This is a genomic window from Rhodococcus sp. PSBB066, assembly GCF_017068255.1.
Taxonomy (GTDB): domain Bacteria; phylum Actinomycetota; class Actinomycetes; order Mycobacteriales; family Mycobacteriaceae; genus Rhodococcus; species Rhodococcus aetherivorans.
This window is the reverse complement of sequence record NZ_CP070859.1, coordinates 2,793,793-2,848,847: the sequence shown is the minus strand read 5'-3', so window position 1 is coordinate 2,848,847 and position 55,055 is coordinate 2,793,793. Positions and strand designations below refer to the sequence as shown.

At 71.3% G+C, this 55,055-nt stretch carries 58 protein-coding genes (2 of these 58 only partly in view); 22 read left to right on the top strand and 36 right to left on the bottom strand.

Annotated elements, in window-relative coordinates; all coding sequences use genetic code 11:
- A protein-coding gene (locus tag JYA75_RS28810; RefSeq protein WP_239010579.1) for a GNAT family N-acetyltransferase crosses the window boundary here: on the top strand, positions 1–38 show its 3' end. It extends 229 nt beyond the left edge of the window; the window shows 38 of its 267 coding nt (coding positions 230–267); the start codon falls outside the window, past its left edge; it ends in the stop codon at positions 36–38.
- 16 nt (positions 39–54) lie between these two features.
- Here the strand turns inward: JYA75_RS28810 and JYA75_RS13250 are convergent, their stop codons facing one another.
- Complete coding sequence (locus JYA75_RS13250) at positions 55–879, bottom strand: alpha/beta hydrolase (RefSeq protein WP_185712896.1); 825 nt, start codon at positions 877–879, stop codon at positions 55–57.
- 115 nt (positions 880–994) lie between these two features.
- On the opposite strand from JYA75_RS13250, the gene JYA75_RS13245 reads away from it, so the two are divergent.
- The 3 genes from JYA75_RS13245 to JYA75_RS13235 all read left to right on the top strand — a co-directional run bounded on the left by JYA75_RS13245 (position 995) and on the right by JYA75_RS13235 (position 3,054).
- On the top strand, positions 995–1,633 hold the full coding sequence (locus JYA75_RS13245; protein ID WP_006930946.1) for a TetR-like C-terminal domain-containing protein: 639 nt from the start codon (positions 995–997) through the stop codon (positions 1,631–1,633).
- Between the two features lie 66 nt (positions 1,634–1,699).
- The gene (locus tag JYA75_RS13240) at positions 1,700–2,053 is read left to right on the top strand and encodes a GntR family transcriptional regulator (protein WP_006930948.1); all 354 of its coding nucleotides are present in this window, start codon (positions 1,700–1,702) and stop codon (positions 2,051–2,053) included.
- Positions 2,050–3,054 (top strand): DUF1648 domain-containing protein, encoded by a 1,005-nt coding sequence (locus tag JYA75_RS13235; protein ID WP_185712897.1) that lies wholly within the window; start codon positions 2,050–2,052, stop codon positions 3,052–3,054. The genes JYA75_RS13240 and JYA75_RS13235 overlap by 4 nt, the downstream gene beginning before the upstream one ends.
- 153 nt (positions 3,055–3,207) lie before the next feature.
- On the opposite strand, the gene JYA75_RS13230 is transcribed toward JYA75_RS13235, so the two are convergent.
- Positions 3,208–4,590 carry a PLP-dependent aminotransferase family protein gene (locus tag JYA75_RS13230; protein WP_161996436.1) on the bottom strand — a complete coding sequence of 461 codons (1,383 nt, stop codon included), beginning with the start codon at positions 4,588–4,590 and terminating at the stop codon, positions 3,208–3,210.
- A gap of 87 nt (positions 4,591–4,677) precedes the next feature.
- Between JYA75_RS13230 and JYA75_RS13225 the strand changes: the two genes are divergently transcribed.
- Together JYA75_RS13225 and JYA75_RS13220 are read left to right on the top strand one after the other, a co-directional pair.
- Entirely contained in the window at positions 4,678–5,904 is a 1,227-nt protein-coding gene (locus JYA75_RS13225) for a benzoate/H(+) symporter BenE family transporter (protein ID WP_202917311.1), read from the top strand.
- Positions 5,905–6,023: 119 nt separating this feature from the next.
- Complete coding sequence (locus tag JYA75_RS13220; protein WP_006930966.1) at positions 6,024–6,488, top strand: GNAT family N-acetyltransferase; 465 nt, start codon at positions 6,024–6,026, stop codon at positions 6,486–6,488.
- A 469-nt stretch (positions 6,489–6,957) separates the two neighbouring features.
- Here JYA75_RS13220 and JYA75_RS13215 read toward each other — a convergent pair whose 3' ends face one another.
- Positions 6,958–8,526: an HD domain-containing phosphohydrolase gene (locus JYA75_RS13215; RefSeq protein ID WP_006930969.1), complete on the bottom strand. Its 1,569-nt coding sequence runs from the start codon at positions 8,524–8,526 to the stop codon at positions 6,958–6,960.
- Positions 8,527–8,663: 137 nt separating this feature from the next.
- Here JYA75_RS13215 and JYA75_RS13210 point away from each other — a divergent pair, with 137 nt between their 5' ends.
- Entirely contained in the window at positions 8,664–9,395 is a 732-nt protein-coding gene (locus JYA75_RS13210) for a hypothetical protein (protein ID WP_050035569.1), read from the top strand.
- A 75-nt stretch (positions 9,396–9,470) separates the two neighbouring features.
- Entirely contained in the window at positions 9,471–9,878 is a 408-nt protein-coding gene (locus tag JYA75_RS13205) for a hypothetical protein (RefSeq protein WP_239010578.1), read from the top strand.
- A gap of 59 nt (positions 9,879–9,937) precedes the next feature.
- Here JYA75_RS13205 and JYA75_RS13200 read toward each other — a convergent pair whose 3' ends face one another.
- Genes JYA75_RS13200 through mftA form a run of 7 tightly spaced genes read right to left on the bottom strand, consistent with a single transcriptional unit; the run spans position 9,938 to position 17,595 of the window.
- On the bottom strand, positions 9,938–11,908 hold the full coding sequence (locus JYA75_RS13200; protein ID WP_203330092.1) for a mycofactocin system FadH/OYE family oxidoreductase 2: 1,971 nt from the start codon (positions 11,906–11,908) through the stop codon (positions 9,938–9,940).
- Positions 11,905–12,717 (bottom strand): mycofactocin-coupled SDR family oxidoreductase, encoded by an 813-nt coding sequence (locus JYA75_RS13195; RefSeq protein ID WP_006930974.1) that lies wholly within the window; start codon positions 12,715–12,717, stop codon positions 11,905–11,907. Before JYA75_RS13195 ends, JYA75_RS13200 begins: the two co-directional genes overlap by 4 nt.
- Positions 12,718–12,754: 37 nt before the next feature.
- Positions 12,755–14,653 carry a mycofactocin system FadH/OYE family oxidoreductase 1 gene (locus tag JYA75_RS13190; protein ID WP_203330091.1) on the bottom strand — a complete coding sequence of 633 codons (1,899 nt, stop codon included), beginning with the start codon at positions 14,651–14,653 and terminating at the stop codon, positions 12,755–12,757.
- A gap of 15 nt (positions 14,654–14,668) precedes the next feature.
- Positions 14,669–15,844 (bottom strand): pre-mycofactocin synthase MftD, encoded by a 1,176-nt coding sequence (mftD, locus tag JYA75_RS13185; protein WP_006930976.1) that lies wholly within the window; start codon positions 15,842–15,844, stop codon positions 14,669–14,671.
- A gap of 35 nt (positions 15,845–15,879) precedes the next feature.
- On the bottom strand, positions 15,880–17,127 hold the full coding sequence (mftC, locus tag JYA75_RS13180) for a mycofactocin radical SAM maturase (protein WP_006930977.1): 1,248 nt from the start codon (positions 17,125–17,127) through the stop codon (positions 15,880–15,882).
- Between the two features lie 52 nt (positions 17,128–17,179).
- On the bottom strand, positions 17,180–17,473 hold the full coding sequence (gene mftB / locus JYA75_RS13175; RefSeq protein WP_235431229.1) for a mycofactocin biosynthesis chaperone MftB: 294 nt from the start codon (positions 17,471–17,473) through the stop codon (positions 17,180–17,182).
- Between the two features lie 26 nt (positions 17,474–17,499).
- Positions 17,500–17,595 (bottom strand): mycofactocin precursor MftA, encoded by a 96-nt coding sequence (gene mftA, locus JYA75_RS13170; protein ID WP_065922321.1) that lies wholly within the window; start codon positions 17,593–17,595, stop codon positions 17,500–17,502.
- Positions 17,596–17,719: 124 nt separating this feature from the next.
- Between mftA and mftR the strand changes: the two genes are divergently transcribed.
- Positions 17,720–18,379 (top strand): mycofactocin system transcriptional regulator, encoded by a 660-nt coding sequence (gene mftR, locus JYA75_RS13165; protein WP_050035573.1) that lies wholly within the window; start codon positions 17,720–17,722, stop codon positions 18,377–18,379.
- Positions 18,376–19,185, top strand: coding sequence for a mycofactocin oligosaccharide methyltransferase MftM (mftM, locus tag JYA75_RS13160; protein WP_050035574.1), 810 nt, complete (start codon positions 18,376–18,378; stop codon positions 19,183–19,185). The genes mftR and mftM overlap by 4 nt, the downstream gene beginning before the upstream one ends.
- An 89-nt stretch (positions 19,186–19,274) precedes the next feature.
- Here the strand turns inward: mftM and JYA75_RS13155 are convergent, their stop codons facing one another.
- Positions 19,275–20,909, bottom strand: coding sequence for an anibiotic ABC transporter (locus JYA75_RS13155; protein ID WP_168579880.1), 1,635 nt, complete (start codon positions 20,907–20,909; stop codon positions 19,275–19,277).
- Entirely contained in the window at positions 20,906–21,868 is a 963-nt protein-coding gene (locus JYA75_RS13150) for an ABC transporter ATP-binding protein (protein ID WP_006932880.1), read from the bottom strand. Before JYA75_RS13150 ends, JYA75_RS13155 begins: the two co-directional genes overlap by 4 nt.
- Positions 21,869–22,023: 155 nt before the next feature.
- Here JYA75_RS13150 and JYA75_RS13145 point away from each other — a divergent pair, with 155 nt between their 5' ends.
- Positions 22,024–23,241 carry a lipase family protein gene (locus JYA75_RS13145; RefSeq protein WP_185712900.1) on the top strand — a complete coding sequence of 406 codons (1,218 nt, stop codon included), beginning with the start codon at positions 22,024–22,026 and terminating at the stop codon, positions 23,239–23,241.
- Positions 23,242–23,303: 62 nt separating this feature from the next.
- Here the strand turns inward: JYA75_RS13145 and JYA75_RS13140 are convergent, their stop codons facing one another.
- Complete coding sequence (locus JYA75_RS13140) at positions 23,304–23,684, bottom strand: helix-turn-helix domain-containing protein (RefSeq protein WP_065922316.1); 381 nt, start codon at positions 23,682–23,684, stop codon at positions 23,304–23,306.
- Positions 23,685–23,782: 98 nt separating this feature from the next.
- Between JYA75_RS13140 and JYA75_RS13135 the strand changes: the two genes are divergently transcribed.
- Both JYA75_RS13135 and JYA75_RS13130 read left to right on the top strand, forming a co-directional pair.
- On the top strand, positions 23,783–24,190 hold the full coding sequence (locus JYA75_RS13135) for a RidA family protein (RefSeq protein ID WP_029545001.1): 408 nt from the start codon (positions 23,783–23,785) through the stop codon (positions 24,188–24,190).
- Between the two features lie 123 nt (positions 24,191–24,313).
- Positions 24,314–24,799 (top strand): hypothetical protein, encoded by a 486-nt coding sequence (locus JYA75_RS13130; RefSeq protein WP_065922315.1) that lies wholly within the window; start codon positions 24,314–24,316, stop codon positions 24,797–24,799.
- Positions 24,800–24,928: 129 nt separating this feature from the next.
- On the opposite strand, the gene JYA75_RS13125 is transcribed toward JYA75_RS13130, so the two are convergent.
- From JYA75_RS13125 to JYA75_RS13115, 3 genes are read right to left on the bottom strand one after another with little or no spacing between them, the layout of a single operon-like run.
- A complete protein-coding gene (locus JYA75_RS13125) occupies positions 24,929–25,597 on the bottom strand; it encodes a response regulator transcription factor (protein WP_006932871.1) in 669 nt (222 codons plus the stop codon).
- Entirely contained in the window at positions 25,594–27,033 is a 1,440-nt protein-coding gene (locus JYA75_RS13120) for a sensor histidine kinase (RefSeq protein ID WP_006932869.1), read from the bottom strand. The genes JYA75_RS13125 and JYA75_RS13120 overlap by 4 nt, the downstream gene beginning before the upstream one ends.
- A 19-nt stretch (positions 27,034–27,052) precedes the next feature.
- The gene (locus JYA75_RS13115; RefSeq protein ID WP_203330090.1) at positions 27,053–28,228 is read right to left on the bottom strand and encodes an iron-containing alcohol dehydrogenase; all 1,176 of its coding nucleotides are present in this window, start codon (positions 28,226–28,228) and stop codon (positions 27,053–27,055) included.
- A 310-nt stretch (positions 28,229–28,538) separates the two neighbouring features.
- Between JYA75_RS13115 and JYA75_RS13110 the strand changes: the two genes are divergently transcribed.
- Positions 28,539–28,898, top strand: a complete 360-nt coding sequence (locus JYA75_RS13110) for a hypothetical protein (RefSeq protein WP_241009815.1) — start codon at positions 28,539–28,541, stop codon at positions 28,896–28,898.
- A gap of 13 nt (positions 28,899–28,911) precedes the next feature.
- Here JYA75_RS13110 and JYA75_RS13105 read toward each other — a convergent pair whose 3' ends face one another.
- The 4 genes from JYA75_RS13105 to mdo all read right to left on the bottom strand — a co-directional run bounded on the left by JYA75_RS13105 (position 28,912) and on the right by mdo (position 33,661).
- On the bottom strand, positions 28,912–29,505 hold the full coding sequence (locus tag JYA75_RS13105; RefSeq protein ID WP_203330089.1) for a carboxymuconolactone decarboxylase family protein: 594 nt from the start codon (positions 29,503–29,505) through the stop codon (positions 28,912–28,914).
- A 185-nt stretch (positions 29,506–29,690) separates the two neighbouring features.
- Positions 29,691–31,223, bottom strand: a complete 1,533-nt coding sequence (locus tag JYA75_RS13100) for a VWA domain-containing protein (protein WP_203330088.1) — start codon at positions 31,221–31,223, stop codon at positions 29,691–29,693.
- Positions 31,224–31,227: 4 nt separating this feature from the next.
- Entirely contained in the window at positions 31,228–32,298 is a 1,071-nt protein-coding gene (locus JYA75_RS13095; RefSeq protein WP_203330087.1) for a MoxR family ATPase, read from the bottom strand.
- A 91-nt stretch (positions 32,299–32,389) separates the two neighbouring features.
- Positions 32,390–33,661, bottom strand: coding sequence for an NDMA-dependent methanol dehydrogenase (gene mdo / locus JYA75_RS13090; RefSeq protein WP_003937677.1), 1,272 nt, complete (start codon positions 33,659–33,661; stop codon positions 32,390–32,392).
- Positions 33,662–33,978: 317 nt separating this feature from the next.
- Here mdo and JYA75_RS13085 point away from each other — a divergent pair, with 317 nt between their 5' ends.
- Positions 33,979–35,034, top strand: a complete 1,056-nt coding sequence (locus JYA75_RS13085; RefSeq protein WP_203330086.1) for a ferredoxin--NADP reductase — start codon at positions 33,979–33,981, stop codon at positions 35,032–35,034.
- 73 nt (positions 35,035–35,107) lie between these two features.
- Here the strand turns inward: JYA75_RS13085 and JYA75_RS13080 are convergent, their stop codons facing one another.
- Positions 35,108–36,355 (bottom strand): MFS transporter, encoded by a 1,248-nt coding sequence (locus JYA75_RS13080; protein WP_203330085.1) that lies wholly within the window; start codon positions 36,353–36,355, stop codon positions 35,108–35,110.
- A gap of 229 nt (positions 36,356–36,584) precedes the next feature.
- Between JYA75_RS13080 and JYA75_RS13075 the strand changes: the two genes are divergently transcribed.
- Both JYA75_RS13075 and JYA75_RS13070 read left to right on the top strand, forming a co-directional pair.
- The gene (locus JYA75_RS13075; protein ID WP_065922314.1) at positions 36,585–36,950 is read left to right on the top strand and encodes an SPW repeat protein; all 366 of its coding nucleotides are present in this window, start codon (positions 36,585–36,587) and stop codon (positions 36,948–36,950) included.
- 139 nt (positions 36,951–37,089) lie between these two features.
- Positions 37,090–37,701, top strand: a complete 612-nt coding sequence (locus JYA75_RS13070; RefSeq protein ID WP_065922313.1) for a TetR/AcrR family transcriptional regulator — start codon at positions 37,090–37,092, stop codon at positions 37,699–37,701.
- A 13-nt stretch (positions 37,702–37,714) separates the two neighbouring features.
- Here JYA75_RS13070 and JYA75_RS13065 read toward each other — a convergent pair whose 3' ends face one another.
- Positions 37,715–38,530, bottom strand: coding sequence for an aspartate/glutamate racemase family protein (locus tag JYA75_RS13065; RefSeq protein WP_168579883.1), 816 nt, complete (start codon positions 38,528–38,530; stop codon positions 37,715–37,717).
- 31 nt (positions 38,531–38,561) lie between these two features.
- Positions 38,562–39,752, bottom strand: a complete 1,191-nt coding sequence (locus JYA75_RS13060) for an FAD-dependent oxidoreductase (protein WP_029545017.1) — start codon at positions 39,750–39,752, stop codon at positions 38,562–38,564.
- Positions 39,753–39,937: 185 nt separating this feature from the next.
- Between JYA75_RS13060 and JYA75_RS13055 the strand changes: the two genes are divergently transcribed.
- The 5 genes from JYA75_RS13055 to JYA75_RS13035 are packed head-to-tail and all read left to right on the top strand — an operon-like array spanning position 39,938 to position 42,506.
- Entirely contained in the window at positions 39,938–40,399 is a 462-nt protein-coding gene (locus tag JYA75_RS13055; RefSeq protein ID WP_006936221.1) for an Asp23/Gls24 family envelope stress response protein, read from the top strand.
- On the top strand, positions 40,396–40,713 hold the full coding sequence (locus tag JYA75_RS13050) for a hypothetical protein (protein ID WP_029545019.1): 318 nt from the start codon (positions 40,396–40,398) through the stop codon (positions 40,711–40,713). The genes JYA75_RS13055 and JYA75_RS13050 overlap by 4 nt, the downstream gene beginning before the upstream one ends.
- Complete coding sequence (locus JYA75_RS13045; RefSeq protein ID WP_003937668.1) at positions 40,710–40,904, top strand: hypothetical protein; 195 nt, start codon at positions 40,710–40,712, stop codon at positions 40,902–40,904. Before JYA75_RS13050 ends, JYA75_RS13045 begins: the two co-directional genes overlap by 4 nt.
- Positions 40,897–41,934, top strand: a complete 1,038-nt coding sequence (locus JYA75_RS13040; protein ID WP_050035581.1) for a DUF6286 domain-containing Asp23/Gls24 family envelope stress response protein — start codon at positions 40,897–40,899, stop codon at positions 41,932–41,934. Before JYA75_RS13045 ends, JYA75_RS13040 begins: the two co-directional genes overlap by 8 nt.
- The gene (locus JYA75_RS13035; protein WP_050035582.1) at positions 41,931–42,506 is read left to right on the top strand and encodes a hypothetical protein; all 576 of its coding nucleotides are present in this window, start codon (positions 41,931–41,933) and stop codon (positions 42,504–42,506) included. Before JYA75_RS13040 ends, JYA75_RS13035 begins: the two co-directional genes overlap by 4 nt.
- A 132-nt stretch (positions 42,507–42,638) precedes the next feature.
- Here JYA75_RS13035 and tuf read toward each other — a convergent pair whose 3' ends face one another.
- From tuf to JYA75_RS12970, 13 genes are all read right to left on the bottom strand, one after another.
- Positions 42,639–43,829, bottom strand: a complete 1,191-nt coding sequence (tuf, locus tag JYA75_RS13030) for an elongation factor Tu (protein ID WP_006936215.1) — start codon at positions 43,827–43,829, stop codon at positions 42,639–42,641.
- A 92-nt stretch (positions 43,830–43,921) separates the two neighbouring features.
- Positions 43,922–46,024, bottom strand: coding sequence for an elongation factor G (gene fusA, locus JYA75_RS13025; protein ID WP_006936214.1), 2,103 nt, complete (start codon positions 46,022–46,024; stop codon positions 43,922–43,924).
- Positions 46,025–46,171: 147 nt separating this feature from the next.
- Positions 46,172–46,642 (bottom strand): 30S ribosomal protein S7, encoded by a 471-nt coding sequence (gene rpsG / locus JYA75_RS13020; RefSeq protein WP_003937663.1) that lies wholly within the window; start codon positions 46,640–46,642, stop codon positions 46,172–46,174.
- Positions 46,642–47,016, bottom strand: coding sequence for a 30S ribosomal protein S12 (gene rpsL, locus JYA75_RS13015; RefSeq protein ID WP_003937662.1), 375 nt, complete (start codon positions 47,014–47,016; stop codon positions 46,642–46,644). Before rpsL ends, rpsG begins: the two co-directional genes overlap by 1 nt.
- Positions 47,017–47,327: 311 nt before the next feature.
- Positions 47,328–47,852, bottom strand: a complete 525-nt coding sequence (locus JYA75_RS13010; RefSeq protein WP_044475941.1) for a DUF3558 domain-containing protein — start codon at positions 47,850–47,852, stop codon at positions 47,328–47,330.
- A 23-nt stretch (positions 47,853–47,875) separates the two neighbouring features.
- The gene (locus JYA75_RS13005) at positions 47,876–48,415 is read right to left on the bottom strand and encodes a DUF3558 domain-containing protein (RefSeq protein WP_006936212.1); all 540 of its coding nucleotides are present in this window, start codon (positions 48,413–48,415) and stop codon (positions 47,876–47,878) included.
- A 9-nt stretch (positions 48,416–48,424) separates the two neighbouring features.
- Complete coding sequence (locus JYA75_RS13000) at positions 48,425–49,054, bottom strand: TetR/AcrR family transcriptional regulator (RefSeq protein WP_006936211.1); 630 nt, start codon at positions 49,052–49,054, stop codon at positions 48,425–48,427.
- Positions 49,051–49,707: a TetR/AcrR family transcriptional regulator gene (locus JYA75_RS12995; protein WP_050035584.1), complete on the bottom strand. Its 657-nt coding sequence runs from the start codon at positions 49,705–49,707 to the stop codon at positions 49,051–49,053. The genes JYA75_RS13000 and JYA75_RS12995 overlap by 4 nt, the downstream gene beginning before the upstream one ends.
- A gap of 10 nt (positions 49,708–49,717) precedes the next feature.
- Positions 49,718–50,767, bottom strand: coding sequence for an LLM class F420-dependent oxidoreductase (locus JYA75_RS12990; RefSeq protein WP_168579886.1), 1,050 nt, complete (start codon positions 50,765–50,767; stop codon positions 49,718–49,720).
- A gap of 60 nt (positions 50,768–50,827) precedes the next feature.
- Positions 50,828–51,607 (bottom strand): enoyl-CoA hydratase family protein, encoded by a 780-nt coding sequence (locus JYA75_RS12985; RefSeq protein ID WP_203330084.1) that lies wholly within the window; start codon positions 51,605–51,607, stop codon positions 50,828–50,830.
- 11 nt (positions 51,608–51,618) lie between these two features.
- A complete protein-coding gene (locus tag JYA75_RS12980; RefSeq protein WP_006936207.1) occupies positions 51,619–52,779 on the bottom strand; it encodes an acyl-CoA dehydrogenase family protein in 1,161 nt (386 codons plus the stop codon).
- Between the two features lie 2 nt (positions 52,780–52,781).
- Positions 52,782–54,974, bottom strand: coding sequence for a biotin carboxylase N-terminal domain-containing protein (locus JYA75_RS12975; RefSeq protein ID WP_203330083.1), 2,193 nt, complete (start codon positions 54,972–54,974; stop codon positions 52,782–52,784).
- Positions 54,975–54,981: 7 nt separating this feature from the next.
- Positions 54,982–55,055 carry the final stretch of a carboxyl transferase domain-containing protein gene (locus tag JYA75_RS12970; RefSeq protein WP_006931255.1) on the bottom strand. It continues 1,525 nt past the right edge of the window, so 74 of the gene's 1,599 nt are visible here — the last part of the coding sequence; its start codon lies beyond the right edge, outside the window; the stop codon is at positions 54,982–54,984.

Here is a 55,055-nt window from a genome sequence, read left to right as displayed (position 1 = left end):
ACCGGTGGCCCCGCGCGGCCATGCGACGCGAACTCTGAAGTTCTGCAAGACGTCTCACGTACGGCGCGGTACCGCGGCGGCCCAGAATCGCCGCACCAGGTCCGTCGTCTCGGCCGGCGCCTCGAGCGGTACGAGGTACGCGGCGCCGTCGACGACGGCGCAGGACCCGTCGGGTAGCAGCAGGCTCGCCGCGCGTGCCTGCTCGGGCGTCCAGCCCTTGTGATCGCTGCCGGTGACGAACAGGGTCGGGACCGACACCCGTGGGAGCCGCTCGGTGAGGTCGGGCCGGTGCAGCGAGATGGAGACGACGGCGTTGCGCAGCGCGGCCCGGTCCGCGCGGACGAGACAGTCCTCGACGAGTGCGACCGCCTCCGGGTCGCGCTCCCTCGTTGCGGCGGAGAGCAATACGTTCGTCACGCCGGACCGGATGAACCCGGCGGCGCCGAGCGTCCGGTAGGCGGCGAGGAGGAACAGCGTGCGCGCGCGCTCCGGCCGGTTCAGCGCCTGGACGGGCGTCCCCAGCGTCACCAGCGTCCGGCACCTCGACGCCGCGTCGGTCGCGAAGACGATGCCGACGTGGCCGCCCCAGGCATTGCCGACCCAGTCGACGGGTTCGTCGACACCGAGGGCGTCGAGCACGGTGACGGCCGCCGCGGCGCATTCCCCGGTGGTGTAGCGCCGGCCGGGGTCACCGCTCGCCCCGTGCCCGGGACCGGTGACCACGACGAGGCGCCGGTCGACTCCCAGCGCGTCTTCGACTCTGCTCCAGGATCTTTCGTCGACGAACAGGCTGTGCCAGAGCACCGCGGGCCGGCCCTCCCCGTGCACGCGGACGGCGAGTGGACCCACCTCGGTCGAGATCTTCTGCATCCGTGTCATGACCGCCACCACCTCCGGTGCGACTCGGGTTGACACTGTCAATTGCTATGGTCCCGCGGTAGGTTGACACTGTCAATGGGCGGAGCCGCGCACGCCGGGAAGGGCTGGTGGACGGATGACCGACACGCTCGACGAACGGCTGCTCCGAGCCGCGCTCGAACTGCTGAGGGAGCAGCCGGCCGAACGCCTCAGCCTCCGCCGGGTGGCGCAGCAGCTGGACGTGAGCCACCAGGCGCCCTACGTGCACTTCGGGAACAAGCGCCGGTTCCTCGCGGCCGTGGCGGGCACCGGGCTGCAGGGCGCCGCGGCAGAGGCGGCCGCCGCCGTCGAGGCAGCCGGATCCGATCCACGGTGCCGGCTGCACGCGCTCACCGACGCCTACCTGCGGTTCGTCCGGGAGCGCCCGCACGTGCACGACCTGGCCTACGGGCCCACGGTCGACAAGGCCGATCACCCGCGCCTGCAACAGGCGGCCGCCGACTACTGGCGTCTGTTGCGCGGCACCGTGGCGGCCTGCCAGCCCGAGGGTGTGGAGGAGGCCGAGGTGCTGCGGCGGTGCGCTGCCACGTGGGGCACCGTCTACGGCATCGCCCGGCTGACCACACTGCACCAGATCCCCGCGTCGGTCCCCGGCGACCGCGACGGCCTGTTGCACGAGGCCGTCGACGTGCTCCACCGGGGCTGGCAGGCCGGCGACTCGGCCGGGATCCCGGGACAGGACCCGTCTTCCCCGTCGCCGCCGGGTCGCCGGTGACCGCACCGGTCCGATGCCGCCGTTAGCCGACTTGTTCTATTTCAAATAGAACAATATGCTTGTCCCGTGCTCATCAGACTGGACCCGAACTCGCCGGACCCGTTGTTCGTGCAACTGGCCGCGGCCGTGCGCGGCGCGGTGGCCCGGGGCGAGGTCCGGGCGGGCGAGCGCCTCCCCGGCGCGCGCGACCTCGCCGCATCGCTCGGCCTCAACGTCCACACCGTGTTGCGGGGGTACCAGCAACTGCGCGACGAAGGCCTGGTGGAGCTGCGCCGCGGACGCGGCGCGGTCGTCACCGACCGCGCCGAAACCGGGCATGCCGCTTTGCATTCCGCCGTCGCTCAGGCCGTCGCGCACGCCAAACGCGTCGGCCTGAGCGCCGACGATCTCGTCGACCTGATCAGAACGGAGTACCGATGACAGACGATCCCGGCACCGACCGGCGCCCCACCGGCCGCATCCTCCTCAGCTCCACGGCCGCACCCCTGGCCGTCGCCGCCGCGGGCGCACTCGTGCTCCGGAGCTGGCATGCGCAGCTACCGGATCCGATCGCAACACATTGGAACCTCGACGGCACCGCGGACGGATTCGCCGGCCTCCCGGCGACGATCGCACTGTTGCTCGGGTTCGGTGTCCTGTTCGCCGCCCTCGGTTTCGGTCTCGCCCGGGCCGCCGACACCGACCCTGCCCTCACCCGCGCGGTCGCCGCGACCGTCACGGGGACGGTCGCTTTCGTGACCGCCCTGATCGTGCTGGTCACCGGCTCTCAGCGGGGACTCGCGGACGCCGCCGCAGCCTCGCCGCCGGGGGCGTCTCTCCTCGCAGCACTCGGCATCGGCGTCGCCCTCGGGGCCGTTGCCGCCGCGGCGGTGCCCCGGTGGTCGCGCGGACCTGCCGCTCCCCCGGCCGCCGATGCACCGCGAATTTCCCTCGGCGCACACGAACTCGTCGCGTGGACCCGATCGGTGGCCACCGGCAACGTCACGACGATCGTGCTCGTCGCGGCGATCGGTATCGTCGCCGCCCTCGGCGTGCTCACACGCCTGTGGATCCTGCTGGGCCTGGCCGTGCTGCTCGCCGTGCTGGTCGCGCTGACCTGCTCGATCCGCGTCACCGTCGACGTCCGCGGGGTCACCGTCGCGGGCCTGTTCGGGTGGCCGCACCTGCACACCCCGCTCGGTGCCATCGCCTGCGCGTCCGTCACCGACGTGGCACCGCTGAAGCACTTCGGGGGCTACGGATACCGCATGGCGGTACTGGGCCCGCTGCGCGGCGCCCGAGGGTTCGTCCTGCGCGGCGGCCCCGCGCTGGTGCTGCACCGGCGCGACGGCGCACGCACCCTGGTCGTGGTCGACGATGCCGCGACCGCCGCCGGCCTCGTCAACGCCCTCGTCGAGACAGGACCGAGGCACCCCCAGTAGATTCCCGTGGAACATCTCACCTGCGGGCGGCGGAGAGTCCGGCACCGTCGATCATCCGCCGGCCACCACGTTGAGCGATCCGAGCTGCACAACACATCAACAACCAACCGGGCGCAATTCCCGGCGCGGGACGCTGCTTCGCACCACCGAACCTCACCGCTGGAGGATTTCGGAGAGCCGCCTGATGCCTTCGGCGATCTGGGCTTCGGTTGCGGCCCCGTAGGAGAAGCGCAGGAACGGTGCGGGTGGTTCGTCCACGAAGAAGTGACTCCCGTCCCCGATGAGTACCCCGGCCGCGTACGCGGCGGTGCAGATCTCGCGGGCATCTGCGCCCTGGGGCAGCCTGGCCCACAGGTGAAGGCCACCGCGCGGGACGCACGGGATGCGGATGCCGGGCGTCGTGGCGTGGATCGCGGAGGCAAGTGCGTCGCGTCGCGTCGCGAGCTCTGCGCGCAGGCGTTTCAGGTGCCGGGGCCACGCATTCGAGGTCAGGAGACCGCAGGCGATTTCCTGCACCAGCGGCGCGACGCAGAGGTCGTCGGCGGTGCGGGAGGCCCGGAGCCGTTCACCTGCCGGGCCGCGCGCGATGACCGCGCCGAGCCTGAGACCTGGGGAGGCAGGCTTCGAAAGGGTGAGGATCGATACGACGTGTCCGTGGGGGTCTTCGGTGAAGAGGGAGGGTGGGGCCTGTCCGTCGATTCCGAGGTGTCTGGCCCAGTCGTCCTCGATGATGAACGCGCCGTGTCGGGCGGCGAGTTCGAGCACCTGCTTCCGGCGCTCTGCACCGAGGACCGCGCCGGTGGGGTTCGCGTAGTTCGGCTGGAGGTAGACCACTCGCGCTCGCGTGCGTTCGAGTTCGTCGGCGAGACGGTCGACCAGGATCCCGTCGGCGTCGGCGGGCACCGACGAGAGGTTCAGGCCCGCGCTCTGCGCAGCGAGAATCGCGCCCGGATAGCTCGGACTCTCGGTGATGACCGCCGACCCCGGCTCGGCGAGTGTGCGCATCGTGAAGACGAGGCCCTGCTGCCCGCCGGAGACCACAAGCACGTCGTTCGGGTCGGCGCGGTATTCGGAGGCGAGGATCCGCCGCAGTTCCGGCGATCCCGCTGGCGGCGTCATCATCCAGGCACGACCGCTCTTCGCCGCACGCGAGCCGATGCGATGCAGTTCCTCGTTCGGCTGTAGTTCGGGGGCGAGGTATCCCCAGGAGAGCGGGATGTGGTCGGGAGTACCGTAGCCGCCCAGGCGAGCGGCCCGGTCGGCGTCCACTCTGGCGCGGCCGAGCGCCTGAGACTGCCAGGAGAAGTCCGGTTCCGGTAGTCGTTCGCGGCCCGCCACGAACGTTCCCCGTCCGGGCTCAGCCCGGACCAGCCCGAATGCGCTCAGTTCCGAGAGAGCTGCCGAGACGGTGGCTGCACTCGCCGCGAACTCTCCGGAGAGTTCGCGGACACCCGGCAGTTTCTCCCCGATATGCATCGTCGCGATCCGCTGGCGGAGGCGTGCCGCGATTTCCGACGCTCTGTTATCATTCGACATGACGCTAGTGAATAACGTTACTCAAGTTTCTGCAAGATTGTTACGCCATCGAGCGGGCGTGACGTCGGCAGTCTCGGCGGCGCACCGATGAGCCGGGGTTCCTCTGTGCTGCGGGATGTCTCAGTCTCCGCGGTCGTCGCGGGCTTCCTCTCGGCGCTCATCAACTTCGCAGGCCCGTTCCTGATCGTGCTCGAAGCCACTCGCGCAGCGGGTCTGAACGAGGCGCAGACCGCGTCGTGGGTCTGGGCGGTGGCGATCGGCAACGGCGTGTGCAGCATCGCGCTGAGCCTGTTCACCCGTATCCCGGTGATCGTCGCTTGGTCGACGCCCGGAGCGGCGCTGCTGATCGCCTCGCTCGGCGGCTTCTCGTTCACCGAGGCCGTCGGCGCGTTCCTCGTCGCCTCGGTCGCCGCCGCAGTGGTCGGGTACACGGGCTGGTTCGGCCGGCTACTCGCCAGGGTGCCCGGCCCGGTGCTACAGGCTCTGCTCGCCGGGATCCTGCTGCCCTTCGTCGTGACCGCAGCGGGCGCCTTCACGAGCGCGCCGCTGATCGCGGGGAGCATCGTCGTCGCCTTTTTCCTCGGCAAGCGCTTCTTCGACCGATACGCAGTGCTCGCCGGACTCGTCGCCGGGCTCGCGGCGACCGGGGCGACCGGATCCTTCCGCGAGGTCGCGCCGTCGCTCGCGCTCGGCGGCCCTGTGTTCACGATGCCGGCATTCACCCCGGCCGCGCTCGTGAGCATCGCGCTGCCGCTGTTCATTGTCACGATGGCCTCGCAGAACGCACCCGGGCTGGCACTGCTCCACTCGCAGGGGTACGAGCCGAACGACCGCCTGCTCGTCGGTGCCATCTCGACGGTCTCGGCGATCCTCGCGCCCTTCGGCTGCCACGGCATCAACCTCGGCGCGATCACGGCGGCGATCGCGCTCGGCCCCGAGTCGCATCCGGATCGCGCACAGCGTTACATCGCGGGCCTCTCGGGCGGCCTCACCTATCTGCTCGTCGGCTCGTTCGGGGGCGTGCTCGTGGCCGGGTTCCGGGCGATCCCGAGCGAAACGGTTTCGGTTCTTGCTGCCGTCGCCCTGCTGGGCTCTGCCCTCACCGCACTGAAAGGTGCGATGGGCGGCGATACCCGCACCGGGATCGCGGCCCTGACCACGCTCGCGGTCACCATGTCGGGCGTCGTGTTCTTCAGCGTCGGTGCCGCGTTCTGGGGCCTCGTCGCGGGCAGCGCCGCGTACCTCCTGCTGGCCCCACGCCAGCCGGGAACCCGAACAGGCAAGGAAAGAAAGGAGAACGCAGTGATGACGTGACCGAAGCCTGAGCGCGGCGCATCCCGCATCGGATATTCGATCCTCGCGGGCGGAGAACGCTCGGACAGTACCTGGCAGTACCGCTCTGCCGAGACCTCAACCACCGATAGGAGCCACCCATGGCAACGACCACCATTCCGACGATCCGGCCGCTCGCCCCTGCCGACGAGTGCCGCTGGCGTGTCCTCTTCCGCGAGTACCGCGAGTTCTACAAGCTGCCCGAGTCCGAGGACATCGTCTCCCGCGCATGGGGATGGTTCATGGATCCCCGACACGAATGCAAGGCTCTCGTTGCGGAAGCGGACGGCGAGATCCTCGGGTTTGCACACCATCGCCGGTTCTCCTCGCCCTACACCGGCACCACCGGCCTCTTCCTCGACGACCTGTTCACCGACCCCGCAGCCCGAGGCCGGGGCGTCGGACGTGCACTGATCGGCCGTCTCACCGAGATGGCCACCGCCGAGGGTCGCGCCGTGGTGCAGTGGGTGACCGCCGAAGACAACCACCAAGCCCAGGCGCTCTACAACACCCTCGCCACGCGAACGAGCTGGGTCACCTACGAGGCCGAACCTTCTGCGAAGTGAGCACTGCACCATGAAACCGCTGCCGCCGGAGACCCTCCGAGTGGTAGCACAGGGCGGCGGAAATGCGAGTTGATCCATTCGCCTGTCCTCGACGGTATTGGGGCCGGCCCGGAGCCGGCCCCAATACCGTCCAGCCGTGCCCTGCCTGCGGATCCCCGACCGGTAGGTCGCCGACGATGATCAGTGCGTCGACCCGTCTCCGCGCCAGCCTCGAAAACCTTTGCCGCAGAACCACATCAGGCAATCCGACGGGGTGGCGGATCATCACAAGCAGTGGCGTCCACCAATCCACCTGCCGGTGTTGGTGACCGAGTTGCCGGGTGAACGGCGCGTACCGGCCCGCCCGACCCGCTGAACCGTGCGCAGAGGCTACGGTCCGGCCGGGAAAACCTCGACGAGCGAACCGGGTTCGATGACGACCGGTCCGGCCGCGGTGCGGTGCTCCCGTCGCCCGCCGCGGGCCGGCGGGTCACCAGGCCAGCCCGAGATCGACGGCGGCCAGGCCGGCCCGCGTGCGGTTGTCCACCCCGAGCTTGGCGTAGACGCGCTCGACGTGGTTGCGGGCCGTCTTCTCCGCGATGCACAGCTCGTCGGCGATCTGCCGGTTGGACCGGCCCCGGGCGACGAGCCGCAGCACCTCCACCTCGCGGGCGGTCAGCCCGGCCGGCCATGGCGCGCGCCGCACCCGCCGGTGCCCGGCCGCCGTCAGCACCGCCTCGACCGCCTCGGCGTCGAGGCGCCCGCGGTGGGCCTCCTGCCGCAGGCGGCCCGCTGCGTGTTCGGGGGTGAGCGCACCGCGATGCGGCCGGGGTTCCCCGAAGCGCTGGTACGTCTCCGCCGCGGCGAGGAGACGATCGGCGACACTCAGGTCGCGTCCGCGCACGCCGTTGGGATACCCGGAGCCGTCGAGGCGTTCGCGGTGCGTGGTTGCGACGGCGACGACGTCCTCCATGCCGGTGACGCGGCTGAGGATCCGCCCGGTCAGGTAGGGGTACAGCCGGACCCGCTCCCATTCGGCGCCGGTGAGCGGACCGGGCTTCTCCCAGATCCGGTTGGACACCCCCATCCGGCCGAGACCGTGCACGAGCCCGGCCCGGTAGAGCACCTCGACGTCCGTCGCCGGCAGGCCGCGCAGGCGGCCCGCGGCCGCGGTCAGCTCGGCCACCGCCCGCGAATGCCCGAGCAGGCAGGGAACTTTCAGATCGACGAAGTCTGCCATCGCACGAAGCAGCGTGTCGAGTTCGTCGCCGGCGAGGACGCGCGCACGGTCGGGCGCCCGATCCAGCGCCGCCGCCCACGCGTCCTGCTCGAGCAGACCGTCGGTGAGTTCGCCCGCGGCCTCCTGGAACACCCGCGCCACCCGCGGACAGAACTGGGTCCCGCTGCGCGCCCGCGCGACCTCGACGGCCCGCCCCGGCCCGCCGGCCCGCAGATGGACCTCGGAGACCTCCGCGAGGTGCACGATGTGCATCTCGAGGGGGATGTCGTCGCCGCGCACACCCGCGGGCAGCCCGGCGCCGTCCCACCGTTCGAACGCGTAGGCCAGGGCCGCGCCGACCTGCCGGTCGAGCCCGACCCGGTCGGACAGCGTCCCCGCCGAGGCGCAGTGCGAACCGATCAGCTCGGCCATGCGACGGCGGGCGGTCAGCAGGAACGCGACGACCTCGACCCCGCGACGCGCGCCGTCGAGCCCGCGCCCGACGTGGCTGGTCAGCATCCGCAGGAACGGCAGCCCCCTCATGTCGACCCCGTAGGTATCGGCGCGGAGTGCGATGTCGTCGCCGAACAGCTGCGCCAACTCGTGCGAGTCCGCGTGGCAACCGATCCAGGCGACGAGGTTCGCGTAGTAGACGACGGCCTGCTGCCGTGCGTCCAGGCCCATGCGCTCGGCGATCCGTCCGGCCAGCACGGCGGACCGCAGCATGTGCTCCATCGGCTGCCCCAGGCCCAGGTCGATCGCCAGGGACAGCGCCGCGAGCAGCTCGGCGCGCCGCGGCCCGTCCCGCGGGCCCGGAGACGACTCGCTCCTGCGCTGCACGGCCCCATTGTCCTCCGCCGCCTGAGCCGGGGCGCCCTGCCGGACGGATGCCGAAGATGAGGCATCGGCCCCATGCTTCCGGTCACGACGCGGCGCACGATCGGGAGGACCGTATTCGTACGCCGAGGGAGGACGAGATGAAGACCACACCGCAGGAAGCCGCCGAGGAGCCCCGCGCCCTGCCCCGGGTCGCCGGCGAGCGGTTCACCGGGTATGCCGTGATCGGGGCGCCGTTCGCCAGCGGGCACTGTCTGGCGCTGCGCCGGTTCACCGCCGGGTCGGTGGGCCCCGCCTTCACCGCGGTCTGGCACCGCGACCCGCAGGGCCACTGGACCGTCTACAGCGATGCCGCGCCGGAGCACGGATGCGCCCGCTACCTCGGCGCCGCCCTCACCCGGACGGTGCGCACCGACGTCGCCGCCGAGTGGACCGGCCCGTCCCGGTTGCACATCACGGCGGGCGACGACGTCGTCTGGGACGTGCGGGTGTCCTCGTCGCCGGCCACCACCCTGGCGACCCTGGCCGGCCGGCTGCTGCCGGGTGGGGCGTGGCACAACCCCGCGGTCCTGGCCGCCGTGGCGCGCGTCGCCGGCCCGGTCCTGGGCGCCGGCCGGATCCGGCTCACCGGCGACGTGCCGAACGGACAGTGGTTCCGCGCCGCACCGCGCCGGTTGTGGTCCGCCCGCACCCTCGCCGCGGTGGTGGGCGGCGTCGACCTCGGCGCCGACGGGCCGCTGCCCGAACAGGAGCGGCTCGGCGATTTCCGGATTCCTCAGCGCGCCCTGTTCGCGACCGTCGATGCCTGGTTCGAGCCGTTCGATCCGCTGCGGCACGCGCCGGCGTCCCCGGGCGGTGCGCTCACCTGCTGACCCGTGCCGGCACTTGCGCGTGCGATGATCTTGTGGACCATCGAGGGGGTGCCATTGTCTGAAAGCATCGTGCCGGTGACGGGTAGACGAACCACGCGGGGGGCGTCCGAGGACCCTGTGTACGTTCCGCTGCGCAGCATCTCCGAGGCGGCGGCGACGCTGCAGGAGTCGGTGGCGCGGCAGAACGCCACGGACTACTACGAGGTCCGCGCGGCGATGGATGCGGAGTACTACTGGCGCGCCGTGGTGCAGACCTTTCAGATCGCCGACGAGTCGTTCCTGCACGCCTCGCGCGGCACCCAGGACGGTGCCGACATCTCGGCCCACGTCATGGCCCGCGCCGCGGACTGGGTGGCGAGGACGGAACTGGCCGTGGAGGGCTCCCGGATGTACGGGGCGCTGGTCGCATTCACCCAGGGTGTGGGCGACGGGTACGCGGCGGTGGAGTCGTGGGCCGACGCCACCAAGCGAGCGAGCCGATAGGCCGCTGCGCGGCCGGTGCGTCCTTTGGGTTGCTCCTGCCGCCCAAAGGACGCACCGGGCTACAGCCCCACCGCCGCCCGCTCCCCCTCGACGATCGCGGCGTGTGCCCGTCGCGGCGTGACCGCGTCGCCGATCCGCACGACGTGGAAGGCGCTGTCGCGCAGCGCTACCCAAAGATCGTCCACGGGGTCCTGATGGGTGGCCACGACCACCGCGTCCACCGTGCGGGTGTGCGCGACGGCGGTCGGGTGGTGCCACAGCGCGACGTCGAGCCTGCCGCCGGTCTCGGTGACGGCGGTGACGAGCGTGTCGGTGAGCTGCGCGATGCCCTCGGCGTGTGCCCGGCGGGTCCAGCTCTCCATGTCGAGGGTCAGGCCGAGGTCCTGTCCGACGATCATCCCGGCCGTGCAGACCGTGACCGCGGCGCCGCGGCCGGCGAGCAGTGCGGCCACCGACGTCGCCTGGTGGAAGCCGAGGTCGTCGACGACGAGGACGTCGCCCTGCGGGGACACGCGGCCGTCGAGCACGTCGCGGACGTCGACGACGAGCGCGGTGTCGCCGGCCCAGTCCGGGCGCCGCGGGCGCGCCCCGGTGGCGACGACGACCGCGTCCGGTCGGTGCTCCTGCACGAAGGCGGCGTCGACGTGCACGCCGATACGCACATCGACGCCCGCGCGGCGGCATTCGACCTCGAGGCTGTCCACCATGCCGGCGAGTTCGCCGCGGCCCGGAGCGGTGGCGGCCGTGCGGATCTGACCACCCAGGGCGGGGGTGCGCTCGCACAGGGTGACCCGGTGCCCGCGCTGCGCGGCGGTCGCGGCGGCGCGCAGGCCGGCCGGTCCGCCACCGACGACCAGCACGCGCCGGCCGGGGACCGCCGGATCGGGTAGCAGCTGCGCCTCGCGGCCGGCGCGGGGGTTCTCCACGCAACCGATCCACCGGCCGAGCCCTACCCGGCCGATGCACTCCTGGTTGCAGGCCAGGCACGGACGCACGGCCTCGTCGTCGCCGGCGAGAGCCTTGGCGGCGAAGTCGGGGTCGGCGATCTGGCCGCGGACGACGCCGACGAGGTCGCAGCGCCCCTCGGCGAGGGCCGCCTCGGCCTGGGCGGGGGTGGTGAAGCGTCCGACGCCGACGACCGGCAGCCGCACCCGCCGCCGGATCGCGTCGGGCACGAACAACGCGTAGCCGTGGGGCGTGGCCATGGACGCCTCGATCAGGTGCAGCGTCTCGGTGGCCACGCCGATCGAGGTGTTCAGGTAGTCGACGTGCCCGCTGTCTTCGATCATGGCGGCGACGGCGACGGCGTCGTCGAGGGTGATCCCGCCGTCGGTGCCGTCGTGCCCGCTGAGGCGGACCCCCACGACCAGGTCGGACCCGACCGCCGCGCGCAGTGCCCCGACGACCTCGAGCAGGAACCGCGCCCTGTTCCGGAGCGGTCCGCCGTACCGGTCGGTGCGCAGGTTGGTGCCCGGGGACAGGAACTGCCGCACGATCGACGCCTGCGAGCACTGCAGTTCGACCCCGTCGAATCCGCCGGCACGGCAGTGCTCGGCGACGCGGGCGTACCCCTCGACGAGGTCGCGGATCTCGTGCTCCTCGAGCGCCTTGGGCACCTCCCGGAACAGCGGGTCGGGCACGGCGCTGGGCGCCCACAGCGGCAGGCCGGTGTACATGCCGCAGCCCTGGGCGCCGTTGTGGTTGAGCTGGGCGAAGATTCGCCCGCCGCGGGCGTGCACGGCGTCGGTGATCCGCCGGTACCCGGGCACCACCGCGGGGTCGTACCCGCGGATCAGCTTCTCGTAGGGCCGGTCCGTCGGGTGCACGGTGTGCTCCTCCGAGACGATCAGCCCGGCTCCACCGCCGGCCCGCGCCGCGTAGTACGCGGCGTGCTGCGCGGTGGGCAGCCCGTCCTCGGCGAAGTTGGTCAGGTGCGCGGAGAACACCACCCGGTTGCGCAGCGTGACCGGGCCGAGCCGCAGCGGGGCGGCCAGCCGTGGGTGCGGTCCGGCGGAGCAGGTTTCGCTCACACCTTCGAGTTCCCCTGGTCGAGGGCCATCTGGCTGCCGGTGACGGTCCGGGCGCGGTCGCTCGCGAGATACAGCACGGCCTCGGTGATGTCGTCGACGTCGGCGATCGGCTTCTCGGTGAGGATCGGGGCGAAGCTCGGCAGCCAGTGCGGGTACTTCTCGAACAGCGTCAGCGCGCCTTGGTCGGTACCCATCGGGGTGTTCACGCCGTAGGGGTGGATGGAGTTGACCCGGATGCGGTACTCGCCGAGCTCCTTGGCGGCGCTCTGGGTCAGGCCGACGAGGCCGAACTTCGCGGCGGCGTAGTTGGCCTGGCCGGGCATGGCCTTCAGCCCGGCGACGGAACTCACGACGATGATCGACCCTCCGTTGCCGGCCTCGATCATGGCGGGCGTGGCGGCCTTGAGGGTCTTGAAGACGCCGGTGAGGTTGATGTCGATCAGTTCCTCGAACTGCTCGTCGGGCATCTCCCAGAAGCGGTTCCAGTTGCAGATGCCCGCGTTGGCGACGACGACGTCGAGGCGGCCGAACTGGGCGACGCCGTCGTCGACGACGGACTTCAGGGCGGCGCTGTCGCGCACGTCGGCGATGCGCGCGTGGATCTTCGCCCCCTCGGCCTCGACGAGCTGGACGGTCTCGTGGAAGTCGGCTTCGGTGACCGGGGCGTAGGAGTTGTACTCCGAGACGGGACCGGCGATGTCGACGCCGATGATCGACGCGCCCTCCCGCGCGAACCGGATCGCGTGGTTGCGTCCCTGACCGCGCGCAATGCCGGTGATGAACACGACCTTGCCGTCGAACTCGCCCATTCGTCGATCCTTCCGATCCGTAGCAGTCTGCAACAGGTTACAGTTCGGATCCGAGCGTGTGACCCTCCCGTACCGCCTGGTGGACACTTCGCGGCGCCAGGCAGTCGCCGATCCGTGTCAGCCCGGTGCGGTACAGGGTGTCCTCCGGCAGCCCCGGGGCGCAGTCGACGAGCAGCGCGCCGGCGACGTCGGTGCGCCGTCCGGTCAGCCGGTGCTCGAGTTCGACCGCGTCGGCGCCGACCCGTCGCACCGTGACCCCGAGGTGCCGGGCGACCCCGGCCCGCTGCAGCCGGGTGTTCGCCGCGACCAGGTCGCCCGTCGGCTCGAGCCGCGACCCGGCGATCGGGTCCGTCGTGGCGTACGAGACGGTATAGCCCTGGGCGGCAAGCTGTTCCGCGATGCCCACCGCGACGGGACCCCCGACGGGATCCCACACCACGACCGGCCGCACGGCGATCGGGCCACCGGCCAGCAGGCCGGCTGCGGTGACGTAGTGGCCCTCCTCGGCCGGGTACTCGGGGGGCCGGTCCCGGCTGCCGGTGGCGAGCACGACGGCCTCGCCCGCGGCCACGGCGTCCTCGAGTTCGCCGGCGGTGACGGCACGACGGGTGTCGATCCGCACGCCGAGCGCGCGGCAGCGGGCCTCGAGCCAGTCGACGAGCGCGGAGAGCGTGTCGCGTCCCGTGCCCACCGCCGCGGTGCGCAGCATCCCGCCGACGCGTCCGGCGCGCTCGACGAGGCGGACCCGGTGACCGCGCTCCGCGAGGACCCGGGCGGCCTCGAGCCCGGCCGGACCCCCACCGACCACGAGGACGTCCCGCGCGGCGGTGGCCGGAGGCTGCGGCGCGCGCGTCTCGTGCCCGGCCTCCGCGTTGCCGATGCAGCCGACCCGGGGATTGCGGAAGTCGCGCACCAGGCAGGCCTGGTTGCACAGCACGCACGGCCGGGGCGAGCGGCCCTCGCGCACGGCGGTGACGAGGTCCGGATCGGCGATCTGCGCGCGGGTCATCTCGACGAGGTCGCCCACCCCCTCGGCGAGGGCGCGCTGCGCGGCGGCGGGGTCGACGACGCTGCCCTGCAGGACGACGGGGACGACGCCCGCCACCGCGTCGCGGACGGCGCGGCACAGTCCGGCGTTGAACCCGGCCGGCGTGTGCGCGTCGGGCCGGTACGCGCCGGGGGCGTAGAGGCCGCCTCGCACGACGGTGAGCAGATCCAGGTCCGGCGCGAGGTCGCGGGCGTGGGCGGCGGCGTGCTCCGGGGTGATGCCGGCCCAGGGCGCCTCCTCGTCGCAGCTCAGGCGCAGCGCCAGGATCCGCCCGGGGCCGAGTTCGGCGCGCACGGCCGCGACCACCCGCCGCAACAGCAACGACCGGTCGGCGCCGTAGCGGTCGGTGCGCCGATTGGTCAGGCCCGAGAGGAACTGGCGCAGCAGCGCGGTCGGCCCGGCGTCCAGTTCGATCCCGTCGACATCGGCGGCGACCGCGACCGCGGCGGCGGCGCGGAATCCCTCGATCACCGCATCGATCTCGTCGTCGCCGAGTTCCATGGGCAGTTCCCGGACCGCGGGGTCCGCCACCCGCGACGGGGCCCACAGCGGTGCCTGGGTCCACGCGCTCGAGCCCTGCAGCCCGGCGTGGCCGAGGCCGGCCAGCACCAGGGTGCCGTGCGGCCGGCAGGCGGCGACGACGGCGGCCCATCCGGGACCGCACTCCGCGGCCAGGGGCGCCCGCTCGTAGGGCTGGTCGTGCGGGTGCACGGAGGCGACCTCGGTCACGAGCACCCCCGCGCCACCGCGCGCTCGGCGCTCGTAGTACGCCACGTGTTCGGACGAAAAGGTCCTCCCCACACCGAGATTGGTTTCGTGCGGCCCGAAGAGCACCCTGGCCGGCGCGTGGCGTCCGGCCAGGGTGATCGGTTCGGTGAGGGTGCCCATCGGCAGGTGGACCGCTCAGATTCCGAGGTCGCGCCGGAAGCCCGGCGGGACGACGATGTCGTCGGGGGTCAGCTCGTGGATCGACGTCTTGCCGAGGCCGATGAGCGCGGACCCGATGCCGCCGGCGAAGATGTCGAGGACGTTCTCCACGCCCGCCTGCCCGTTCGCGGCGAGGCCCCACAGGTAGGCGCGGCCGATCATCACGGCCTTGGCGCCGAGGGCGAGGGCCTTGACGACGTCGCTGCCGCGGCGGATGCCGCCGTCGAGCAGCACCTCGATGTCCTTGCCGACCGCCTCGGCGATCGCCGGCAGCGCCCGGATCGGGGCCGGCGTGCCGTCGAGGTTGTTGCCGCCGTGGTTGGACACCGAGATCGCGGTGACGCCCGCGTCGACGGCGCGCTTGGCGTCGTCGACCCGCATGACGCCCTTGAGCATGAACGGCGCGTCGCCCCACTGCTCCCGCAGCCACGCCACGTCCTCCCAGGTAGGCAGCGGGGTGCCCATCCACTCGCCGTAGGCGCCGAAGAACGTCGGGGCGCTGCCGCCGGGCGGGGTCAGGTTCGGGGTGGTCAGGTCCGGCACCTTGCCGGTCTTCGCCCAGTCGAGCAGCCAGCTCGGCCGCAGGATGCCCTCGGGGGCGAACCGGAACATGGCCTTGAGGTCCATCTTCTCCGGAATGGCGGGGCTGCCCCAGTCGCGGCCGCTGGAGAACGACCAGTCCAGGGTCATGATCAGGCCCTTCGCGCCGGCGGCGCGGGCCCGCTCCATCCGCTGGACCAGCACGTCGCGGCTGCCCACCCAGTACATCTGGAAGAAGGTCTTGTCGTTGGCCGCGGCGACCTCCTCGATGGACTTGCTCGCGAACGAGCTCAGCCCCATCGCGGTACCGCGGGCCGCGGCGGCACGGGCGACGGCGACCTCGCCGTCCGGATGCACCGCCTGCACGCCGGTCGGGGAGATCACCACCGGCAGGGCGATGTCCTGACCCATCACGTGGGTGCCCATCTCCCGCTTGTCGGACAACCCCGCCACGTGCGGGGCGAAGCCGAGCTCGCCGAATGCCGTCAGGTTGTCCTCGACGGTGATGCCCTTCTCGGAGCCGGCCACGAGGGCGCCGTAGACGGACCTGGGGAGCTTCTTCTTCGCCCGTTGCTGCGCGACCGCAACGGTTTCGAACCATTCCTTGGACATGGATCTGCCTCTCCTACTTGCACGAACGGGGCCGGCTATTGCATTCCGGCGAGCGGGTTTTCGTCGCAGGCCCGCGACGGCGGGCGCACCATCAGCTGCAACGGGACGGGCGCGCGCGGGGTGCGGCGCTCACCGGTGCGCGAGTGGTCGACGCTGGACTTGGGCACGGTGCGGTCGGCGCTGAGCGCGGATTCGCCGTAGCCCTGGACGCATTCGGGATCCGGCCCGTCCATCGGCAGACCGGTGAAGAACTTCGCGGCCATGCAGCCGCCGCGGCACGAATCGTAGAAGGTGCACTTGCTGCAGGCCCCGCCGGTCTGCGGTGACCGGAGTTCGGTGAAAAGCTCGGAGTGCTGCCACACCTGCTGGAAACCGCCGTCGGACAGGATGTTCCCGGCAAGGAACTTGTCGTGGATGGCGAAGGGGCAGGCGTACACGTCGCCCACGGGGTCGATCAGGCACACCACCCGGCCCGCGCCGCACAGGTTCAGCCCCGGCAGCGCACCGGCGCCGTCGCTGCCACCGAAGGCGGACAGGTGGAAGAACGAATCGCCGGTCAGCACACCCTCGCCGTGTGCGACGAGCCAGTTGTAGAGCTGCCGCTGCTGCTCGTGGGTGGGGTGCAGGTCGTCCCACACGTCGACGGCACGGCCGGAGGGACGCAGGCGGGTGATGCGCAGCGTCGCGCCGTACTGGTCGGCCAGGGCCTTGAACTCGTCGAGCTGGTCGACGTTGTGCCGGGTCACGACGACGGAGATCTTCGCGTCGCGGAATCCGGCCTCGGCGAGGTTCTCGAGGGCACGCACGGCCATCGCGAACGAGCCGGGGCCGCGCACGGCGTCGTTGACCTCGGCGGTGGCGCCGTCGAGGGAGATCTGCACGTCGACGTAGTCGGAGGCCGCGAGACGCGCGGCGACCTTCTTGTCGATCTTGACGCCGTTGGTGGAGAACTTCACGCCCACCTGGTGCTCGGTGGCGTAGTCGACCAGCTCCCAGAAGTCCGAGCGCACGGTCGGCTCTCCGCCGCCGATGTTGACGTAGAACACCTGCATACGCTGCAGTTCGTCGATGATCGCCTTGCATTGTTCGGTGGTCAGCTCGCGCGGATCACGCCGGCCGGACGAGGACAGACAGTGCACGCACGACAGGTTGCAGGCGTAGGTCAGCTCCCAGGTCAGGCAGATCGGGGCGTCGAGACCCTTCTCGAACTGGTCGACCAGGCGGCCGACCTTGGGCGGGCCGGAAGCTTCTCGTACTGCGGCGGATTCGAGCACAGAGGTCATGGGCTGCGTCCTCGTCGGTGGGGCGGGCGGGCGGGAGGGGGACCGGCGGGGTCTAGGCCGGCACGATCATGTGGGAGTCGGCCAGGGTGGCCAGCGCCCGCAGGTACGGACGTGCAGCCGACTCGTCGATTCCGTGCGCGGCGAGCGCGGCCCGCACGGACGGATGCTGGTGCAGGGATTCGACGATCTCGACGATCGTGATGTTCTTCAGGAACGAGAGCTTGCGGGTCCCGAAGTGGTAGAGCAACGCCCCGAACGGCTCGGGGCGAAGCGCTACCTGCGGGTGCAGCCTCCACGTCGTATCCGGATCGAACCCTGCCGAGTCGACCTTCTGCGCGTCGAACACTGTGGTGGCGGCGTCGGCGGACACGATCAGTACACGCCGCACATGCCGTCGATGGACACCTCTTCCACGAGGGACTCCTCGACCAGGTCGGACTCGACGACGGTGTTGTCACGATCGGACATCAACTACCTCCTCGGATGGGGACTCCACGAGCGGAGCCCGGCGTCACAGACCCGTTGCGCTGTGACTCGGTTCACCACTGTAATGGCATCGAGTGCACAATGTCACCCATGGAAGGCTCACACCATGCGTAGCCGCCGGAAACCGTCCGCTCGGATAGGTCGCCGCCCCTCCACCACGAGAGAGGGACTGAGCGCGATCGGGATCGAACTGTTCCGCGCCCGGGGATTCGACGAGACCAGCGTCGACCAGATCGCCGAAGCCGCCGGAATCGCCCGCCGCACCTTCTTCCGGTACTTCCCGTCCAAGAACGCGGTGCCGTGGGGCGACTTCGACGGCCACCTCGAACAGATGCGCGCCCACCTCGACGCGCTGCCGGGCCACGTCCCCCTCGCCGAGGCGCTGACCTCGGCGCTGCTCGACTTCAACACCTTCCCCGAGTCCGAGGCAGCGCTGCACCGCGACCGCATGGACCTGATCCTGCGGGTACCGGCGCTGCAGGCGTACTCGGTGGTGATGTACGAGGGCTGGCGCCGGGTGATCGCCGAGTACGTCGCGCGTCGCGTCGGCGCCGCCGCCGACGACCATTTCCCGCGCACCGTCGGCTATCTCGTGCTCGGTGTGGCGATGGCGGCGTACGAGCAGTGGCTCGCCGACGACTCGCTCGCGCTGCCGGAACTCTTGTCCGCCGGCATGCGCGCCCTCTACAGTGGCCTCGACGCGGCCGTCCCGTCGCCCGACGGTCCCGACGCCTCCCCCTCCTCGAAAAAGGCTGCGCTGCAATGACTGTGCTCGACTCACTCGCCCCCTGCCCGCCCGGCCGGTGGTCCCACGCCCACGTCACCGTCGAGAAGGTGAGCTCGGGCCCGATCGCCCTGCGCCGCGAGGGCGACCGGCTGCACGTGACCCACTCGCTCGGGCCCGACGACCTGAGTGAACGTCTCGTCGCCGGGGTCACCGCGTCGATCGCCGGCAGCGACCTCGGACAGGAGGAGTTCGAGTTGACGATGGTCGGGCTGGTGCGCTCCACCCTGCCCGACGCCCTCGACGCGTGGGTCACCTACTACCGCAACTCGCTCACCGAACTGCTGGACGGCACCGCCGGGTTCGCCCCGATCCACGACAAGGCCGCCGAACTCGTCCGCGGCCGCGTGCTGGATCTCGGCTCCTGCTTCGGATTCCTCCCCCTGCGCCTGGCGCGCGCCGGGATCGCCGTGACCGCCACCGACATCCTGCCCGGCACCATGACCCTGCTCGACGCCGTCGCGCCGCGACTGGGCCTCGAGGTGGACACCGTCGTGTGCGACGCGGCCCACGTGCCCGTTCCCGACGACAGCGCCGACACCGTCACCGCAATCCATCTGCTCGAACACGTCGACGCCGCGACCGGTGCGGCCGTCGTCGCGGAGGCGCTGCGCATCGCCCGGGAGCGCGTGGTGATCGCGGTGCCGTTCGAGGACGAGGCCACCGCCTGCCACGGCCACGTGCGCACCTTCGACCTGCCCGCCCTGCGCACACTCGGCGAATCCACGGGTCTCGCGTTCGAGGCGTTCGAGCACCACGGCGGCTGGCTGGTGCTCGACGCGCGCTGATCCCGAGTCGGCCTCCTCCGCAGTGACCGAATGTCACATCGCGGCAGTCGGATCGCCGCGATGTGACATTCGGTCGCCGCCGCGGGCGGTCACTGGACGACGAGGTCGCGGCGGCGCATCGCGCTCACACCCGCCGTCGCGGTCGCCACGGCGACGAGCAGCAGCACCAGCAGCGGCAGCGGGCGCATGTCCGCGGCCGGCAGGGCCGGGACGTGGACGAACGGCGACAGGTCCAGCACCGCCTGGGGCAGGTCCAGCAGGGCGCCGAGCTGCCCGATGATCAACCACACGGCGAAGACGCCCCATGCGACGCTCGACGCCCGGCGCGGCGCCACCCCGACACACAGCACCGCCATCGCGCCGACCAGGAGCACGGCCGGCACGAACGCCAGCGCGGCGGGCAGCAGATTGCCGAGCGGACCGGTGATGTCGCCGATCGTCATTCCGTAGGAGACGGCCAACGCGACGCCCGTGACGACCTGCAGCACAATCACTCCCACCGTCACCACGGCGATGTGCGCGAGCATCCACGGCACCCGCCCGAGGGCCGTCGACAGCACCGGCTCGACCCGGCCGGACGTCTCCTCCCCGTGCATCCGCAGCACCGCCTGCACCGCGTATCCGCTGGCGAACAACGCCATCATCAGGAAGATCATCGCGAAGTACGCGTCGGTGATCGCCTCGGCCCCGCCGCCGAGCTGCTTCATCATGTCGGCGACGGCACCCTCCTCGTCGAGGAAGTTGTCCATCTCGTTCGCGACACTGCCGTAGGTGGCGGCGAGGACCGCAATGCCGAGCGCCCACCACATCAGCGTCGTGCGCTGCACCCGCCACGCGAAACCCACGGCGGTGGGCAGCCACGTCGCCGCCCGGTCCGGCCCCGGCCGCGGCTGCACCAACCCGGCTCCGTGATCCCGCCTGCCGGTCAGCACGTACGCGGTCCACGTCGTCGCGGCGGTGAATGCGGCGAACAGCAGCAGGATCCACCACGCGTCCACGTCGTACGGCCGGATCTGCTGCGCCCACCCGATCGGTGACAGCCACGACAGCCACATGCTCGTGACGCTGACCCCGCCCGGGTCGACGGTGCCCGCGCTGTCGCCGACGGCGCGGAGCAGGAACGCGACCCCCAGCGCCGCGCCTGCCAGCCCGTTCGCGGCCCGGGCGCCCTCGGCGACCTGCGCGGTCACGGCCGCGACGGCCGCGAACGCGACACCGGCCGCCCCGGTGGCCGCTCCGAGCGCCAGAGATCCGGACAGCGGCAGTCCGAAACCGAGAGAGACGACCGTGAGCAGCAACGCGAGCGCGACATTCGCCGCGGCGACAACGATCAGGGCGGCGGTGAGCAGGGCCCGCCGACCGACCACATTGGCCCCGACCAGTTCGGCGCGGCCGGTCTCCTCGTTCTGCCGGGTGTGCCGCACCACGGCCATGGTGCTCATCAGGCCCGCCGCCAGCGCCAGGAACAGCAGCGTCTGGGCCGCGACGACCGCTCCGAGGCTGTCGCCGGAGACCAGGCCGTTGGTGGCCAGCACCACCGGGGACACGGCGGAGCTGACGGCGATGAGGTGCAGGTCTTCCTGCGCCGGATAGAGCCCCTTCAGGCTCGACACCGAGATCGCGTAGACGATCGTGATCGCGGCCAGCCACACCGGCAGCTGCACGCGGTCGCGGCGCACCGCCAGGCGTACCAGCCGGCCGGTGCCGACGAAGGCGGCACTCATGCGCCGGCTCCCTCGCCGGCGGCCGGCCGGCCGTGCGCGAGCCGCTCGCCGGGCAGGTGGATGTGCTCGCCCGGCAGTTCGTCGCCGTAGTGCCGCAGGAACAGCTCCTCCAGGGTGGGCGGGGTACTGGTGAGCGACGTGATGCCGAAGCCGAGCAGCTCGCGCAGCACCGGGTCCATGTACGCCGTGTCCACCTCGCACCGCACCCGCAACCCGTCCACCTGCAGGTCGTGCACCCCGGGCATCGTGTCCAGCCCGGCCACCGGGCGCACGGTGTCGGCCACCACCGAGGTGCGGGTCAGGTGCCGCAGTTCGGTCAGCGTGCCGGATTCGACCGTGCGGCCCTGCCGGATGATGGTGACCCGGTCGCACAGCGCCTCGACCTCCGCGAGAACGTGGCTCGACAGCAGCACCGAACACCCGTCGGCGACGGCCTCGCGGACGCAGTCCCGGAACACCTCGTCCTTGAGCGGGTCCAGGCCCGAGGTGGGCTCGTCGAACAGGAACAGCTCCACGTCCGAGGCGAGCGCGGCGACGATCGCGACCTTCTGCCGGTTGCCCTTCGAGTACGTGCGGGCCTTCTTGGTGGGGTCGAGCTCGAAGCGTTCGAGCAGTTCGGCTCGGCGGCGTTCGTCGATGCCGCCGCGCAGGCCGGCGAGCAGATCGATCGCCTCGCCACCGGTGAGATTGGGCCACAGATTGACTTCGCCGGGCACGTAGGCGAGCCGCCGGTGCAGGTCCACCGCGTTGCGCCACGGGTCGCCGCCGAGCAGTTCGGCCCGGCCGGAATCCGCGCGCAGCAGCCCGAGGAGGACGCGGATGGTGGTGGATTTCCCGGAGCCGTTCGGGCCGAGGAACCCGTGTACCTCGCCCCGGCGGACCTCGAGGTCGAGGCCGTCGAGAGCGCGGGTGGTTCCGAACGACTTGACGAGCTGTTCCACGGAGATCGCCGCCGACATGCTGCCGAGGCTACGCCCCTACCGGCGTCGGTGTGGCGACGAATCGCGGAGAGGGCGGGGTCGGGTGAACCTTCGCAAATCGGTCGCCTAGGCTTCGCCGGGATCACTGGTTTCGAGGAACGGCACCGGTCGGTGCGCTGGAAAGGTGGGGGGACGTGGCCGGACGGCTCGGTCGGGGAATCCGCAATGCGGTGGCGGGCGCGGTGGCGGCGTGCGCCGCGGTCGCCGGTGCCGGAACCGCCGTGGCCACACCCGTCTACCCGGCGCCACCGGCCGACCCGTTCTACCGCGCGGCCGCCGACATCGCCGTCGCCCCCGCCGGCGATGCGCTCGAGGTGCGGCGCGTGCCCGCGCCGCCGGGCATCGTCGACGTCGAGGCGTGGCAGGTGCGTTTCCGGTCGACGGATTCGGCCGGTCACCCGATCCCCGCGGTGACGACGGTCCTCGCCCCCGTCGGCAAGGCCCCGGACGGCCCGCTGCTGTCGTTCCAGCACGTCATCAACGCCCTCGGCACACACTGCGCACCGTCGCAGACGCTGTGGGCGAGCGACCCGAACCTCGCCGTCCGGGAAGCCCCCGTTCTCAACCTCGTGCTCCGGCGGGGCTGGACGGTCGCGATCCCGGACCATCTCGGGCCGAACAGCGCCTACGGCGCGGCGCGCCTCGGCGGGCAGATCACCCTCGACGGCATCCGCGCCGTGCAGCGGGTCCCCGAACTGCAGCTCGCCCACAGCCCTGTCGCGCTGGCCGGCTACTCCGGCGGTGGGATGGCCACCGGGTGGGCCGCGGCGCTGGCCCCGACCTACGCCCCCGAGCTGAACCTGGTAGGTGCGGCGATGGGCGGCGTGCCGATGAACATCCGCAAGATGGCCGAGGCTCTCGGCGAGAACCCGCACCCCGCCTTCGGTCTCGCGTTCGCCGCCGCGCTGGGTCTGGAACGCGAGTATCCCGAACGGATGCGGATCAGCGCCGACCTGACCCCGGCGGGCGTGGAGATGCGTGACGCGCTGGCCAATGCCTGCACCAACGACATCCTCGCGCGCGGCGCCGGGGGCAGCCTGCGGCAGGTGAGCACCAACGCCCGCCTGGCCGACGACGCCGACGCGGTCGCCGTCGCGGAGGAGAACAGCCTCGAGCTGTATCCGGGCGTGCCGACCGTGCCGGTGTTCGAATGGCACAGCCCCACCGACGCACTCATCCCGGTGGGCACCATCGACGCCACGCTCGACCGCTACTGCGCCGCGGGTGCGCCGGTACGCCGTGTCGAGACCCCGAGCCCCGACCACATGTCGGCGGCGGTACTCGGCCTGCCGGACGCGTTCGAGTTCCTCGGCGAGCGGTTCGACGGGGTGGCCGTCACCGGGACCTGCTGAACTACGCACCGGGCTTCCCGCCCCCGCCCGACGCAACGGTCGGGGCCACCCCCGCGGGCGGGTCAGGCGTCGAAGCGCCGGCGGGATTCGTCGATGTCGCGGAGGTATCGCTGCGTCCAGTCACACATGCCGTCGACCGTCGCACGGAGCGCCCGACCCGGCTCGGTGAGGCAGTACTCGACCCGCGGCGGCACCGTGGGATACACCGTCCGCTCGACCAGGCCGTTGCGCTCCATCATGCGCAGGTTCTGGGTGAGCATCTTGTGGCTGATGCCGTCGATGCCCTTGCGCAACTCGCTGAAGCGCAGGGTGCCGTCACCGATCGTTTCGATGATCAACAGCGCCCACTTGTTGGCGACGTCGGAGAAGATCTCCCGCGCCAGCGAGTCTGCTCGCGTCAGGTCCGCATCTTCTGGCAGGCCGCTGAGCTGCTTGGTCACCATCGAGTTCCCCAGTCACTGAAAAGTGCGTTCTTCCACGTCAGGGAACACTCTCCTACGGTTACCGAGTAACCACAAGTGACCGAGAGAAAGTGGGCAGCATGTCCATCACCCTGGTGAACCCGAACGAACTGCCGAAGATCGACGCCTACCGCCAGGTATCCGTCGCCACCGGCTCGAAGCTGGTCTTCGTCGCCGGGCAGGTCGCCTGGGACGCCGACGGCAACACGATCGGCGCAGGCGACCTCGCCACCCAGGTCGAGCAGAGCTACCTCAACGTCGGAGCCGCCCTGGCCGCGGTCGGTGCCACCTTCGCCGACGTGACGAAGCTGACCGTCTACGTCGTCGACTGGACTCCGGACAAGATGAGTGGGTTCGTCGACGGCGTCGCCCGGGCAGCCGCGAAGCTGGGCGTCACCCCCGTAGCGCCGGGCACGCTGATCGGTGTCGCAGCACTGTCCTCTCCCGAGCACCTCGTCGAGGTCGAAGCCACCGCAGTCCTCGACTGAACCGAGTCACCGCACCCGGCGTGTCTGCCGTCAACCACGACGGAACCCGCGAAAACCAAGCCGATCGGTCGCTTTTGCGGCAGGATCACCCCGGACACCGCACATCCGACAAAAAGGACACAGATGCGACCGATTGCCCGCGCCGCGCTCATAGCGGTGGCGTCCGTCCCCTCGGCCCTGGCAGCCCCCGCCCTCGCGTCGGCGGCCAGCGCCACCGACGTCAGCTTCGCCTTCACCGTCAGCGGCTCGACCGTGACCAACACGATCACCAACAACTCGGGCACTCCCCTGGACTGCATGACCGGGCTCGCCCCGGCTCCCGGCGGGGTACTGCCACCGGTCGCCGAGGTCATCCGGAACGGTCAGGCCCTGGGTACCTCGGGCCAGGTGCAGCCGGGCGTGACCACCCAGACCGTGACCGAGATTCCCGACGGCTCGTACGTCGTGCTCGCCTCGTGCTCGACGGACGGCCTGGCAACCATGTGGGTCTCCGACTATCCCGGGATCGCAGAGCACCTGGCACCCCTGCCCGTCACTGCCTACATCGTCCAGGAGGCCTCGCCCGTCGTCACCGTTCCCAGCACCCCGCCGATCTTCGGCAGCAGCTGACCACTCGCCCCGACCCGCGGCCTGCACCGATCACCGGTGCAGGCCGCGGACTCGTCCGGGCCGGGCACCGCACGCTGCGTCCACGCCCGCCCGCGCTGCCCGTGCGCCGGCACGCCCGGAAGGGACCGGTCAGATGAGCCCGCGCTTGCTGGCGGCGTACACGGCCTCGGCGCGACGGCTCACCCCGAGCTTGCGCATGATGTTGCTCACGTGGAACTTCACGGTGGTGCCCGAAATGAAAAGGCGCTCACCGATCTTCGAGTTCGACAGGCCCGCGGCCAGCAGACGCAGCACCTCGAGCTCGCGATCGGTGAGCTGTTCCTGCGGCGTGGTCTGCCCGTTGAGGGACCGCACCACCGCCGCGGCACTGCGCGAGTCGAAGGCGCTCTCGCCGCGCGACACCGCGCGGATGGCGCGCACGAGTTCGGTGGTGTCGACGTCCTTGACGACGTAGCCGCGCGCCCCGGCGTGCACGGCCCGCACGACCAGCTGCTCATCGAGGAACGTGGTGAGCACCAGCAACCCGAGGCCGGGGCGGGCCGCCGACAGCTGCCCGCACAACGCCAGCCCCTCGTAGTCGGAGCCGGCCGAGAGCTTCAGGTCCATCAGCACGATGTCGGGCCGGACCCGGTCCACCAGCGCGACCGCCTCGGCCTCGTGCGACGCCTCGCCCACCACCGCCAGGTCCGGCTCCCGTTCGAGAATCGAGCGCAGCCCCTGGCGCAGGATCGCGTGGTCGTCGACGAGAACGATGCGGACCGTGCGGTTCACCGTCCCGGGAGGGGTTGCCACGTTCATCGCTGTGCTCCTGTCCGCGCCGCGTGTGCCGACGCCGCACTGTTCCCGTTGTTTCCGGTCGCCTCGTCGGCGCCCCGCTCCGCATCGACGGCCGGTTCGGGCACCGGGATGCGCACCGCCACCCGTACCCCGCCGAGGCGGGCGCGGCGCACCTCGAGAGTGCCGCCGAGCTCGTGTGCGCGGGCCTGCATGTTGGCCAGACCGCGATGCCGGCCGTCCCAGTCGTTGTCCGCGGCCAGGCGCAGCATCAGCCGCATCCGGGCCGGGTCCCCGTTGCCGTCGTCGGCGACCGCCAACAGCACCGAGTCGGGCCGGTAGGTCAGCCGCAGCACCACGCGCCGGGCGTTGGCGTGCACCGCGGCGTTGAACAGCGCCTCCCCCGCAATGCGCAGCAGCGAGTGTTCGGCCTCGCCCGGCAGTTCGACCGGCGTGCCGCCCACCCGGACCGTGATGTCGAGTTCGCCCGGCGTGTGCGCGACGCAGAGCTGCTCGAGCATCTCGGGCAGCGACGTGCGATCCGAGTCGGACGGGTGGTTGAGCGCGTAGATCGCCGACCGCAGCTGCTCGACCGCGCGGCGCGTGAGCTCCTTCGCCAGGTCGAGGCGCTCGCCGCGCTCGGTGTCGGGAATGTCGCTGCGGCACACCTCGATCTGCATGCCGGCGGACAGCACGGCCTGGGTGACGCTGTCGTGCAGCTCCCGCGCGATGCGGTGGCGTTCCTCGTCGAGCGCCTGGTGCCGGTGGGCGGCGCCCAGCTGCCGTTGGGTCAGCTCCAACTGCCGGAGCGTGGCCTCGAGTTCGGCGTTACGGGCCTGCAGGTCCGCCGCCGCCCGGTTCGCCTCCTGGTAGGCCTGCTCCGCGCGCTCGAGCAACAACTGGCCACGCTGATAGAGCGCGGAATTCTGCAGCGCCACCGCGGTCTGGCTGGCGAGGATCGACAGCACGGCGTGATCGGTGCCGTCGAGCGTGCGGTGCTCCGGGGTCCACGCGGCGATCGCGCCGGCCACTCCGCCGCCGAGGACGATGGGCACGAACGCGTGATGGGTGTCGACGGCCGCGTCCCGGCCGATCGACCCCGACCGGATGTCCTCGAGGCAGCGCACGACGTCGTCCGGCAGGGGCGGACCTTCGACGTTGTCGACGAGGAACGGGGTGGCGTCGGGGCCGAGGACCAGGCGGCGCGGCCCCGCGTCGGGCAGGGTGCCGTCGGTGAGGGCGAAGACCACCCATCGGGCGCTCAGGTGGGCGCGTGCCGCCTCCGCCACGGCGCAGATCAGGGTCTCGGGGCCCTCGACGGTGCGCACCAGGGCACGCGAGATCAGCTCGAGCGCATGCACGACCCGCTCGAGGCGTTCGGCAGCCCCGCGGTACTGGGGATAGAACGTGGGCTTGCCGGAGCGCAGGCCGGTCAGCCGGGACAGGTCGGGCGCGGTCACCGGGCACCGCCCGCCCCGGTCACAGCGCCGCCCGGAACAGCGCCACCATCTGCTCGTGGGTGGCCTCGCGCGGGTTGGTGGACATGCACGCGTCGCGCAGCGCGCCGGCGGCCAGGCGTTCGAGGTCGGTCGCCTGCACCCCGAGTTCCCGCAGCCCCCGCGGCACCCCGACCTCCCGGGCGAGCCGTTCGACCCGGTCCGCGACGGCGAGTGCCGCTTCGACGGCCGGGCCGCGGTGCTCCTCGAGTCCGAGAGCGGCGGCGATCGCGACGAACGGCTCGGGATCGGACGCGGCGTTGAACCGGATGACGTGCGGGAGCAGCACCCCGTTGATGACGCCGTGCGGCAGGTCGAGCAGGCCCCCGACCTGGTGGCTCATCGCGTGCGCGGCGCCGAGGATCGCGTTGGTGAAGGCCAGGCCGGCCTCGAGGCTGGCCTGCGCCATGATCGACCGGGCCGCCATCTCCTGCGGGTCCTCGATCGTGCGTACCAGCGTGTCGGTGACGAGCCCGACGGCACGCAGGGCGTGGTGGTCGGTGAGCGGGTTGTGGGCGCGGGAGACGAAGGCCTCCACGCCGTGGGTCAGGGCGTCCAGCCCGGTGGCGGCGTTCAGGTCGTCCGGCATGGTCGTGAGCAGCCGCGGGTCGATCACGGTCAGGTCCGGGACCAGCGAACGACCGATGATGGTGATCTTGGTGCCGCGGGCGGTGTCGGTGACGACGCAGAACTGGGAGACGTCGGCGCCCGTGCCCGAGGTCGACGGCACCACCACCATCGGCGGGATCGGGGCCGCAGCCCGGTCCACGCCCTCGTAGTCGAGGATGCTGCCGCCGTTGGCGGCGAGCACCGCGATGCCCTTGGCGGCGTCGATCACCGAGCCGCCGCCGAGCGCGACGAGCACGTCGCAGCCGTGGGCCCGGTACGTCTCGTGCCCGGCCGTGACCTCGTGGTCCTTGGGATTGGGGGTGAGGTCACCCCACACGATCGGGGTGAGTCCCTGCTCGACGAGGTGACCGCGAAGCTCGTCGGCCCAGCCGGCCTCGATCAGACCCGGGTCGGTCACCAGCAGGGGCCGGACCGCGCCGAGCCGCACCGCCGCGTGCGCCGCCTCGACCAGCGAACCGATCCCGAACACGATCTCCGGGGCGTGGAACTTGGCCAGCGTCGTCGCGGCGTGCTCCGATGCGACGGCCACTGCGCACTCCTGACGATCCCGATTGCTGTGATCCAGCTTACGTGGCTTCGAGCCTAGCCCCTCCACGACGGGGCGGCACCGGGCCGAACGGCAGGTACGGTACCTGCCCGATCGGGTAGGTAGGCCCGAGCGTGCCCGGGGGCCTCCGGGCGCCGGCCGCGGGGTGAATACGAAGTGAATGCCACCACCGCGGCCTCACCGGAACGGGACATATAGGATGCACCTCGCAGGGGTGGACCGGATACGCAGGAAACGGGCTGCGCACCGGCGGAAACGACCCTGGGAGAGCATCATCGACGACCGATGGATCGTGTGGTGGCACGAGGTGGACGGCGTCACATGGCACGTCCACGACAACGAGATCGCGGCGCTCGACTCGGCGTACCGGGCGCTCCACTCCGACCGGCGGGTCGGGGATCCGGTCATCGAACGCCCCAACCGCACCCTGGTGCTGGGCAGTGAGTTCGCCGCATACGTCAGGGCGCGGGAGGACGCGGAGGGCCGCCTGGCGATCCGCGGCACCCACCGGGTCGAGATCCGGTACCCGCTCGGCGTGGACCGGTGGATCTCGCAGGGATGGACGTCGGAACGGCTCGCACGCGCGAATTACGACGAGGCCCTGGAGCACTTCCGCCCCGACCGGGTCCGGCTCACGAAGCGCGACCACTGACCCGGTCGCCGGCCTACCGGTCGAACTCCACGAGCGGCGCGCGGCGCACGCCGGAGATCGAGGCGTGCACGACGGACATCGGCAGGAACGCCAGGACGATCAGCAACATGGCGACCTCGTACGCCACGCTGCTGCGCGGATCCGGGTTGCCCTTCAACCGGCCGCGTAGCGCGGTCCACGCGATTCCGTGGGCGTTGCCGACCATGATCGCCCGTGTCGCCCCGAGTATCCCCTCGGCGGCGGACCTCCCGTACACGTCCACGAGACGGTGCCACGCCTCGGCCGTCGGGTTGCCCCGGGTGTCGGCATAGTGCTGGGCGAACAGGACCGCAGCGACCTCGGAGTCGGGAACGTCGTCGAGGACCCCGGACAGGATGTTCCGGATCTCGGCGCTGCTCATTCCGGCCTCGAGAGCCATCTTCGTGTGGGCGTAGGAGCAGGCGCCGCAGCCGTTCACCTCGGTCACCGCCAGCATGATCCGTTCGACGAACTCGGGGCTCAACTCGGCGCGCCTCCTGGCACCGACCAGGTGCTTCATCGATCGAACGCCCCGGTAGAAGATCCAGTAGGCCTCACGGATCGAATAGTGCTTCTTCGCGAACTGCATCGTCGTCTTCCTCAACTGTGCCCGGGATTCCGATGTGCCGGAGCACTCTCCCGTACGCCGGCCGGTCCGCCGGCGGTGGCGTGGGCGGACGGCGCACACACACCCCGGGGGGTATTTACCGGTCCATGGTAACCACCCGCCGTTCCCCCGCCCGGAGCGGGGCCGGAGGCGGCCGGCGCGCACACTCAACGCAGTGCGTGCCCGAGCTCCGCCGCGCGGGAGAGCAACTGGGCGGCGTCCCGGGCGACGACGACGCGATCGCATTCCGGCGCGTACTCGGGCATCGCGCACGTCGCCTGGGCCCAGTAGCGCTGCGGTTCCGGGGTGACCCAGGCGAGCCGATGCACGCGACGGCGCAGGTCCGCGAGGCGGTCGGCGCGGGCGGGCAGGCCGTTGCAGCGGCCGTCGCCGACGACGAGCACGCTGGTGCGCGAGTCGACGATCCCGGCGTGCTCGGTGAGCAGTTCGTCGAGGACCCGGCCGTAGTCGCTGCTCGCCTCGAGGTCGAGGCCGGGATGCGCCAGGACCGCGGCGAGAGCGCCGTCCCCGGTGCTCGCCAGCAGCTCCCGCGTCACGTCGACGGGCCGGTCGACGAAGGCCAGAACCCGGCACCGGTGGGCCCGGCCGTGCATGGCCTGAGCCAGGCGCAGCGTGAACGCGGTGATCGGACGCACCGACAGGGACACGTCGGCCAGGATCAGCAGCCGGACCCGGTCCGGGCGCGGGGCGCGGACGATCAGGTGGAACGGCACGCCGTCGGTGCGCATCCCGGCGCGGGCCGTGCGGCGCATGTCGAGGCGGCCCCGGGTGAGTTCGCGCGGCACCGGCCGGGCCGGTCCGCGCATCCGCCGCAGCACCTCGTGGCACGCCAGCTCGATCTCGGCTCGGGACGCGACGTCGCCGGCGGTGTCGGGGGCGTCGGGTTCGCCGTCCGGCAGCGGACCGCCGAGTCCGGCCTGGGACAGTGCCGCGACGAACGCCTCGACGGCCTCGACGAGCCGGTTCAGCTGCGCGGCGGTGAGAGGTTCGTCGGCCTGGTCGTCGCCGTAGGCACGACGCGGATCGTAGGCGTCGAGCCACGCGAGGATGGATTCCGGATCGTCCCAGGACAGCGAGCCGACCACGGCGGCACCGGGATTCGCGGCCAGCTCGCCGACGGCGGCGGCGCCGGCCCGATCCACGTCGACGGTGTAGGTGACCCCGCGCCGCCCCGAGTCGGCTCCCGTGTCCACGGACAGGGCGGCGTCCGACGACGTCATGGAGACGTCGTCGTCGTCCTTGTGCGGATTGAAGCCCTTGTCCGCCTCCGGGGTGTCGAAGTGGTCGCCGACCTCCGCGGCACGTTCGTTGTATTCGGCGTAGCGGGCGATCTCCGGATCGTCGTCGAGTTCGAGCGCGGTGGGCAGGGCCTCGGCGAACTGCGCCCGGGGCGGGGACTTCTCGCCCGCGGCCCCGGCCGCATCCGTCGCCGCGAACAGCGCGTCGAAGGCCCGGTCGAAGCCGGGCTGCTCGTGCGGGTACTTCGCGCACACCGCACGCAGGCAGGCCCGCAGGACGTCGCGGTCGCGGGCCCCGACCAGACCGAGCACGCGGCGCACCTCGATGGTCTCGGCGGACGAGGCGGACACCCCGTGCCGGCGCAGCAGGCGCCCGAACACGGCGGCGACCACGTCGAGGGGATACGAGGTGCGCATCGTCGCCAGCGGCGTCACGGGCATCGCGTCACCGCCGCGCGCCGATGCCGACGCCGCTTCGGCCGCCGCCACCACCGCGTCCCCGGAACACCGCGGTGGTGGTGTTGGCCGGCCGGGACGCGACGGTGGCCCGCTCGGGCCGCTCCCCCGCCGGTTCGGCCGGAGCCACGGCGGCCTCGGCCGGACTCCCGTCGAGACGTGCGCGGACCAGGTCGGCGTCGCCGGTGTACTTGAGCAACGTCGCGAGCAGGATGTCGCGGATCTGCCGGAGCGAGGTGTGGTCGCCGCCGCCTCGCCGCAGGACGGTCGCGGCGCGCGCGGCGTCGATCACCTCCGAGATGGACGGGCTCTTGCGCAACGGCAGGTCCCGGAGGGTGCGGGCCAGGTCCACCACCTCGGCGGCGGTCACCGTGTCGACCTCGGGGGCCCGGGCGGTGACGATCTCGCGCTCGCGCTCGGGGGTGGGATAACCGACGTGGTAGTGCAGGCAGCGGCGCTTGAGGGCGGGCGAGAGTTCGCGGGTGTCGTTGGAGGTCAGGATCACCCACGGCGAGGACCGGGCCGTGAAGGTGCCCACCTCGGGAATGGTGACCTGCCCCTCGGCGAGGACCTCGAGCAACAGCGCCTCCATGGACTCCTCGGTGCGGTCCACCTCGTCGACGAGGAGCACCACCGGTTCCGGGGAGAGGATCGCCTCGAGCAGGGGGCGCACGGCGAGGAACTTCTCGGAGTACAGGCCGAAGTCCTGCGCGGCGAGGAACCGGGACGCCTCGGCGACGTCGGGGTAGGCGGCGAGCTGCTCGCCGATGCGGTCGCGCAGCATCTGCACGTGCAGCAGCTGCTTGGCGTAGTCCCACTCGTACAGCGCCCGGCTGTCGTCGAGGCCCTCGTAACACTGCAGCCGCACCAGCCTGCGCCCGCCGGCGGCGGCGAGCGCCTTGGCCAGCTCGGTCTTGCCGACGCCGGCCGGCCCCTCGAGCAGCAGGGGCCGCTGGAGCGCGGTGGCGAGGTGGACGACGACCGCGAACTCGTCGTCGGCGATGTAGTCGTGGCGGCGCAGCGCGTCGGCGAGTTCCGGTCCGCTGGCGAAGCTGGTCATCGGTGCTCCTGTGTCGTCGGCACTCGAGGGAGGTGGGTATGCCCGGGGCGGGTCGCCCCGCCCCGGGCACGGGATCGGTCGAGCAGGTGGGTCAGTAGGACCGGTTGATGCAGTGGTCGACGACCGGGATCATCGACTCGACCGTCACCTCGCGCGGGTTGCCCGGGGTGCACCAGTCGCCCTGGATGTGCTCGGAGATGGCCCGCACGGTCTTCTCGTCGCCCTTGATGACGTCGCCGCGGCCGGCGTACTTGCCGGTGTTCATGCGGTTCTTCTCGTACGAGTCGACGCGCACCTGACCGAAGTTGTCGGGGATCCCGACGTCCTTGGCGAGCCGGATGGCGGCCTCGACCGCCGCGTCCGCGGCCTGGACGGTGGTCATGTTGCGGGTGTCGACGCCCATCGCGGTGGCGATGCGGGCGTAGTGCTCGTAGCGCGAGGGCAGGTTGTACTCCCACACACGCGGCAGGGCGATGGCGTTGTTGAGGCCGTGGTGGCTGTCGAAGAAGGCGGACACGGCGTGCGAGATGGAGTGCACGATGCCCAGGCCGCCCGAGTTGAAGGCCTGTGCGGCGATGTACTGGGCGTTCATCATGCCCTCGCGCGCCTTGAGGTTGCGCGGCTCGAAGGTGGCCTCGCGCAGGTGCTTGGCGACGAGTTCGATCGAGTACAGGGCGTTGCCGAGCGACGGCGCGAAGTCCAGCCGCGAGACGAACGGCTCGGAGCCGTGGGCGAGGACGTCGAAGCCGCAGTAGGCGGTGAAGTGCTGCGGGCAGGTGTAGTACAGCAGCGGGTCGTCGATCGCGAGGGTGACGATCGTGGCCTCGTCGAAGCCGACCCACTTGTGCGGGTGGTCCATGTCCGAGGTGTCGGTGATGACGTAGGCCCAGGAGGTCTCCGAGCCGGTGCCGGCCGTGGTGGAGACGGCGATGTGCGGCGGGTTCTCCTTGTTGGTGGACTTGGCGAAGCCCTCGAACTCGTTGATGTTGCGGCCGTCGTGGGCGATGACCACGCGGGCGCCCTTCGCGGCGTCGTGGCTCGAGCCGCCGCCGACGGAGATGATGGAGTCGCACTTCTCCTGCTGGTAGAGGGCGGCGGCCTCCATGACGTTGTAGTCCTTGGGGTTGGACTCGACCTTGTCGAACAGGACGACCTCGACACCCTGGTACTCGATCTTGCCGATGAGCTCCTCGATGATGCCCGAGCCGCGCAGGCCGGTCGTCATCAGCAGGGTGCGCTTGAAGCCCAGGTTCTTCGCCTCGACACCGATGATGTCGTGGGCACCGACACCCATCAGCGCCCGGGGGAAGGGGTGGAACTCCTTGATGGGAAAGTCCCAGATCTGGTTGAGTTCGATAGCCATCGCGTTTCTCCTGGTGTGTCGGCCGGAAGTGGTGGTTCGAAGGGGGCGGCCGGTGTGACCGGCGTCTCTTCCCTTCCCCACTGTCGGGCTCGATCACGCCCACGGAAAGGGCTTCGAGCCCGAACCGTCCGGTCGCGGGACCGAAGCCGTCCGGTCGAGCGCGCGGGCCTACCCGTTCGGGCAGGTGCCGTTCCCGCTGATCGGGAGCCGGCCGGACCCCGGCGCACCCCGTCCCGGTAGCGTCGTCTTGCTGATATCCTGAAACTAGAACGCGTTCTAGATTGCTTCACCCGCACCACGGAAGGACCGACCTGGCCATGACGACAGTCGAGGTGCCGCACGGCTCGCGATCCGCGATCCTGACCGTCTCCGCAGTCATCGAGGAGACGCCGGACTCGCGCTCGATCGTCTTCGACGTGCCGGCCGAGCTCCAGGACAAGTTCGCGTACAAGCCCGGACAGTTCCTGACCCTGCGGATCCCGAGCGAGCAGACCGGCTCCGTGGCCCGCTGTTACTCGCTGGCCAGCTCCCCGTACACCGACGACGCCCCCAAGGTCACGGTCAAGCGGACCGTCGACGGTTACGGGTCCAACTGGCTGTGCGACCGGATCTCCGCGGGCGACCGCCTCGAGGTTCTGCCGCCGTCGGGAGTGTTCACCCCGAAGTCCCTCGACCACGACTTCCTGCTGCTCGGCGCCGGCAGCGGCATCACTCCGGTCGTCTCGATCCTCAAGTCGGCGCTGACCCAGGGCTCGGGCAAGGTGGTTCTGGTCTACGCCAACCGCGACGAGGCGTCGATCATCTTCGCGGACGAGCTGCGGGCGCTGGCGGAGAAGTACCCCACCCGGCTCACCGTCGTGCACTGGCTCGAGTCCGTGCAGGGCCTGCCGTCCGCCGACCAGCTCGCCACCCTGGTGACCCCGTACACGAGCCACGAGGCGTTCATGTGCGGACCCGGTCCGTTCATGGACGCCGTGCACCGGGCGCTGCAGGCCGCAGGCATGCCGCGCTCCCAGGTGCACGCGGAGGTGTTCAACTCCCTCGCGGGAGACCCGTTCGCCGACCACACCCCCGTCGAGGTGAGCGACGAGGAGGCGGCCGACGCCGCGACCGTGGAGGTCGAGCTCGACGGCGAGACCCACACGATCCCGTGGCCGCGCTCCCAGACCCTCGTCGACATCATGCTCGCCAAGGGCATCGACGTGCCCTACTCCTGCCAGGAGGGCGAGTGCGGCTCGTGCGCCTGCACCGTCCTCGAGGGCAAGGTCGAGATGGACAACTGCGAGATCCTCGACCCCGAGGACATCGAGGCCGGCTACGTGCTCGGGTGCCAGGCCCACCCGGTGACGGACACGGTCAAGATCGTCTTCTGAGACGGCGCAGGGGCCCTCCGTCCGGCTCGTCCGGACGGAGGGCCCCTGCGTGTACGCGCCGGCAATCCCCGCCTCAGCGGACGAGAACCGGTGCCTCCGCGAGTTGTGCGACCGGCTGCCGCGGGCCGCGCAGCGCCACGCCCGCCCCGGCCCCGAGGGCGAGCACGATCACGGCACAGCCGTAGCCCAGCGTCGTCGCGGTCAGCCCGAACGCGCCCGTCGCCAGGCCCGCGAGCACCGCGGGCACGGAGAACGCGAGGTAGCAGACGACGAACGTGGTGGCGAACAGGCGCCCGCGCTCGTGCGGCGCCGCCAGGGCGCCGATGACGTTCATCGCGCCCAGGAACGCCGCCCCCCAGCCGAAGCCCGCGACGGCGGTACCGGCGAAGTACGCGACGGCCCAGCCACCGAGCACGGCGGTCACGACGACGCCGACGCCGGTGGCGAGGATCGCGGTCCCCGCGACGACGACGCGCCGCGGGTCGGAGCCGCGCAGCACCGTCGCGGCAACCGAACCGGAGGCGAAGAGCGTGAAGATCGCCAGCCCCGCGACGAGGCGGTTGCCGATACCGAAGACCGTGCCCACGATCGACGGGCCGAGGGACATGTAGAGGCCGCCGAGCGACCACGCCGACAGCAGACCGGGCAGGATCACCAGGTACGGGCCCCGCACGTCCGCCGGCACCGACGCGCTCGGCAGCAGGCTGCGCAGCGCGGCCCGGCGGGACGCGAAGCCCGGCGCGGGTGCCCGGTCGGGGACGAAGACGAGCACGACGGCCAGCGCCAGCGCGATCACGACGACGAGGGCATAGACGAGGACGGTGGGAAGGGGCGCGAACTGCACGAGCAGGCCCGCCCCCGCGGCGCCGAGGGCGAGCCCGAGCGACGGCGCCACGCTGTTGACGAAGGACCCGAGGCGCGGGTTCGGTTGCAGATCGATCACGGCGGCGCTGACGGCGCCGGTCGCCGCACCGACCGCGAGACCCTGCAGCACGCGGGCCAGCACGAGCCAGCCCACGTCGTCGGCGAGGACGAACACGCCCATGCTCACCACGAGCAGCAGCAGCGCCCCGATCAGGACCGGCCGGCGGCCGACGTGATCGGAGATCGAGCCGATCGTCAGCAGCGTGGCGAGCAGGGCGAGCGCGTAGACGGCGAAGACGGCGGTCAGCATTCCCGCGGAGAAACCCCACTGCTGCTGGTACAGCGGATAGAGCGGGGAGGGGGCGGACGAGGACGCGGTGAGCAGAAAGCTGGCCGTGCCCACCGCCGCGAAACCGTAACGGCGTGGCAGGGTGCGGCCCGGCGTCGGCTCCGGCATCGGACCTCCTGAGAACTCGTGCGGGAAGGCCGACAGTTCGTTGGCCAAGGCAACGATCTACTGGAACACCCGCGCCGCGGAGATCATTCCCGCCTCTGTCACCGATCCGTAAAAAACCCCTCCCAACTGCACCGGAGCGTTACCGCAGTGCAATCGCCCACACCATTGACCGACCGGTCGATCAGGTCTATACCGAAGTCAGGACACAATCCGCACTAGGAGGCTCGACATGTTCTCCGACAGCCGGCTACAGGACTACGTGGCCGTGATCCTGGGCGTCTTCACCGCCCTCTCCCCGCTGTGGGTCGCCAACGACAACACGACGATGTGGACCCTGATCGTCCTCGGCGTGCTGATCGCGCTGACCGGACTGGCGCAGATCGTCCGGCCCACCATGGCCGCGATCGACTACGCGATGGGCGTCTTCGGCGTGCTGCTGTTCCTCTCCCCCTGGGTCATGGGCTTCACCGAGTACAGCGGTGCATCCTGGACGGCCTGGGTGGTGGGCGTGCTCACCGTGGTCGTCGCGGTGGCGGCACTGCCCGCGATGAACGCCCGGATGCACGGACACGGCGGACTGGCCACGCACCACTGATCACGGTGCGGAAGGCCGCGACAGCGGCCTTCCGCACGAGGAGGGCGGGAGCCGAGGCCCTCGTCCTCCGTCCACACCGTCCTCCGTCCCGCAACCCGGCGCCTTCGCACCCTTGCCGGTGCACCCGGAAGTGAGCGCCATGAGCACCCCGGGCTCGACACCGCCGCGCCGTCGCGCGCGGCGGGACAACGCCGCGCGTGTCCACATCCTCGACGCCGCCGAGACCCTCTTCGCCGCCCACGGCTTCGACGCCACCTCGACGACCGCGATCGCCGTCGCCGCGGACGTGCCCAAGGGACTGATCTTCTACTACTTCCCCACCAAGGAGTCGATCCTCGAGACGCTCGTCGCCGAGCGGCTACCGGCCGAACCGATCCAGGACGTCACCGGCCTCGTCTCCCCCGGCGACCCGGCGGCCAGCCTCGTCAACCTCGACGCCGCCCTCGACCTGCGCACCCACCACTCCTCGCTGCTCCGGGTGATCTGGCGTGAGGCGGAGACGCATCCGGGCCTGCGCACCCCGCTGCGCCGGCTGCGGACGTCCCTGCAGGAGGCCACCATGCGGGTGCTGCAGGCCAGCGTGCCCGGCCCGATACAGCCGGGCACCCTGCGCACCTGCGCGACGACGTGGGTGTCGGCGATGTTCTCCGCCGCCACGGTCGACCGGCTGTTCGGCCTCGACGGGCCTTCCCCCGACGAACTCGGCGGCATCGCGCGGCTCGTCGCCGCGGGCATGACCGGGATGGGCTGAGCAGGGCGGCGGATCAGCGCGTCTCGGCGCGGGGAGCCTCGTCGCCGGGCAGACCGGCGGTCGGGTCGCCGATGCCGTCGACGAGCTGCCGGCCCGCCGGGAAGCTGAGGGCGCCGGGGGGCAGCTCGCCCGGCCTCCCGCTGAGGAACACCTCGACCCGCCCGCTGCCCGCCCACGGCCGGCCGAGGGCGTCGATGCGGCGCAGGGTCTGGGCCGCCACCGCCTCGGCGCTGTCGAACAGGCGCACACCGGGCGGCAGGTGCGCGGCGATGATGTCGGCCACCAGCGGGTAGTGGGTACAGCCGAGGACGACGCCACCCACGTCGGGCGGGGTCCGCTGCGCCGCGGCCGCGATCGCCGCGGCCGCGGCGGTCGTGTCGCCGCGGTCGATGGCATCGGCGAGCCCGTGGCAGGCCACCCCCACCACGTCGCGGTCCCCGGCGAACCGGGCGACCAGATCGGCCTGGTAGCGGCTGGCGGTGGTCGCGGCGGTGGCCCAGATCGCCACCGATTCGCACGCCGCGGCGGCCGGCTTGATCGCCGGCACCGTTCCGATCACCGGGATCTCGTCACCGAGCGTCTCGCGCACGTGCTCGAGCGCGGTCACGGACGCCGTGTTACACGGCAGCACGACCACCTCGGCGCCCCGGGTCACGGCCCGCTCCGCGGTGCTCACGACCCGCTCGATCACCCAGTCCCCGGGCTTCGGTCCCCACGGGGCGCCGTCCGGGTCCATCGAGAGCATCAGATCCAGTTCGGGACGCAATCGGCGCAGCCATGCAGACGTCGGCAGGAGGCCGAGACCCGAGTCGATGAGCGCAACGATCACCACACGAATCTAGCGCTCGCCGTCCCGGCGGCTAGGACGTGGGCGCGAGGATCTCCGTGATCGGCGCGCCCTCGGCGATCTTGCCTCGCATTTTCATCACCGGCCCGGCCAGTCCCGCGCCGACCACACCGGTGAGACGACCGTCGCGCTCGTAGTAGGCGAGGAACTTGCGGCCGTCGTCACGCACCACGTGCACGGTGTCGTCGGCGCGGACCGCACCGAGGGCCTGGATCTTCACGCCGTACTGGTCGCTCCAGAAGTACGGCACCCGCGCAGCGTCGGCGACGGTGGACCCGAGCAGCGCACCGGCGAGCACCTTCGCCTGCTCCCCCGCGTTCGTCCAGTGCTCGAGACGCGCGCACCGACCGTCCGAGACCTCCCAGGCCGCGACGTCCCCGACCGCCCACACGTGCGGGGCCGAGGTGCGGCCCACGCCGTCGCACACCACACCGTTGTCCACCCGCACCCCCGAACCGTCGAGCCAGTCGGTGACCGGCACCGAGCCGATCCCCACCACCACCAGGTCCACGTCGAGGTCGGTGCCGTCGCTCAGGACCGCGCCGGTGACCCGCCCGTCGCCGCGCAGGGCGCGCACCCCCACGCCGGCCCGCACGTCGACACCTTCGTCGGTGTGCAACCGGGCCACCAGCGCGCCGACCCGCTCGCCGAGCACCGACGCCAGCGGCGTCGGCTGCGGCTCGACCAGCACCACGTCCATGCCCCGCGCCCGCAGGCTCGCCGCGACCTCGCAGCCGATGAACCCGGCGCCGACGATCAGCGCCCGCCCGCCCGGGACGACCGCCGCGCGCAGGGCCCGGCTGTCGTCCACGGAGCGCAGCACGTGCACCCCGGCGAGCCCGGCCGTGCCGGGCAACCGCCTCGGCCGCAACCCGGTCGCGACGATCAACTCGTCGAACCCGACGCTCTGCCCGTCGGACAGCGCGACGGTGCGGGCCGCCGCGTCCAGCGCCTGCACCCGCACACCCAGGCGCAGCTCGATGCGCTGGTCGTCGAAGAACTCCCGCGGCCGCAGGGTGGTGTCGTCGGTCCCGCCACGGACGACGTCCTTCGACAGCGGGGGCCGGTCGTAGGGCAGATGCGGCTCGTCGCCGATCAGGACGAGCTCGCCGTCGAATCCACCGTGGCGCAGTTCCTCTGCGGCACGCACCCCCGCCAGCCCCGCCCCGACCACGACGATCCGCTGTGTTCCCGTCTCACCCACCCGCTCCACCCTCTCCGCCAGCAGTGACCCACGCCACCGTAATCCGTGCAACTGTTTTACCAAATACAGGGACCTCCGGACAGGGCGCCGTTCATGCGAGCCGCGTGCCCCGCACCCGGGGCGGCCTGGAGTTACTACAGTCGGAGGGGACAGACCTTCATCCGGCAGGCCGACGAGGAGCCCCCATGACCAGCGACAGCGGCGCAGGCGTCAGCCGCGTGCAGTTCGGCAACGGAATCGCGCCGGGACCGGTCGACACCCAGGGGCGCACCATCATCGCCGACGCGGTCGTGGCGAAGATCGCCGGAATCGCGACCCGCGAGATCAGCGGCGTCTACGACGTCGGCGCGGGCACCGCACGCGTGGTCGGGGCCCTGCGGGACCGCATTCCCGGCGCGCGGATCAACCACGGGCAGGGCGTCGCGGTGGAAGTCGGGGAGAAACAGGCCGCGATCGACATCGGCATCGTCGCCGAATACGGCGTGGCCCTGCACGAACTCGCCGTCGCGATCCGCCACAACGTGATCGCGGCCGTCGAACGGATGACCGGCCTCGAGGTCACCGAGGTCAATATCACCGTCTTCGACGTCGTGCTGTTCGACGAGACAACCGGTGTCGCCGACGACCTGAAACCCCGCGTCCAATGACCACCCCCGCCGAGCCCGCAGAACTCGCCGCGGCCGCCGCCCGGACCGTGCCCGGCGTCGCCGACCTCCACGGCGGAGCGTTCGGCGAGGTCGCGACCTATCTGCCGGGCCGGCGCGTCACCGGGATCCGCCTCGGCTCCGACACGTGCGCGGTGCACATCGTCGTCGAGTACCCGGCCGACCTGTACGCCGTGGCGGCCGCCGTCCGCGCCCGGCTCGAGCCGCTGCTGGGCGTCCCCGTGGATGTGACCATCGAAGACATACGGATCCCGTCACCCGACGGCGAGCACCCGACCAGTGAGGTGACCCAGTGAACCACACCCCTGTCAGCAACACCGCCGTCGGACTCCTCGCGGGACTGCTGCTGGCCCTCGCGGGCATCCTCGGGGGCTTCAGCGGCCTGCTGTTCGGCATCCTGCTCGGCGCCCTCGGCATGGCGATCGGCGCCCACCGGGACGGGCTTCTCGACCTGGGCGCTCTGCTGCGGAGCCGGGGCCGTGGCTGACCCCACGCCCACCGGCCCGAGGACCCTGCCGGCCCAGGCCGGCGCCGACGCGGTCGCCACCGAGACGGTCGACCCCGTCGGGCACCGCGGCCAACTGGTCATCAAGGACCGCGCCGTCGAACGGATCGCCGCGGCCGCCGCCCTCCAGGTGCCCGGTGTGGTTCGTCAACGCGGTGGCCTGAGCCTGTTCACCGGGCGGGACCTGCCCCGCGCCGACGTCACCACCGGCGGCGGCGCCGTCGCGATCAACCTGTACATCGCCGCGGAATGGCCCTACGACGCCGCCGCCCTGACCCGGCGTGTGCACGACGCGGTGGACCGGCAGCTCCACGAGCTGACCGGCCTGCCGGTGCACGAACTCAACGTGCTCGTCGCGGCCACGTCCGTCGCCGGGCCGGCCGAGCGCAGCGAGCCGGCGGTGCCGGTCGAGTACACCGAGGCCGACATCGTCGCCCGGACGGAGTACCGGGCCCCCGTACCGGTCGTTTCGCCGCTGCCGCCCCTGGCCCACCCGGCCGCGGCCCCGGCGGCCGCGCTCATCGCCGTGGGCGCTCTGGCGCTCGCGTTCGCCGCCGCCCGGGAACTGCTCATCGTCCGCGGCACCTACGCGGGCGCGCCGTGGCTGCGGAACTCCTTCGAGTGGTTCGGCCGGCTGCACTGGCAGAGCTGGATCGCACCCGTCGCTGCGGTCCTCGTGCTGCTGGGGGTCGTGCTCGTAGTGGTGGCGGTCAAGCCGCGGCGCCGCACCCACGTGCCCCTGCAGGTGTCCGGTCCGGTCCCGACGGTGTGGATGCGCCGGACCGACCTGGCCCGGATGTGCAGCGCGCACGCGTCCACACTGCCCAGTGTGTACGCGGCCCGCACCGTCGTCGATCGCCGTCGCGCGCTCGTCAGCGTCGTGGGCTCGGGTGAGGAGTCGACCGCCGATCTGGTCGCCGCGGTCCGGGGTGCGGTGGCGCCGAATCTGGCTCTGCTCGCGGAGCCGATCGCTCTCGTGGTGCAGGTGCACCGGCCGAGGACGGCGCGATGAAGCTGCGCACCGTCCTGGTCAACCGGATGCTCACGTTCGCCGTGGGCGCCGCGCTCCTCGGCGCCGGGGCCTTCGCACTGGCCTGGGTGTGGCAGGTGCGCTTCGCCCGGGAATGGCTGGCCCGCCTGGACCGGCCGCGCATCATCGACATCCCGGACCAGTCCTGGTGGGAGGGCGCGTTGTGGACCGCCGTCGCGGTGGGGGTGACGATCGGGATCGTGCTCCTGGCGGTCAACTTCTCCCGGCGCCGGACGTCGCGGGTGCAGCTCTACGACGAGGTCACCGAGGCCACCCTGGCCGTGGAGCTCGGACCGGTGGCCGACGGCGTCGCCGGTGAGCTCGCGGCCCTGCCCGGTGTGCGGGCCACGCGCAGCCGGGCCGTGGTGGAACGCCATCTGCCGACCCTGTCGGTCACGGTGTACGCGGACCCGAACATCGACGTCGCCGACTTCACCGCCCGCGCCGAGGAGACCGCCGAGCGGGCCGCCCGGGCGCTGGGCGGGGCCCGCGTGGCGACGCAGGTACTGCTGCACCTGGATCCGGCCCACCCCGAATCCGGCGGACAGGGGTAGGCCGCCGAGCGAACGTGGCATTTCGTCGGCGTACGGAGATGAACGATACATTCGCTCGTTCCCCGGCGACGGAAACGCCGAACGGCGCCCACCCCGAAGGGTGGACGCCGTTCGACGTCAGCGAGAACTAGCTCACTTGATGATCTTCGTGACGCGACCGGCGCCGACGGTGCGGCCACCCTCGCGGATCGCGAAGCGCAGGCCCTCGTCCATGGCGACCGGCTGGATCAGCTTGACGGACATCTCGGTGTTGTCGCCCGGCATGACCATCTCGGTGCCCTCGGGGAGGGTCACAACGCCCGTCACGTCCGTGGTACGGAAGTAGAACTGCGGACGGTAGTTGTTGAAGAACGGGGTGTGGCGGCCACCCTCCTCCTTGTTGAGGATGTAGGCCTGGCCCTCGAACTCCGTGTGCGGGGTGGTGGTGCCCGGCTTCACGACGACCTGGCCACGCTCGACGTCCTCGCGCTTGATGCCGCGGACCAGCAGACCGACGTTGTCGCCGGCCTGGCCCTGGTCGAGCAGCTTGCGGAACATCTCGATGCCCGTGACCGTGGTCTTGGTCGAGGTCGGCTTGATACCGACGATCTCGACTTCCTCGTTCACGTTGATGACACCGCGCTCGATGCGGCCGGTGACGACCGTGCCACGACCGGTGATGGTGAAGACGTCCTCGACGGGCATGAGGAACGGCTTCTCGGTCTCACGGACCGGGTCCGGGATCGACTCGTCGACGGCGCTCATGAGCTCGAGGATGCTCTCGGTCCACTTCGGGTCACCCTCGAGTGCCTTCAGGGCCGAAACCTTGACGACAGGAGCCTCCTCGTCGAAGTCCTGCGCAGCGAGGAGCTCACGGACCTCCATCTCGACGAGCTCGAGGATTTCCTCGTCGTCGACCATGTCGGACTTGTTGAGCGCGACGAGGATGTAGGGCACGCCGACCTGACGGGCGAGCAGCACGTGCTCACGCGTCTGCGGCATCGGGCCGTCGGTGGCGGCCACGACCAGGATCGCACCGTCCATCTGAGCCGCACCGGTGATCATGTTCTTGATGTAGTCGGCGTGACCCGGAGCGTCGACGTGCGCGTAGTGGCGCTTCTCGGTCTGGTACTCGACGTGGGAGATGTTGATCGTGATACCACGAGCCTTCTCCTCCGGAGCCTTGTCGATCTGGTCGAACGCGAAGCTCTGGTTCAGCTCGGGGTACTTGTCGGCCAGCACCTTGGTGATCGCCGCCGTCAGAGTGGTCTTGCCGTGGTCGACGTGACCGATGGTGCCGATGTTCACGTGCGGCTTGGTCCGCTCGAACTTCGCCTTCGCCACTTGAGGGTCCTCCTGGACTGTTGTTGCTTGCAGTATGCAGCAGTGCGGTTGTTACTTACTTGGTCGTGCAGCCGACCGGGTCGGAACCGAGGTTACTCGCCGGTCGCCTTGGCGATGATTTCCTTCGAGACGTTCGCGGGAACCTCAGCGTAGGAATCGAACACCATGGAGAAGTTCGCGCGACCCTGGGTCTTCGACCGCAGGTCACCGATGTAACCGAACATCTCCGAGAGCGGAACCAGCGCCTTCACGACACGGGCACCACTGCGTTCCTCCATGGCCTGAATCTGGCCACGGCGGGAGTTGAGGTCGCCGATCACTTCACCCATGTAGTCCTCGGGGGTGGTGACCTCGACAGCCATGAGCGGCTCGAGGATGACCGGCGCAGCCTTGCGCGCGGCCTCCTTCAGGGCCTGCGAACCGGCGATCTTGAACGCCATTTCCGACGAGTCGACGTCGTGGTACGCGCCGTCGAGCAGGGTGACCTTGACGTTCACCAGCGGGTACCCGGCGAGCACGCCGTACTGCATCGCGTCCTGCGCACCGGCGTCGACCGAGGGGATGTACTCGCGGGGCACGCGGCCGCCGGTGACCTTGTTCTCGAACTCGTAGGTCGCGCCGTCCTCGCCCACGAAGGGCTCGAGGGCGATGATGACCTTCGCGAACTGGCCGGAACCACCGGTCTGCTTCTTGTGCGTGAACTCGAGCTTCTCGACCTTCTTGGTGATGGTCTCGCGGTACGCCACCTGCGGCTTGCCGACGTTGGCCTCGACCTTGAACTCACGACGCATGCGGTCGACGAGGATGTCGAGGTGGAGCTCGCCCATGCCGCCGATGACGGTCTGGCCGGTCTCCTCGTCCAGCTCGACGGAGAAGGTGGGATCCTCCTCGGCCAGCTTCTGGATCGCGGTGCCCAGCTTCTCCTGGTCGGACTTGGTCTTCGGCTCGATGGAGACCTGGATGACCGGATCCGGGAAGGTCATGGACTCGAGCACGATCGGGGCGTCCTGCGCGCACAGGGTGTCACCGGTCGTGGTGTCCTTCAGGCCGATCATCGCGTAGATGTGGCCGGCCACCGCCTCGTCGACCGGGTTCTCCTTGTTGGCGTGCATCTGGAACAGCTTGCCGATGCGCTCCTTCTTGCCCTTGGTGGCGTTGAGCACCTGGGCACCCGGCTCGATGCGGCCGGAGTAGACGCGCACGAAGGTCAGCTTGCCGAAGAACGGGTGCGCGGCGATCTTGAACGCCAGCGCGGAGAAGGGCTCTTCCTTGCTCGGCTTGCGGGTGAGGGTCTCTTCCTCGTCGCCGAGCTTGTGGCCCTCGACCTCGCCGATGTCGAGCGGGTTCGGCAGGTAGTCGATGACCGCGTCGAGCATGGGCTGGATGCCCTTGTTCTTGAACGCGGAACCGCACAGCACCGGGTACAGCTCGGAGGAGACGGTCAGCTTCCGGATGGCGCCCTTGATCTCGGCGACGGTGAGTTCCTCGCCACCGAAGTACTTCTCCATGAGCTCTTCGTCGCTCTCGGCGACCGTCTCGAGCAGCTTCTCGCGGTACTCGGCGACCTTGTCGGCCAGCTCCGCGGGGATCTCCTCGATGGTCGGCTCGGCGCCGATCTCGACGGTGCCACGCCAGGTGATGGCCTTCATCTCGACCAGGTCGACGACGCCGTCGAACGCGTCCTCCGCGCCGATCGGGAGCTGCAGGACCAGCGGCTTGGCGCCGAGGCGGTCGATGATGGTCTGGACCGTGAAGTAGAAGTCCGCGCCCATCTTGTCCATCTTGTTGACGAAGCAGATGCGCGGAACGTCGTACTTGGCGGCCTGCCGCCAGACCTGCTCGGACTGCGGCTCGACGCCCTCCTTGCCGTCGAACACGGCGACCGCGCCGTCGAGGACGCGCAGCGACCGCTCGACCTCGACCGTGAAGTCGACGTGGCCGGGGGTGTCGATGATGTTGATCTGGTTCTTGTTCCAGAAGCAGGTCACGGCGGCGGAGGTGATGGTGATACCCCGCTCCTTCTCCTGCTCCATCCAGTCGGTGGTCGAGGCACCGTCGTGGGTCTCACCGATCTTGTAGTTCACACCGGTGTAGAAGAGGATGCGCTCGGTCGTCGTGGTCTTGCCGGCATCGATGTGCGCCATGATGCCGATGTTGCGGACCTTGTTCAGGTCGGTCAGCACTTCCTGTGCCACAGGTAACCCCGCTCGTAGCTCGTGTCGGTCCTAGGGTGCGGACCAGTGTTCTCGGATGTTCAGCCGGCCTTCAGGGACCGACACAGTTGTGCGAACGGCCGGCCGGGAGGATTTCGGGAATACCGGTTCCTCCCGACCGGCATCGACTCACCAGCGGTAGTGCGCGAACGCCTTGTTGGCCTCGGCCATCTTGTGGGTGTCCTCGCGACGCTTCACGGACGCACCCAGACCGTTGCTGGCGTCGAGGAGCTCGTTCGCGAGGCGCTCGACCATGGTCTTCTCACGACGCTGACGCGAGAAGGTGACCAGCCACCGCAGGGCGAGGGTGGTCGAACGACCGGGACGAACCTCGACCGGCACCTGGTAGGTGGCGCCACCGACACGGCGGCTGCGCACCTCGAGGGCAGGCTTGACGTTGTCCAGAGCGCGCTTGAGGGTGACGACCGGATCGGTGCCGGTCTTCTCGCGCGCGCGCTCGAGTGCCTCGTAGACGATGCGCTCGGCGGTGGACTTCTTGCCGTCCAGCAGGATCTTGTTGACCAGCTGGGTGACGAGCGGCGACCCGTAGACCGGGTCGGCGATCAGGGGACGCTTCGGAGCGGGACCCTTACGTGGCATCAGCCCTTCTCCTTCTTCGCGCCGTAGCGGCTGCGCGCCTGCTTGCGGTTCTTGACACCCTGGGTGTCGAGCGAACCGCGGATGATCTTGTAGCGGACACCGGGGAGGTCCTTCACACGACCACCGCGCACGAGCACCATCGAGTGCTCCTGCAGGTTGTGACCCTCACCCGGGATGTAGGCGGTGACCTCGACGGAGCTGGTCAGACGCACGCGGGCGACCTTCCGGAGCGCCGAGTTCGGCTTCTTCGGGGTGGTGGTGTACACGCGAGTGCACACACCGCGGCGCTGCGGGCTGCCCTTGAGGGCCGCGGTCTTGACCTTGGCGGCCTTGTCGCGGCGGCCCTTACGGACCAGCTGATTGATGGTTGGCATCTACCGGCTTTCTCGTTGTCTGAAGACTGCTCGCACGAGCAACCTTGGCTGTTCTGAAATTAGGGATCCATCGGTTGGGGCAAGAGAGCCGCTGCCCCGCACCCACCCCTCGTGTGCACACGAGGTCGGGCGTGTCGCGTACCCCCACACAGGCAGCCGGGGGCTCGCTCCTGCGGTGATTCCACAGACCGCGCGCACGGCACTACCTCGCATAGGCACACAGATCGGCCCGGGCATGCCGGACACGACCCACAACGATACCCGGCGGCGCGGCGCAAGGTCAAAGCGAGCTGCGGGGGTCCGCTCGTGGCTCAACTGCTGAGGTCGAGGGTCAGTCGGGCCAGCGTGACGGCCGCCGCACACGGATCGGGAGGCGCCGAACCGGGCGCGTACTGCACCCACCAGCCGAAGATCCCCGTCGTGGACGCTCCGGCGGAGATCCCGCAGGACGCCGGGTCGTCGGGCGGGCGCATCAGCACGGCCCGCCGGCCCTCCACGGTCGTGTTCTCCACCGCGTATCCCAGCCGTTGCGCCGTCCCCCGCTCGGTGTCGAGGGACCCGGTCTCGAACCAGTTGAAGGTGACCTTCGCCGTCGCGCCCGCACCTGCGGTGTCCCACCGGCAGATCGCCCCGAAGAACCCGCGCTCGATCGCCTCGACGCCGACCGCCTCCGCGATCTGCTCGTCGGTGACGGCATCGCACTCGGTGAGCAGGCGCGTGAACTCGGCGGAGGCGCCGCCCGCTCCTGCCCCCTCCGGCACGGCCTGCCCCTCGATCGTGCTGCCGCACCCGGCGAGCACCGCGGCCAGGGCCAGCAGCGACGGCAGCGTCGCCACCCGCGTCGTCCGCGTCGTCCGCTTCACCGCTGTGCCCTTTCCGCGCTGAGCTCGGCCAGGTCGCGGGCCACCACGCACGCGTCCGCGGCCGGCGTGAAGAGCCCGTACGTGACGGACCAGTGCACGAAGTCGCCCCCGAACTGCACGCCGATCTCGCACAGCACGGTCTGCCCGAAGTCGTTCTGCGCCGAGCCCTGGAAGCCCGGGTTGCCGTCGATCTCCACGTCGATCGCGGGCCGGCCGATCAGGTCGGAACCGGCGCGTTCGCGGCCGATCGGGCTGCCGCGGTACCAGGAGAACGTCACGCTCGGGCCGCCCGCCCCGACGAGTTCCCACTCGCATCCCACCGAGTTGCGGGTGACCTGCACGAACGACCCCAGCCCGAAGGCCCGGGCCACCTCGTCGTCGGTGACCGACCCGCACGCGCCGAAGAACGGGCCCGGCTCGGTCACCTGCAGGGTGGGCGACGCGCCGGCCGGGCCCTCGGCCGGGTCCGAGCCGCACCCGGCGACGACGGCACCGACGAGTCCGAGGACCGCGACCGTGGCCAGCTTGGGAGGCATGCCACAAACCTAACCGGCCGGGTGCTGCGCCGCCGAACGCTGCCGGGCCGCGTCGAGCACCGTGTCGAGCTGCGCGGCCCAGTGCCGGACGATCTCGGCCCGGCGCCGCGAATCGTCGGTGAGGACGTCGGCGAGGCCGAGGCCGCGCGCGAGGTCGAGGGTGGCCTGCACCATGCGGTGCACCGTCGCGTCGGACTCGTCCACGCCGAGTTGCTCGACGGCGACGCGGTGGGCGACGCGGCCGAAGTGTTCCTCGAGGGGGACGATGCGGGCCCGCAGTTCCGGATCGGCCGCCGCGGCCGTCCACACCTGCAGCGCCGCCTTGAACAGGGTGCCGGTGTAGTAGTCGACGAGCCGGCGCACCACGGCCTCGGTACGGGCGGCCCCCAGGGGCAGGTCCACAGTGTCGCGGCGGGCGAGATCCATACGGCTGTCGAACATGAACTCGAGCGCCGCGGTGATGAGGTCCTCCCGGGTCGGGAAGTGGTGCTGGGCCGCGCCGCGGGACACGCCCGCCCGCTCGGCGACCACCCCCACCGTGGTCGCGCCCCACCCCAGCTCCGCGAGGCAGTCGATGCTCGCCTCGAGCAGCCGGCGGCGCGTGACCCGGCTCCGATCCTGCTTGGGCTGCCGGGTCATCGCAGCGCGCCCCCGGCGGCGGGATCCCCGGGTTCGTCGTCCACCAGGACCCGTTCCATCTGGCGACGCCACACCGCCAGCTGGGGTTCGGTCAGCGGGTCGCGGGGGTCGATGGCGTAACCGAGGGCCGCCCCGCGCATCGCCTGATAGATCAGGTCGCGCACCTCGGCGAACCGGGGGCGGTTCGCGATCTCCGGACCGAAGTTCGCGGTCGTCTGCTCCTTGATCATCCGGCCCAGGAGGCGTTCGAGCGGCAGCAGCTCGGCCCGAAGTTCCTCGTGGCCGCGCGCGGCGAGCCACAGCTCCATCGACGCCCAGAAGTACGGCTGCCGGAAGTTCCACCACATCCGGTCGACCGCGGCGGCGATACGTTCGACCGGGTCGGCGGGCCAGGGATGGTCGCCGTCGAGGCCCTGGACCCCCTGGGCGGCGAGGTGGTGCACGGCGGCGACGAGCAGGGCGTCCCGCGACGGGTAGTGGTGCAGCAGCCGCCCGCGGGACACGCCGGCCGCCTCCTGGATGCGCACGGTGGTGGCGTTGGAGTAACCGTGCTCGACGAGCACGGCCACCGCCGCGTCGAGGATCCGCTTGCGGGTGGCACGGCTGCGCTCCTGCTCGCCGCGACGGCGGACATCCGGGGACGGGCTGCTCATGGCGATCAGACTAGGCAGGCCGGCGCGTCAGCTCGCGGAGGGTGACCGTCGAGGCGAGGCGCCCGGCCCGGGTGTCCTCGAGGGCCATGATGTTGATCGTGGTGACTCCGGCGGCCTCGAACGCGGCGAGGCGCTCGGCGACGTGACTGCGCGGGCCGACGAGGCACACGCCGTCGATCAACTCGTCGGGGATCGCCGCCTCGGCCTCCTTCTTCCGCCCGGCCAGGTAGAGGTCCTGAACGGTCTCGGCCTCGCGCTCGAAGCCGTAGGTGCGGGCGAGCTGGTTGTAGAAGTTCTTGCCCTTGGCGCCCATTCCGCCCAGGTACAGCGCCAGGTGGGGCCGGGCGCGGTCGCGCAGCTCGGCGACGTTGTCCCCGATCCCGACCTGGACGTTGACCACCACCTCGAGCTCCCCGAGCGCCGGGTCCCGCTTCGCCTTGCCCTCGGCGAGCGCGTCGCCCCATACCCGGTGCGCGTGCTCGGGGAAGAAGAACACCGGCTCCCAGGCCTCGGCGATCTCGGCGGCGAGGGCGACGTTCTTCGGGCCGAGCGCGGCGATCATGATCGGAATGCGTTCGCGAACCGGCTGATTGATGAGCTTGAGGGGCTTGCCGAGCCCGGTGCCGCGGTCGGTCGGCAGCGGGATCGTGTACTTGCGGCCGGCGTATTCGAGCTTCTCGCGCCGCCACACGGCCCGGCAGATGTCGACGACCTCGCGGGTCCGCTGCAGGGGCGCGTCGTACGGCACGCCGTGGAAGCCCTCGATCACCTGCGGGCCGGACGCCCCGAGGCCGAGCACGAAGCGGCCGCCGGAGACGTAGTCCATGCCGGCGGCCGTCATCGCGAGCAGCGACGGCGTGCGGGTGTAGATCGGCACCACGCCCGTGCCGAGCTGCACCGTCGAGGTGCGCGCGGCCAGGTAGCCGAGCTGGCTGAAGGCGTCGAAGCTGTAGGCCTCGGCGACGAATGCGATGTCGAGCCCCACCGATTCGAGTTCGACGATCTCGTCGACGACCTGCCGGAAGTCACCCGCGTAGTCGGGCTGGATGCCGAGTTTCATGACAGCCACTGTCGTACACCCACCACTATCCAGTCAACCCTGACCGTTTTACGGACCGTGTCACGACCGGCTCCACGACGGCGGCCGCTTCTGCAGGAACGCGGTCATCCCCTCGACCGCCTCCGCGGAGCCGAACAGCCGCGCCGACTGCTCCGCCAGCTCGTCACCGTACCGGTCGAAGTCGGCGAGCATCCGCATCGTGGTGAGCCGCTTGGATTCGCCGAGCCCCTGCGGCGAGCATTCCCGCAGCTGGGCGAGGATCTCCCCCACCGACGCCTGCGGATCGTCGGTCTCGACGGTGACCAGGCCGATCGCCGCTGCCACCTCCGGCCCGAACCGCTCACCGGTGAGGAAGTAGCGGCTCGCGGCACGGGAGGTGAGCCGTGGCAGCACCGTCAGCGAGATGATCGACGCCGCCAGCCCCAGCCGGGCCTCGGTCAACGCGAACGTCGACCGGGGCCCGGCGACGGCGAGGTCGCATGCGCCGACCAACCCCATGCCGCCGGCGCGCACGTGCCCGTCGACCCGCCCGATCACCGGCTTGGGCAGCTCCAGGATCGACCGCAGCACCGCCGTCATCTCCCGCGTCCGGGCGGCAGCCGCCGCCGCGGCGCCGCCCTCCGCGGTGCTCGCCTCGCTCAGGTCGGCGCCGGCACAGAAGGTGCCGCCCTCATGGGTGAGCACGACCGCGCGGACCCCGTCGTCGGCGGCCGCGTCGGCGAGGCCCTGCCGGAGCTGCGCCACGAGCCTGGCGGAGATCGCGTTGCGGTTGTGCGGCGAGTCGAGAGTCAGGGTGGCGAATCCCTCGCTCACGTCGTACCGGACGAACGTCTCGGACACCGGCGCTCCCCTCAGTACGACCGGGGCAGGCCCAGCGAGTGCTGGGACACGAAGTTGAGGATCATCTCCCGGCTCACCGGCGCCACCCGCGCGATCCGCGCCGCGCCGAGCATCGCGGCAAGCCCGTACTCGCGGGTGAGCCCACCGCCGCCGTGCGTCTGGATCGCCTGGTCGAGCGACTTGATGCTGGCCTCGGCCGCGGCGTACTTGGCCATGTTCGCGGCCTCGGCGGCGCCGAAGTCGTCGCCGCTGTCGTACAGCACCGCGGCCTTCTGCATCATCAGCTTGGCCAGTTCGAGCTCGATCTTGCACTGCGCGAGCGGATGCGCGATGCCCTGGTGCGCCCCGATCGGCGACTTCCACACGGTCCGTTCGTTGGCGTACCGCACCGCCGCGTCCAGCGCGTAGCGGCCCATGCCCACGGCCATCGCCGCGCCGAGGATCCGCTCGGGGTTCAGGCCGGCGAACAGCTGCATCAGCGCGGCGTCCGGCTCCCCTACCAGCGCGTCCGCCGGCAGGCGCACGTCGTCGAGGAACAGGGTGAACTGGCGGTCCGGTTCGACGATGTCCATCTCCATCGGCGTCTTGACGAAGTTGTCCGCGTCGGTGGGGACGATGAACAGCGCCGGCCGCAGCTTGCCGCTCTTCGCGTCCTCGGTGCGGGCCACGATGAGCACCGCGTCGGCCTGGTCCACACCGGAGATGTAGATCTTGCTGCCGCGCAGGATCCAGTCCTCCCCGTCGCGCCGCGCGACGGTGGTGATCTCGTGCGAGTTCGAGCCGGCGTCGGGCTCGGTGATGCCGAACGCCATGATCTTCGAGCCGTCGGCGAGCGCGGGCAGCCAGCGTTGCTTCTGCTCGTCGGTGCCGAACTTGGCGATGATGGTGCCGCAGATGGCCGGCGAGACCACCACCAGCAGAAGCCCGCAGCCCTGCGCGGCGAGTTCCTCCTGGACCAGGGCGAGTTCGTAGATGCCGGCCCCGCCGCCGCCGTACTCCTCGGGCAGGTTCACGCCCAGGAAGCCGAGCTGGGCGGCCTCGCGCCACAGCTCGGTCAGCGGTTCGCCCTTGCGGGCCTTCGGCAGCACGTAGTCGACGTAGTTGTAGCGCTTGGCCAGGCCCGCGACCGCGGCGCGTAGCTGCTTCTGCTCGTCGGTTTCGATGACGCTCATGGTTACTCCTCGATGTCGGCCGGGGCGGACGGTTCGCCGGACTCGGCGGGGGTGACGACGGCCAGCACGGCGCCCAGTTCGACCTGGGTGCCGACGGCGACGGGCAGCTCGGTGAGCACGCCCGCGGTGGGGGCCTTGACGATGTGTTCCATCTTCATCGCCTCGAGCCAGAGGACCGGTTGCCCGGCGGTGACCGCATCGCCGACCGCGGCCCCGATCCGGATCACCGAGCCGGGCATCGGGGCGAGCAGCGAACCCGCGGCGACGTGGGCGGAGGGTTCGACGAACCGGGGGATCGCGCGCAGCCGTACCGGGCCGAGCGACGAGTCCACATGCACCGCGTCGCCGTAGCGCGCGACGTCGAACTGGCGGTGCACGCCGTCGATCGCGAGCACCACCCGGCGCTCGGTGTGCGCGACGAGGACGACGCCGGGATGGTCGTCGGCGATCAGCCCGGACCGGGTGAGCCGGTACCGCACCTCGTGTGCACCGCGGTCGCCCTCGTACCGTTTGACCTGCGGCTGCGACGGCAGGTTGCGCCAGCCGCTCGGCAGGCCGCGGGCGACCGTCGCGGCCGCGCGGTGGGCGGCGGCGTCCGCCAGGGCCGCGGCGAGCGCGGACAGCGATTCGGCCCCGGCGTCGGCGAGCGGCGCGGCGAGCGTGTCGAGCCCGTGGGTGTCGAAGAAGGCGGTGTCGGTGTTGCCGGCGAGGAATTCGGGATGCCGCAGCACGTTCACCAGCAGGTCCCGGTTGGTGCGCAGGCCGTGCACCTCGGCGCGGGCCAGCGACGTCGCGAGCATCCGCGCCGCGCGGCCCCGGGTCGGGGCGTACGAGATCACCTTGGCGAGCATCGGGTCGTAGTGCACGCCCACCGCCGAGCCGTCCTCGACGCCGGAGTCCAGGCGCAGCCCGGGCTCGCACAGCACCTCGAACGCGGCGACGCGGCCGGGCAGCGCGAGACGGTGCACCGTGCCGGACTGCGGCCGCCAGTCCTGCGCCGGGTCCTCCGCGTAGAGCCGCACCTCGATCGAATGTCCGCTCGCCGGCGGGGGTTCGGGGTCGAGGCGGGCGCCGGCGGCGACCTGCAACTGCAGGTCGACGAGGTCGAGGCCGGTGGTGCACTCGGTGACCGGGTGCTCGACCTGCAGGCGGGTGTTCATCTCGAGGAAGAAGAACTCGCCGTCCGCCGAGCTCCCCGTCGCTTCGCTCGCCCCGGTGACATTCCCCGTCGCTTCGCTCGCCCCGGTGACATTCCCCGTCGCTTCGCTCGCCCCGGTGACATTCCCCGTCGCTTCGCTCGCCCCGGTGACATTCCCCGTCGCTCCGCTCGCCCCGGTGACATTCCCCGTCGCTTCGCTCGCCCCGGTCGCGAGGAACTCGACGGTGCCCGCGCCCTCGTAGTCGATGGCCTGCGCGGCGCGCCGGGCCGCCGCGAACAGCCGCTCCCGCATCCCGGGCGTGGCCTCGACGAGCGGCGACGGCGCCTCCTCGACCACCTTCTGGTGGCGGCGCTGGATCGAGCACTCCCGCTCCCCCACCGCCCACACGGTCCCGTGCCGGTCCGCGAGGACCTGCACCTCGATGTGCCGGCCCGTTTCGAGGAAGCGCTCGCAGAACACCGTCGGATCGCCGAACGCGGACTGCGCCTCGCGCCGGGCCGCGGCGAGCTGGTCGGGCAGCTCGGCCAGGTCGCGGACCACCCGCATGCCGCGGCCGCCGCCCCCGGCGGACGCCTTGATCAGCACGGGCAGGTCGGCCTCGGTCACCGCGGCAGGGTCCAGCTCGGCCAGCACCGGCACACCGGCGTCGGCCATGATCTTCTTGGCCTCGACCTTCGAACCCATCCGGGCGATCGAGTCCGGGCCCGGCCCGATCCAGGTCAACCCCGCGTCGAGGACCGCCCGCGCGAATTCGGCGTTCTCCGAGAGGAACCCGTAACCCGGGTGGATCGCGTCGGCCCCCGCCGCGCGGGCGGCGGCGATGATCGCCTCGCCGCGCAGGTAGGTGTCGGCGGGGGCGGTGCCGGGCAGGCGCACCGCGGCGTCGGCCTCGGCGATGTGGGGGCTGCCGGCGTCCGCGTCGGAGAACACCGCGACGGTGCCGAGGCCGGCGCGCCGGCAGGAGGCGAACACCCGGCGGGCGATCTCGCCGCGGTTGGCGACGAGCACGGTGGTGACGGTATCGGTGTGGTTCACTGCTGCCTCACATCCGGAAGACACCGAAGCTGTCGGTGCCCTCGATCGGCGCGTTGGCGATGGCCGACAGGCACATCCCCA

What these genes read in the sequence shown, in the direction of transcription:
- mftR (WP_050035573.1), top strand. Translation starts at nt 17,720, where the DNA reads ATGCGTAGCCGCCGGAAACCGTCCGCTCGGATAGGTCGCCGCCCCTCC.
- JYA75_RS13055 (WP_006936221.1), top strand. Translation starts at nt 39,938, where the DNA reads ATGACCAGCGACAGCGGCGCAGGCGTCAGCCGCGTGCAGTTCGGCAAC.
- JYA75_RS13230 (WP_161996436.1), bottom strand. Translation starts at nt 4,590, where the DNA reads ATGTCGAATGATAACAGAGCGTCGGAAATCGCGGCACGCCTCCGCCAG.
- JYA75_RS13085 (WP_203330086.1), top strand. Translation starts at nt 33,979, where the DNA reads ATGACGACAGTCGAGGTGCCGCACGGCTCGCGATCCGCGATCCTGACC.
- JYA75_RS12980 (WP_006936207.1), bottom strand. Translation starts at nt 52,779, where the DNA reads ATGAGCGTCATCGAAACCGACGAGCAGAAGCAGCTACGCGCCGCGGTC.
- rpsL (WP_003937662.1), bottom strand. Translation starts at nt 47,016, where the DNA reads ATGCCAACCATCAATCAGCTGGTCCGTAAGGGCCGCCGCGACAAGGCC.
- JYA75_RS13195 (WP_006930974.1), bottom strand. Translation starts at nt 12,717, where the DNA reads ATGGGCGAGTTCGACGGCAAGGTCGTGTTCATCACCGGCATTGCGCGC.
- JYA75_RS13105 (WP_203330089.1), bottom strand. Translation starts at nt 29,505, where the DNA reads ATGCAGTTCGCGAAGAAGCACTATTCGATCCGTGAGGCCTACTGGATC.
- JYA75_RS13210 (WP_050035569.1), top strand. Translation starts at nt 8,664, where the DNA reads ATGAAGACCACACCGCAGGAAGCCGCCGAGGAGCCCCGCGCCCTGCCC.
- JYA75_RS13005 (WP_006936212.1), bottom strand. Translation starts at nt 48,415, where the DNA reads ATGCCTCCCAAGCTGGCCACGGTCGCGGTCCTCGGACTCGTCGGTGCC.
- mftA (WP_065922321.1), bottom strand. Translation starts at nt 17,595, where the DNA reads ATGTCCGATCGTGACAACACCGTCGTCGAGTCCGACCTGGTCGAGGAG.
- JYA75_RS13150 (WP_006932880.1), bottom strand. Translation starts at nt 21,868, where the DNA reads ATGTCGGCGGCGATCTCCGTGGAACAGCTCGTCAAGTCGTTCGGAACC.
- JYA75_RS13080 (WP_203330085.1), bottom strand. Translation starts at nt 36,355, where the DNA reads ATGCCGGAGCCGACGCCGGGCCGCACCCTGCCACGCCGTTACGGTTTC.
- JYA75_RS13155 (WP_168579880.1), bottom strand. Translation starts at nt 20,909, where the DNA reads ATGAGTGCCGCCTTCGTCGGCACCGGCCGGCTGGTACGCCTGGCGGTG.
- JYA75_RS13140 (WP_065922316.1), bottom strand. Translation starts at nt 23,684, where the DNA reads ATGGTGACCAAGCAGCTCAGCGGCCTGCCAGAAGATGCGGACCTGACG.
- JYA75_RS12990 (WP_168579886.1), bottom strand. Translation starts at nt 50,767, where the DNA reads ATGAAACTCGGCATCCAGCCCGACTACGCGGGTGACTTCCGGCAGGTC.
- JYA75_RS13000 (WP_006936211.1), bottom strand. Translation starts at nt 49,054, where the DNA reads ATGACCCGGCAGCCCAAGCAGGATCGGAGCCGGGTCACGCGCCGCCGG.
- mdo (WP_003937677.1), bottom strand. Translation starts at nt 33,661, where the DNA reads ATGGCTATCGAACTCAACCAGATCTGGGACTTTCCCATCAAGGAGTTC.
- mftM (WP_050035574.1), top strand. Translation starts at nt 18,376, where the DNA reads ATGACTGTGCTCGACTCACTCGCCCCCTGCCCGCCCGGCCGGTGGTCC.
- JYA75_RS13070 (WP_065922313.1), top strand. Translation starts at nt 37,090, where the DNA reads ATGAGCACCCCGGGCTCGACACCGCCGCGCCGTCGCGCGCGGCGGGAC.
- JYA75_RS13100 (WP_203330088.1), bottom strand. Translation starts at nt 31,223, where the DNA reads ATGCCCGTGACGCCGCTGGCGACGATGCGCACCTCGTATCCCCTCGAC.
- JYA75_RS13220 (WP_006930966.1), top strand. Translation starts at nt 6,024, where the DNA reads ATGGCAACGACCACCATTCCGACGATCCGGCCGCTCGCCCCTGCCGAC.
- JYA75_RS13130 (WP_065922315.1), top strand. Translation starts at nt 24,314, where the DNA reads ATGCGACCGATTGCCCGCGCCGCGCTCATAGCGGTGGCGTCCGTCCCC.
- JYA75_RS13245 (WP_006930946.1), top strand. Translation starts at nt 995, where the DNA reads ATGACCGACACGCTCGACGAACGGCTGCTCCGAGCCGCGCTCGAACTG.
- JYA75_RS13250 (WP_185712896.1), bottom strand. Translation starts at nt 879, where the DNA reads ATGACACGGATGCAGAAGATCTCGACCGAGGTGGGTCCACTCGCCGTC.
- JYA75_RS13135 (WP_029545001.1), top strand. Translation starts at nt 23,783, where the DNA reads ATGTCCATCACCCTGGTGAACCCGAACGAACTGCCGAAGATCGACGCC.
- JYA75_RS13125 (WP_006932871.1), bottom strand. Translation starts at nt 25,597, where the DNA reads ATGAACGTGGCAACCCCTCCCGGGACGGTGAACCGCACGGTCCGCATC.
- JYA75_RS13235 (WP_185712897.1), top strand. Translation starts at nt 2,050, where the DNA reads ATGACAGACGATCCCGGCACCGACCGGCGCCCCACCGGCCGCATCCTC.
- JYA75_RS13075 (WP_065922314.1), top strand. Translation starts at nt 36,585, where the DNA reads ATGTTCTCCGACAGCCGGCTACAGGACTACGTGGCCGTGATCCTGGGC.
- JYA75_RS13225 (WP_202917311.1), top strand. Translation starts at nt 4,678, where the DNA reads ATGAGCCGGGGTTCCTCTGTGCTGCGGGATGTCTCAGTCTCCGCGGTC.
- JYA75_RS12995 (WP_050035584.1), bottom strand. Translation starts at nt 49,707, where the DNA reads ATGAGCAGCCCGTCCCCGGATGTCCGCCGTCGCGGCGAGCAGGAGCGC.
- JYA75_RS13190 (WP_203330091.1), bottom strand. Translation starts at nt 14,653, where the DNA reads ATGGGCACCCTCACCGAACCGATCACCCTGGCCGGACGCCACGCGCCG.
- mftD (WP_006930976.1), bottom strand. Translation starts at nt 15,844, where the DNA reads ATGTCCAAGGAATGGTTCGAAACCGTTGCGGTCGCGCAGCAACGGGCG.
- JYA75_RS13035 (WP_050035582.1), top strand. Translation starts at nt 41,931, where the DNA reads ATGAAGCTGCGCACCGTCCTGGTCAACCGGATGCTCACGTTCGCCGTG.
- rpsG (WP_003937663.1), bottom strand. Translation starts at nt 46,642, where the DNA reads ATGCCACGTAAGGGTCCCGCTCCGAAGCGTCCCCTGATCGCCGACCCG.
- mftC (WP_006930977.1), bottom strand. Translation starts at nt 17,127, where the DNA reads ATGACCTCTGTGCTCGAATCCGCCGCAGTACGAGAAGCTTCCGGCCCG.
- JYA75_RS13050 (WP_029545019.1), top strand. Translation starts at nt 40,396, where the DNA reads ATGACCACCCCCGCCGAGCCCGCAGAACTCGCCGCGGCCGCCGCCCGG.
- JYA75_RS13095 (WP_203330087.1), bottom strand. Translation starts at nt 32,298, where the DNA reads ATGACCAGCTTCGCCAGCGGACCGGAACTCGCCGACGCGCTGCGCCGC.